This window comes from Mycobacterium marseillense (assembly GCF_010731675.1).
Classification (GTDB): domain Bacteria; phylum Actinomycetota; class Actinomycetes; order Mycobacteriales; family Mycobacteriaceae; genus Mycobacterium; species Mycobacterium marseillense.
Window position 1 is genome coordinate 919,513 of sequence record NZ_AP022584.1, and the last position, 56,343, is coordinate 975,855.

Sequence of the window (56,343 nt, forward strand, 5' to 3'; positions counted from 1 at the left end):
TGCGGCGGAATCAGCATCCCCGGTCGCTGGGACACGACTGCGGAACCCGAGGTGACCCAACGCATCCTGCGGCGCTGCCGACGAATCGAGCCACGGCTCAACGAGGCCGACGTGATCGAGGTGATCACCGGCCTGCGCCCCGACCGTCCGTCGGTCCGCGTGGAAGCCGAGGCCCTGGGGCGGGCGCGCTGCATCCACAATTACGGTCACAGCAGCAACGGCGTCACCCTGTCCTGGGGCTGCGCGCAAGACGTGCTGAGCCTGGTCGGCGGCCGCTGATTTCAGGCGCCGGTGCGGCGAATGATCAAGGACAGCAACCAACTGACGATCGACAAGACGATCGCCGCCCAAATGGCGGTCCACCAAAAGTGGTCGATCTGCAGCCCCCAGTGGGTGGTGTGCTCGGTAATCCACGCGGTGATCCAGAGCATCAGCGCGTTGATGACGACGTGGAACAAGCCGAGCGTCAGGATGTAGAGCGGGATCGACAAGATCTGCACGATCGGCTTGATGAATGCGTTGACCAGACCGAAGATCACGGCGACGACGAAGATGATGCCGAGGCGCTCCAGCCTCGTGCTGCCGCCCACGAAGTTCAGGCCGTGCACGAACAGGGTGACGATCCACAACGCAAAACCGGTCAGTGCGGCGCGCACCAAAAATGGGCCCATGCCCGTAAATCCTGCCACCCGGGCGGCCGGAAAAGTAACTAAATCGGCGCGGCTTAGTTTCTGACGGGGCGCCCGGCTTCGCTCGCCGGTGCTCGCGTTTCACTCGCGCATGATTACGGATATCGGAAACGGATAGCGAAATCTCTTGTGTCACGGTGGTTTCAGTGGTCACAATGCGGGGGCTTTTGTCGGTGGGCCTCGATAGTTTCGCTCCTATGAGTTCGGGCGGCATCATCGATCGCGACGCGATCAGCGCGGCCTTTGCTGCCCTGGATGCCGCGCTCGATGGCGTCGGGGCGTTGTGCTTTGATGCGTTGGCCCCCCGAGAGTGTCTGGCGCTGTTGGAGCGCTGCGAACGCGTGCGCCGGCGCCTGCCCGTCCCCGAGCATCAGTTGATCAATCACCTTGCCCGCCAAGCCAGCATCGAAGAACTCGGCGGAAAGCTGGATCAGGCGATCGCCGACCGGACGCGGATCAGCCCCAACGAGGCCCGCCGGCGCATCCAAGAGGCCGCCGATCTAGGTCAACGCCATGGCCTGACCGGTGAACCCTTACCGCCGGTCCTGGCCGCCACCGCCGCCGCCCAACGCCGCGGCGAACTCGGCGCCGGCCACGTCGTGGTGATCCGCCGCTTTCACCACCGCCTGCCCGGCTGGATCGACCAGGCCACCCGCCAACGCGTCGAAGCCGACCTGGCCGGTCACGCCGCCTATCACCGGCCCGACGAACTCGACGGCCTGGCCCACACCCTGCAAGACTGCCTCAATCCCGATGGCATCTTCACCGATGAGGACCGGTCCCGCCAGCGCGGCCTGATCCTGGGTAACCAACAAGCTGACGGCATGTCGCCGTTGCGGGGCCTGATTTCGCCAGAACTGCGCGCCACCCTGGAAGCCGTGGAGGCCAAACTGGGTGCCCCGGGCATGTGCAACCCCGGCGACCAGACCCCCTGTGTGGATGGCACGCCCAGCCAAGCCGCCATCGATGCCGACACCCGCTCGCGCGCCCAACGCGGCCACGACGCCCTGCTGGCCGCGCTGCGCGCGCTGTTGGCCTCCGGGAAGTTGGGCCAGCACAACGGGTTACCGGCCTCCATCATCGTCACCACCACATTGGCCGAACTGCAGGCCGCCGCCGGGCGCGGCTTGACCGGTGGGGGCACGATTTTGCCGATGAGTGATGTGATCCGCCTGGGCCGCCACGCCAACCACTACCTGGCGATCTTCGACAAAGGCAAGGCCCTGGCCCTGTATCACACCAAACGGCTGGCCTCACCCGGGCAGCGAATCGTGTTGTACGCCATGGCCCGTGGCTGCACGGCACCGGGCTGCGGCACCAAGGGCTACTACTGCGAAGTCCACCACGTCACCGACTACAGCAAGTGCCACACCACCGACATCAACGACCTCACCTTCGCCTGCGGCCCCCATCACCGCATGCTCCAACCCGGCGGCTGGAGCACCCGCAAAAACGCCAAAGGCGAAACCGAATGGATCCCACCACCCCACCTCGACCGCGGCCAACCCCACACCAACACCTACCACCACCCCGAAAAACTCCTGCGCGCCGACGACGACGACGAAGCCGACAATCACGGGGCCGCATGACACTTCGTAGGTCGCCGCTAGTTCAGGTTGTAGAAACGTTGCGCGTTGCGCCCGCCGATCTTCTCCCGGGCCTCCTCGCTGATGTCGGCGCGGGTGCGAAGGTGCTTGGTGCTTTCCGGCCACTCGCCGTCCCAGTGCGGGTAGTCGCTGGCGAACATGATGAAATCGGCGCCGAGCACATCGATCACGCCAGGCAGAATCGGTTCCTCCGGTTCACACGTCACCCAGATGTTGCCCGCGGCCAGATAGTCGTGCGGATCGCGACGCCAGCCATGCTCCACCCAGTCGCCGCGCTTCTCGTAATGCTCGTGCAGCCGGTCGATAAAGAACGGAACCCAGCCCGCGCCCGCCTCGAGGAAGGCCACCCGCAACTCCGGGTGGCGCTCGAACACGCCGCCGGAGACCATCGCGGTCATCGCGGTCATTTGGTCGAACGGAAAGCTGATGCAGTGCACCTGAATGTAATTCGTGAAACGGTCCACGCCGATCTTGGGCAGATGGACGCCGGGGGCGCCATGCACGCCCAGCGGCATCTGCAGCTCGACGGCGGCGGCATAGAACGCATCGAGGTCGGGATGGTCGAGGTTGCGCGACTTGAGCGCGGGCGGCACCAAAGTCGCCACCAGCCCAAGGTCTTTGGCTTCGGTCATGACGTCGATCGCCAGTCGGCCATGCTCGATCGGAGTCACCGCGACGCCTCGGAGTCGTCCGCCCGAGGCCACGCAGTACTCGGCGATCCACTCGTTGTAGAGCCGGGCGAATCCGGCGGCGAATTCGGGATCCTCGAGACTCGGCGCGCACAGGCCCAGGCTGGGATAGAGCACCATCGTGTCGATGTGATCGCGGTCGGCGTCACCCAGCACGCCTTCGGCCGACCGGCAGTTGATATCGGGTGCCTTGCTGATCCCGTGTTCGGGCGGACACCCCGCACCGGGTCCGCGGTCCTCCGGGTAGTTGCGGCCTTCGAGCGTCAACCCGAGCCCGCGTGTGCTGGGCCTGACGTGGTCCGGCCAGCGCTTGATCGCTTCGACTGCCAGTGAAGAATTTTCGGCGACATGGCCGTCGGCGTCGATGATCCGCATGTCTCCGAAACTTACTCCGGCACGGTGCGCGGCGAAACAGGTCGCGCGGGCGCGCTCGGTAGGCCACGATGCTGACGTGACCACACACCGTCCTCGACAGAAGTTGACCGCCGATCAGCGAAACTCCTTCGTCGCCGCCTTGCTGGGCTGGACGATGGACGCCTTCGACTACTTCATCGTGGTTCTCGTCTACGCCGACATCGCAAAGACGTTCCACCACAGCAAGGCCGAGGTCGCGTTCGTCACCACGGCCACCCTGATCATGCGCCCGGTCGGCGCGTTGCTGTTCGGGCTGTGGGCCGACCGCGTCGGCCGGCGGCTGCCGCTGATGGTCGACGTCATGTTCTATTCCGTCGTCGGCTTTTTGTGCGCGTTTGCGCCCAACTTCACCGTGCTGGTGATTTTGCGCCTGCTCTACGGCATCGGCATGGGCGGTGAATGGGGACTCGGCGCCGCGCTTGCCATGGAGAAGGTTCCAGTCGAGCGACGCGGATTCTTCTCCGGGCTGCTGCAAGAGGGCTACGCGTTCGGCTACCTGCTGGCGAGCGTCGCCTCGCTGGTGGTGATGGATTGGCTCGGACTGTCGTGGCGCTGGTTGTTCGGCCTGAGCATCGTCCCCGCCCTGATCAGTTTGATCATTCGCTACCGGGTCGAGGAATCCGAGGTGTGGGAGGCCGCGCAAGACCGGACGAAGCTCACCAGCACCAGAATCCGCGACGTGCTGCGCAACGGCGCGATCATCCGGCGCTTCATCTACCTGGCGCTGCTGATGACAGCGTTCAACTGGATGAGCCACGGCACGCAGGACGTTTACCCCACCTTCCTGGGCGCCCACACCAATCAGGGCGCCGACCTGTCCAGCGCGACGGTCAAGTGGATCGTGGTGGTCTACAACGTCGGCGCCATCATTGGAGGCCTCGTCTTCGGAACGTTGTCGCAACGATTGAGTCGGCGTTACACGGTCGTCTTCTGTGCGATTTTGGCGCTGCCGATCGTGCCGCTGTTCGCATACTCACGCAGCGCTGCCATGCTGTGCCTGGGTTCGTTTTTGATGCAGCTCTTCGTTCAGGGCGCCTGGGGCGTCATTCCCGCCCACCTCACCGAGATGTCACCGGACGCCATCCGCGGCCTCTACCCCGGGGTGACCTACCAACTCGGAAACCTGTTGGCGGCGTTCAATTTGCCGATCCAGGAACGTCTCGCCGAATCCCACGGCTACCCGTTCGCGTTGGCTGCGACCATCGTGCCGGTACTGGCCGCGGTCGTGGTCCTGACGCTGATCGGGAAGGACGCGACGGGAATCCGCTTCGGCACGACGGAAAGTGCTTTCCTCGCAACGGAAGTGGCGCAATAGCTAATTCGCGTCGCCCAGCAGGCGCCGCAGCAGGTGCATGGCCACCGTCGTCGAGCGTTCCCGGATATCGGACCGGTTGCCGGGAAGGCGCAGGGTGCGGGTATCGGTCCGGCCGGCGGCCTGCACGCTGAAGCAGACCGTCCCCACCGGCTTTTCTTCGGTGCCCCCGCCCGGCCCGGCGATCCCGGTGATCGCGACTGCGGTGTCGGCGCCGAAGCGCTGCAGCGCGCCAGCGGCCATGGCCTCGGCCACCGGCTCGGACACCGCACCATGCGCTTCGATCAGCGCCGGATCGACGCCGAGCAACTCCGCTTTGGCCTCGTTGGAGTACGACACCACCCCGCCGGCCACATAATTTGACGATCCGGGCCGGTCGGTCAGCCGCGCCGCCAGCAGTCCCGCGGTGCACGACTCCGCGGTCGCGATCCGGTGCCCGGCGAGAAGCTGCGCAACCAGATCGTCGACACGCGAGCCGTCCTCGGAGTAGAGCTGATGCCCGTGCCGCTCGCGCAGCAGCTTGGTCAGTTGCGCGTACGAGTCGGCGGCGTCCGGCTCGTAGCGGGTGACCATTTCGATCTCCCCGCGCCGCAGGCAGGTGGTGATCTCGAGCCGGTCGAAGCCGGGCACGGCTTTTTCGGCGTCGCGCAGGGTCTCGGCCAGCCCCGATTCGGGCAGTCCGAACATCCGCAGCATCTCCTGCCGATAGATGGTGCGGCCGACGATCGCGTCCTGCGCCGCCGGTGTCTGGATGGCCGTGTGCCACATCGGCTGCAGCTCGCGCGGCGGCCCCGGGAGCACGATCACCGTCGGTTTGCCGGGCACCACGACGCCGGGTGCGGTGCCGACCGGGTCGAGCACCTGCGCGCCGGCCGGGACCATGGCCTGTTTGCGGTTGGCGGCCCGCAGCGACTCGAAAGTGCCGGGATCCAAGGCGGATTGGAACGCGGGGTTGCGCCCCATCAGCTTCTTGAGGATGTTCGCGATCTTTTCTTCGACCTCGGCGTCCAACACCAGCTCGCGTCCGCAGAAGCGCGAGACCACCTCGACGGTCATGTCGTCGGCCGTGGGCCCCAGGCCGCCGCTGGTGACGATCAGGTCGACGCCCTGATCGGCGAGGAACCGAAGCTGCGCTTCGATGTCGGCGGGGCGGTCGCCGCAGATCGTGATGTGCGCCAGTTCGACGCCCAGCTCCAGGAGGCGATCGGCGATCCAGGGGCCGTTGGCGTCTTGGACGCGTCCGGTGAGGACCTCGGTTCCGGTGACAACGATGCCTGCGCGTGCGCTCACCGGCATGAGCCTACGCATGGACTTCAGCGACGGTTTTGGGAGACTTGGAGCCGATGATCGAGTTAGAGGTGCTTCAGGCCGACGTGACCACGCTCGAGGTCGACGCGATCGCCAACGCCGCCAACACGCAGCTGCGGCACGGCGGCGGCGTCGCCGCGGCCATCTCGCGCGCGGGCGGGCCCGAGGTGCAGCGCGAATCGACCGTGAAGGCGCCGATTGCGCTCGGCGAAGCGATAGAGACCACGGCGGGTGACATGCCGGCGCGGTACGTCATCCACGCGGCGACCATGGAACTCGGGGGCCCGACGTCGGCCGAGATCATCGGGGCCGCCACGGCTTCGACCTTGCGCAAGGCCGACGAACTCGGTTGCCGCACGCTGGCGCTGGTGGCCTTCGGAACCGGTGTCGGCGGTTTCCCGCTCGACGAGGCGGCCCGGCTGATGGTCGACAGGGTGCGGCGGCACCAACCGGGCTCGTTGCGCAAGGTGGTGTTCGCCGTGCACGGCGACGCGGCGCAGGAAGCGTTTCGGGCAGCGGTGCGGAGCTAGCTCTCGGAGAGGTAGCGCTCGACCGAGGCGACCTTGCGCGTCATGGCGTCGCTGGCCCCGGTTCGCCAGTCGGCCTTGATCACCGTGCTGACCCGAGGCGCACGGGCGGCCACGGCCTCGACGGCGCGCTGCACCACCGCCATGACTTCGTCCCACGTGTCGCCCTCGATCACCGTGAACATCGCATCGGTCTTGTTGGGCAGGCCGGATTCGCGAACCACCCGGACGGCCTCGGCGACGATCTCGCCGACACCCTCGCCGACCCCCATCGGGGTGACCGAAAACGCGACGAGCACGGACACCCTGTCGAGCGTACCCACCTCGTCGCGGCGGGTCTGGCACCATCGAGGCCCATGCGGGTGTTGGTGCAACGGGTCTCGTCGGCGACGGTGTCGGTCGACGGCGCGGTGGTGGGCGCGATCCGACCGGATGGCCAGGGGCTGTTGGCATTCGTCGGCATCACCCACACCGACGATCGCGACACCGCGCGTCGGCTCGCCGAGAAGCTCTGGAACCTCAGGATTCTCGCCGAGGAACGGTGCGCGGCCGACACCCGCGCGCCCATCCTGGTCATCAGCCAGTTCACCCTGTACGCCGACACCGCCAAGGGCCGCCGGCCTTCGTGGAATGCGGCCGCTCCCGGGGCGGTGGCCGAGCCGCTGGTGGCCGAGTTCGCCGCAGCGCTGCGAGGGTTGGGCGCCGAGGTGCAGACCGGAGAGTTCGGCGCGGACATGCAGGTCGAGTTGGTGAACGACGGCCCGGTCACGGTGCTTCTCGAACTCTGACGCCGCCCGCAGGTACGTTGGGAAAAGCTGACCATTCATGGCCGACGTGACGGGAGGGCGACCGTGGGCACGGCACCTGAATTCGGATCGCTGCGCTCCGACGAGGACACCTGGGACATCGTCAGCAGCGTCGGCTACACCGCGCTGCTCGTGGCGGGATGGCGCGCCCTGCACGCCGTCAGCCCGCAGCCGTTGGTGCGCGACGAGTATGCGCAAGTCTTCATCGCCGCCTCGCGCGACCCGTACCTGGCGGGGGTGCTGGCCAACCCGGGCAGCACCGAGGACGAGATGGCCTTCCCGCGGCTGTATGGCGTGCAGACCCGATTTTTCGACGACTTCTTCGTTGCCTCCGGCCAGGCGGGCATCCGGCAGGCGGTGATCGTCGCCGCCGGGCTGGATTCGCGGGCCTTCCGCATCGAATGGCCGGACAGCACAAGGGTTTTCGAGCTCGATCTGCCGAAGGTTCTCGAATTCAAGTCGCGTGTGCTCAGTCAGCAGGGGGCAACGCCGAAGGCGCAGCGGATCGAGGTCGCCGCCGATCTGCGCACCGACTGGTCGCGGCCGTTGGAGGCTGCCGGGTTCGACGTCGAGAGCCCGACCGCCTGGTCTGTCGAGGGGTTGTTGCCCTACCTGACCGACGAGGCACAACACGCCCTGTTCACCCGGATCAGCGGGCTCAGCGCGCCGGGCAGCCGGATCGCCATCGGTGCGTTGGGCTCGCGGCTGGACCACGACCAACTCCAGGCCCTGGAGGCGAATCACCCCGGGGTTAACGTGTCGGGCAACGTCGACTTTTCGGCCCTGACGTACGAACCGCAGTCCGACCCCGCGGAATGGCTGACCGCCCACGGCTGGGCGGTCGAACCCGTCCGCAACACGCTCGACTTACAAGCCGGCTACGGGATGACCCCGCCGGAGGTCGACGTCAAGATCGACAAGTTCATGCGGTCCCAATACATCACGGCGACCCGGTGATGTCTTAAGGCTTCAGCAGGATCTTCACATCGTCGCCGGACCGCGATTCCGCGGTCGCGTAGCCCCTGGCCGCGTCGTCTAAAGGCATTGTCGTGGTGAAGATGCCGTCGACATCGAGGCGGCCGGACTGCAGCAGCGGGATCAATTCGGGCCAGGTTCGCTGCACCGGCGCCGTGGTCATGCGCAGCGTGATGCTGCGGATCAGGCAGCCCAGGGCGTTGAGCGGAAACGGATTCATATCGTGCACACCGACGACCGAGACGGTGCCGCCCGGCCGGACGGTGTTGAGCGCCTCGGTCAGCGATGCGTCGGTGGCGACGGCGTCGATCACCGCGTCGACGCCGCGGCCGCCGGTGGCGGCCAGTATTTCCTGCAGCGCCGGTGCTTTGACGGGAGTCGCGCCCCACGCGGCGGCGCGCTGCAACCGGCCGTCGACTTGGTCAACCGCGAAAACGTTTGCCGCGCCCTGAAAAAGCGCGCTGCGCAACGAGCACAGGCCGACTGCTCCGAGGCCGATCACCGCCACGGTCCCGCCGAACGGAATGTCGGCGCGCTGCGCCGCGGCCCAGCCGGTGGCGAGATTGTCGGTGAGCAGCAGCGCCTGCTCGGTGCTGATGCCCTCGGGCATCTTCAGCAGCTGAAAATCGGCGGCGGGCACCGCGAGCAGATCGGCCTGAGCGCCGCCGAGCACGCCGCCACCGAAAATCTGAAACCCGGAGTGGCACATGACCGGATCGCGGGTGGCGCACCCCGCACAGGTCCCGCAGCCGGCGACCGACGACACCATGACCTGATCGCCGACCTTGACGTTGCGCACCTGCGGCCCGGCGTCCACGACCGTGCCGACGGCTTCGTGGCCGAGGGCGATGGGGTCGGGCATCGGGAAGTCGGCCTCGTAGAAGTGCAGATCCGAGCCGCAGATTCCGGCGGCGGTCACCTCGACGATCGCTGCGTCGGGACCCGGGAGCACCGGGTCGGGGCGGGTGTCAACCCGGATGCTGCGGGGCCCATCGACGACTACCGTGTGCATATCGGTGTGCTCACTCTCCTTGTCGCGCTTGTTCTTTGCGGCGAACAACGAATTGCGACCAGTCGGGTTCGCGCACCGCCGACCAGTACTCGTTGAGACGCCACGGGCTGACGGTGTGAATCTCGCCGTCGGCGTTCTTGAAATACGAGTGCTTGACCGCCGGGTGTGACCACACCATCTTCTTGATCTGGATCTGTGTCCGTCGGTGCCAGTCCGTGGCGGCGTCGGGCTTCGGCTCGACGGAATGCACGTCGGGCTCGGCCAGGCGAGCCAGGCACTGGTCGATGTAGCGCATCTGCAGTTCGGACTGGAAGATCAGGCTGCCCCCGTGGGCGAGGTGGGTTCCGGGCCCGTAGACGATGAAGAAGTTCGGGAACTCCGGGACGGTGATCCCGAGGTAGGCATATGGCCTGCTCCCCCACAGCTCGTGCAGGTCGACGCCGTTGCGACCGGTGATCTTCAGCGGCCACAACACATCGGTGTGCCGGAACCCGGTGGCATAAACGATGACATCGACGTCGTGCGCGATGCCGTCCACGGTGACGATGCCCTGCGGTGTGATCCGCTCGATGGCTGTGCGCACCAGTTCGACGTTGTCGCGCTGCAGCGTTCGCAACCAGCTGCCGTTGTCCTGCAGGGTGCGCTTGCCGCAGGCCGGATAGTCCGGCATCACCTTGGCCAGCAACGGCGAGTCCTCGCCGACCTGGCTGGTGATCCACTGGGAGAACATCATGTGCGCGCCGGCATTGATGTCGCTGACGGCGTGGTCCTGATCGGCGTAGTTCGGGTCGCCCTCGGCGGCGTCGAGGCCCTTGTCCGAGCCGGGCCACAGCACCAGGAACCGGTACCACCTGCCGTAGAACGGCAGGTGGCGCATCGCCCAGCGCACGCCGTCGCCGACCTCCTCGTGGTACATCGGGTTCGGGAACATCCACTGCGCTGTCCGCTGGAACACCGTCAGGTGCTCGACGTCCTCGGCGATGGCCGGCGCGATCTGGAAGCCGCTGGCCCCGGCGCCGACGAGCGCGACCCGCTTGCCCGTCAGATCGACCGAGTGATCCCAGGCCGCCGAGTGGAACGACGGACCCCGGAACGTCTGCGCCCCGGCGAATTCGGGAATGCTGGGCCGGTTGAGCTGACCCACCGCGGTGATGAGCGCGCGTGCGCGCAGGGTGGTGGTGTGGCCGTTGGCCGATCGCAGCGAAACGTCCCAGGCGCCCTCGGCGTCGTCCCATGCGGCCGCGAGAACCTCGGTCTGCCAACGTATCCGGTCGGCCAAGTCGTGTGCGTCGATGACCTTGGTGAAGTAGTCCCGCAGCTCGTATTGCTCGGCGAAGAAGTGGGTCCAGTCGTTGTTGGGTTCGAAGCTGTAGCAATAGAAATGGTTCGCCACGTCCACCCGGGCGCCGGGATAGCTGTTCTCCCACCAGGTTCCGCCGGGCCCGGCGTTCTTCTCGACGATGGTGAACGGGATGTTGGCCTGCTGGAGGCGCACGCCGGCCAGGATGCCGGATTCGCCGCACCCGACGACGAGCACCGGCAGCTGCGATGCCCGCTCGGCCGGCAAGGCGGCCGGGCGGCGGGGGTCGGCGCCCTCGAGGTCCAGCTCTTCGGCGACCAACGACAGATAGTCATCGGGAACGTGCTCACACGCCGCCCAGTCCATCATTTCCCTGATGAGCTCGCCGCTCAGCGGCGCCGGTTCGGGGCAGCCGCGATCCCGGTACTCGGTGATCACCGTCAGCGCCTCGGCCCGGGCCCGCGCCTTGTCCTCCTCCGACATGAACCCCTGGACCTCGTTGAGGAAGACGCCCATCTGCTTGTAGTCGCGGATGAATCGGGGGTCGCCGGTGATGTGGACGAGCGAGAGCAACAGCGTCGGGATGCTGACATCCTCGAGGGCGGTGGCGATCTCGGTCGTCGGCGTGGTGAAGGGATCGCCGGCGTAGCGGCTGCGCATCAAGCCGATCCTCTCGATGGTGTGGAAGCCAATTACGCTACGCACAGTTTCGTAATTGGCAGCACTACGCTACCCGGTCGCTCGGCGCAGGATCAAGGGATTGGAGGCGGTGGCGGACGAACCGCATCGCAACGCGGTCCCGGCGACGAGTCGTAGTGACGGGGCGCAGTTCAGGACCCGCTGGCCACGTCAGTGAGCTCCGTACTAAACTAGAACACGTTCCAATTCGGCGAGCATCCCAGGAGTTGTAATGCACACCCCTATTTGCGACGAACTCGGCATCGAGTTCCCGATCTTCGCCTTCACCCACTGCCGCGACGTCGTCGTGGCGGTCAGCAAGGCCGGGGGGTTCGGCGTGCTCGGGGCCGTCGGCTTCACGCCCGAGCAGCTCGAGATCGAGCTCAACTGGATCGACGAGAACATCGGCGACCACCCCTATGGCGTCGACATCGTCATCCCGAACAAGTACGAGGGCATGGACTCGCACCTGTCCGCGGAGGAACTGGCGGACACGCTGCGCAAGATGGTGCCCCAGGAGCACCTTGACTTCGGGAAGAAGATCCTCGCCGACCACGGTGTGCCGGTCGAGGACAGCGACGGCGACAGCCTGCAGCTCCTCGGCTGGACCGAGGCGACCGCCACGCCCCAGGTCGAGGTGGCGCTCAAGCACCCGAAGGTGAAGATGATCGCCAACGCGCTGGGCACCCCGCCCGCCGACATGATCAAGCACATCCACGATGCAGGGCTCAAGGTCGCCGCACTGTGCGGCTCCCCCTCGCAGGCCCGCAAGCACGCCGACGCGGGCGTCGACATCATCATCGCCCAGGGTGGCGAGGCCGGCGGCCACTGCGGCGAGGTGGGCTCGATCGTGCTGTGGCCGCAGGTCGTCAAGGAGGTCGCCCCGGTTCCGGTGCTGGCCGCCGGCGGCATCGGCAGCGGCGAGCAGATCGCGGCCGCGCTGGCGCTGGGCGCGCAGGGCGCGTGGACCGGATCGCAGTGGTTGATGGTCGAGGAATCCTCGAACACCCCGGTCCAGCAGGAGGCCTACGTCAAGGCCGGCAGCCGCGACACGGTCCGCAGCCGGTCGTTCACCGGCAAGCCGGCCCGCATGCTGCGCAACGACTGGACCGAGGCGTGGGAGGCCCCGGACAACCCGAAGCCCCTCGGAATGCCGTTGCAGTACATGGTGTCCGGCATGGCGGTTCGCGCCACGAACAGGTACCCGAACGAATCCGTCGACGTCGCGTTCAACCCGGTCGGACAGGTCGTCGGCCAGTTCACCAAGGTGGAGAAGACGTCGACGGTCATCGAGCGCTGGGTGCAGGAGTACCTGGAGGCGACCAACAGGCTGGACGAGCTCAACGAGGCCGCCTCCGTCTGACGGCGGCGGCGTGCCTGGCCGGCGGGTGGCTAGACGTCGTCGACGTCCTGCCGGCCGGTGAAGACTTCCTTCGTCCGGTCCAGCGCGTACGTGCCGATATCGATGGAGTTCTGAACGATTCCGCTGGCACCGCCGGCGAGGTCGCCCCGGATGATGTCGCTGGCGTGCTCGACGATGTCGGAGGCTTTCTCGACGGCGTTGGTCGCGATGTCCCTCGCCGCGTCGACCGCATCCTTGGGATTGAAGGCCATCTCGAGTCTCCTTTGTCGCAGGTTCGTTGCCCTGAACTCTAGACGGGAATCGAGACCATTTCTCGGCGGCCTTGGGCCCGTAATGGGCCGTCAGTAATGGACCAGGGTGCGCCAGTAGTCTTCGGGAATTTCGGCCCCGGACCGCAGTATTCGGGCCAGCCCGACGGCCATCGCGATGCCCAGCAACCCCAGCCACAGCCCGGTCACCGCGATGATGCCCCACAACACGGCGGTGACCGTCGGCCACGGCGAGAACACGGCCAGGACCGGCGCGAAAAAGAAACCGGTGCCGATGTACCACGCCGACCCGGCGCGATCCGAAGCCAGGACGAAACGTAGCCAGCGGGGCACGGGAGACGCGCCGGGCTCACCACGGTTCATCGTCGTTCCGATCAGTCGGAGGGCGGGAAAAATCCTGCCCCGGTAAACCATCCGGGCTGCCACCCCTGGTCTCCCAGGCACAACATGGGAAGCCCGTCCGGAGTCTGCGCCGCCGCCTGCGAGCCGGGGCATTTCGCGCCGGTCTGCTGGACCCCATACAGCGGGTAAGACGCCACCCAATACCCGATGGTGGCCGCCGGGAACTGGTTCGGTGGCGGGAAATGACAGGCCTCGGCCTGGCCACTGGGCCCGCGCCCGAAGATGAAGCGCTCGTAGTTGTCGCACGGGGCGCCCAGCGAAGCTTGGTAATTCATGCCCGGGACGTCGCCGTCGTAATGCGGGTCGGCGGCCGCGCACGGCGCCATGCCGATCGTGATGCCCGCTATCGATGCGGCGCTCACCAATTCCCGAATCATGTTCCACCCCGCCTGTCGTCGCCGGTGACCTGCACCAAAGCATATCGGTCGGTCCGCCGGCCACAAGACGGTTTCGGCGCGCGGCCGCGATCCCTGGTGGCGGCCGCCGCGGCGGAAAATGCGCACGTGCGGAACACGTTCCAATTTGGCCCCGGCGATCTTGTGTCAATGCTTCCCAACCGTGGTCCGGCAATGGTTTCCTTGCACAAGGACGCCTAGACGACTTCGTATCGAGGAGTGCGCCATGTCAACCGTCGAGCCCAGCACCAAGCCGGTCCCCAACCTGCCTCCCGGCTTTGACTTCACCGATCCGGACATCCACGCCGAGCGCTTGCCGGTCGAAGAACTGGCCGAGCTGCGCCGGACGGCGCCGATCTGGTGGAACGAGCAGCCGATCGGGGCGGGCGGCTTCGACGACGGTGGCTTCTGGGTGGTGTCCAAGCACAAGGACGTCAAAGAGGTCTCGCTGCGCAGTGACGTGTTCTCCAGCCTGGAGAAGACCGCGCTGCCCCGCTACAAGGACGGCACGGTCGGCGAGCAGGTGGAGCGCGGCAAGTTCGTCCTGCTCAACATGGACGCGCCGCAGCACACCCGGCTGCGCAAGATCATTTCGCGGGCCTTCACCCCCCGGGCCATCGAGCGCCTGAGTTCAGACCTCGCCGAGCGTGCCCGCCACATCGTTGAGGAAGCGGCCGCCGAGGGGCGCGGCGACTTCGTCGAACAGGTGTCGTGCGAGCTGCCGCTGCAGGCCATCGCCGGGCTGATGGGCGTGCCGCAGGAGGAACGCAAGAAGCTGTTCCACTGGTCCAACGAGATGGTCGGCGACCAGGACCCCGAATTCGCCAACAACGACGCCATCACCGCCTCGGTCGAACTCATCATGTACGGCATGCAGATGGCCGCCGACCGGACGGCGAATCCGGGCGAAGACCTTGTCACCAAGCTGGTCCAGGCCGACATCGACGGGCACAAGCTTTCCGACGACGAATTCGGCTTTTTCGTGATCCTGTTGGCGGTGGCCGGAAACGAGACCACCCGCAACTCCATCACCCAGGGCATGATGGCCTTCACCGACTTTCCCGACCAGTGGGAGCTGTTCAAGAAGGAGCGTCCCGGCACCGCGGCCGACGAGATCGTCCGATGGGCCACCCCGGTCACGTCGTTCCAGCGCACCGCGCTCGAGGACTACGAACTGTCCGGCGTGCAGATCAAAAAGGGTCAGCGCGTCGTAATGGTCTACCGCTCAGCCAATTTCGACGAGGACGTCTTCGACGATCCGTTCACGTTCAACATCCTGCGCGATCCCAACCCGCACGTCGGGTTCGGCGGAACCGGCGCCCACTACTGCATCGGGGCGAACCTGGCGCGCATGACCATCGACCTGATGTTCAACGCGATCGCCGACGGCATCCCCAACCTCGAATCCATCGGCAAGCCCGAACGACTCCGGTCGGGCTGGCTCAACGGGATCAAGCACTGGCAGGTGGACTACCACACCGACAGCGCGACGAAATCCCCTGCCGCGCACTAAGCTAAGCCGATGCCCACACATCAAGCCGTCCGGATCCAGACCGCAGGCGGCCCCTTAGAGCTGGCCGACGTCGAAACCCCATCACCCGGTCGCGGCGAGGTACGGCTGGCGGTCGCCGCGTGCGGCATCTGCGGCACCGACGCGCACTTCGTCAACGGTGGGTTCCCGGGCATCTCATGGCCCCTGACCCCCGGACACGAGATCGCGGGCAAAATCGCCGAAGTCGGCGACGGTGTCGAGGATTTCGCGGTCGGTGATCGCGTCGCGGTCGGCTGGTTCGGCGGGTGCTGCCTGCATTGCGATCAATGCCGCAAGGGCCTCTTCATTCACTGCGAGAACGGGAAGGTGCCCAGCTGGCAGTATCCCGGCGGGTACGCGGAGTCGGTGACCGTGCCGGTGAGCGCCCTGGCCCGGATACCGGCCGAGCTCTCCGACGCCGAAGCCGCCCCTATGGGTTGCGCCGGCGTCACCACCTACAACGCCCTACGTCACACCAAGGCGCTGCCCGGCGATCGGGTGGCGATACTCGGCGTCGGCGGGCTAGGGCACCTCGGCGTGCAATTCGCCCGGGCGATGGGCTTCGAGACCATCGCGATCAACCGCGGCACCGGCAAGGCCGATGACGCACGCAAACTCGGTGCCCACCACTACATCGATTCCACGGCCAACGATCCCGCCGAAGCGCTGAAGGACTTGGGCGGCGCGACGGTCGTCCTGGCCACCGCGGGCAATTCGAAGGCGATGGCCGCAACGGTCGGCGGCATCGTCCCCCAGGGCGAACTCGTCACCATCGGCGTCACGCCCGAGCCGCTGCCGATCAGTCCCGTACAGCTGATAACCCCCGGAATCAGCATCGTCGGCCATCCGTCCGGGACGGCCAAAGATGTCGAGGACACCATGCATTTCGCCGTCCTGTCCGGCGTGCGGGCGTGGATCGAGGAGTTGCCGCTGGCGCAGGCGGCCGAGGGTTATGCGGCGTTGGAGCGGGGGCAAGCGCACTACCGCACCGTGTTGACCATGTGACACCGTCGTTCCGTGACTTCTGAGAAGGACGTGACGTGGACGATCGGCCCGCCCGACGGTGAACTGTTGCTCCACACCGGTGTTGCCGGCCGGGCGGCACGCATGGGCCACCGCCTCACCATCGCGATGGCGCGGTGGCGTGCCACCGTGAGCTGGGCGGGTACGCGGCCCGTCAGCGCGGAACTCGCGGTCGACGTCGATTCGTTCGACGTGCAAAGCGGCCAGGGTGGTGTCAAAGGGCTGTCCACGATCGAGAAAGCACAGGTCCGATCCAACGCCTTGAAGTCGTTGCGCGCCAACAAGTTCCCTGAGATTCGCTTCAATGCGGAAGTCATCGAGCCGACCGGTGACGGGTACCGGCTCGCCGGCGCGCTCGAAATCCTGGGCACCTCGCGCGACCACGTCATCGACCTGCGCACGGAAGATCTCGGAGACGCGTGGCGCATGTCCGGTGAAACCACCGTCCGTCAAACCGATTACGGCATCAAGCCCTACTCGCTGCTGATGGGCTCGGTCCAGGTCGCCGACGAGGTGTCCTTGACCTTTACCGCGGTGCACGCCAAGGACGGGTGAGTTGCCCGCTCGGGAGAATCAGGGCTGCGGCTCGGCCGCGCGCGGCGCCGAATCGGCGGCGTCGCCCGCGTCACCGGGGATGTGCTCGAGCACTCGGGTCAAGTAGGGCTGCCCGTTGCCGGGATCCGGCAGCCGGTCGCCGTCCGCGACCGGTTGCTCTTCGGGAACGGCAGGCCCGGCAGCGGGTTCGCCGGCGGGCGGCTTGGCATGCGGGGCGGGGCGCTTGACCGGCGGGGCCGCCGGAAGCGGCGCGACGGCCCTGGCTGCCTCGGCGGCCTGGGGCGTGGGCGGATGGGTGGCGTGCTTGGCCGCGGGCGCGCTGGCCGGACCCACGTGGATTCCCACCGCAAGCGACACAGAGCCGACGAAGGTGATCGCACCGGCCGCCAACGCGGTGAGGGCTCCGGCGTAGGGCAGGTGCCGCTGCCGTGCGGGGGCTGTGGAAGCGGGTTCGCTGTGGTGGGCCACCAGCTGATCGTCGGTGAACTCGGTGCTGCGGGCCGCGGACAGCGCCGCGCCCCGCGCGATGGTCACCTGGGCCATCGATTGCACGAAAACCGGTACCGGCAAGGCTTTTTCGAGTTGCCAGGAGAAGCCGTCGATGTCGCGGTGTGCGCCCACGACGACGACCCCGCCCGGCTGCCATCCGCTGCGGTCGAACATGCCGGTCAGCCAGCGGGTCAAGCCGTCGAGGCCGCCGCGCACGTGCTTGGTCGCCGTCTGGGTCTCCCCGTCCTGGGTGTCCACCATGACGACGGTGGTGACGTCATTGTCGAGAATGCAGACGGCGGTCTGTTCGTAACCGATGACGGGTGCGATGGCCTGCGCCAGGGTCTCGACGGCCTCGAGGAACCGGATCGGCACGACGTTGTCGAAACCCGCGTCGGTCAACGCCTCCAGCACCAGCGCCGCCTGAGCGGATGCGTCGTCGTTCCAGGTCACCCCAATGACGCGCAGGCGGTGATCGCTCGCGGCCGCCGCCGTGTCGACCCGCAACACCTCGTTGAGGACTTGCTCGGCGGTACTCACGGCATGGACACCCCGGCCGGCGCGCAGCGCCAACTCCTGGTGATCCAGGATGGTGCCGTCCGCGCCGTGTCCTTCAGCGAGGACCCACCCAACGGCGGTCGGCGTCACTGACAGGCCAAGTACCGTGTCCAAATCTATGCCCCAATCGGTCCCGCGCCTCGGCTCCCAGACACACCGACGCGCACCGTGAAACCGCTGGTGCGGAGGTTCGTGAGAGCCGGAACAGACCCGGGATAGCGTGGTCCTCATCGGCTTGCTTCGACAGAGCCTACGCGGTCCGCGCAAGCCCGGCCGCCCCGGTCCACATCGCCTCGCGACACGCCGGTGATCCCCTTTGGGGTTGATCTGAACAGGACGCCGCACCGTCTCATCGGATATGCACACAATTCCGTTGTCGCGATGCGCCGACGGCGGAGTCGAATGGTCGACGGCGCGACGCGCGTCCCCGGCGTCCATCCCAGCGAAATCCGATCACCGTTGATTGGGCGCGCGCTTTGTCTCTTGCTCGGTAGCAAGCGCTTTCAGCGCTCGGCACGCCCGACGCGGCCACTGGCCGGGGATTTTTGCCGAGGACCGATTAGGGGGACGCGCAGCGGGTACTCGCCGATCGTCGCCGCCCGGATCCCCGGGTGGCGAAATTGCGAGGTAAAAGCGATACGAAACCGAGACGCGTCCGCGTCCCAATCGACATTTGACGGACTTACACGGTAAATTCCTGTGAGACCGCGATCACATTCGATCACATCCGACAAGGGGCAGGTATGACAGATCTGAGCGAGAAGGTCCGGGCCTGGGGGCGCCGACTTGTGGTCGGCGCAGCCGCGGCCGTAACCCTGCCGGGCCTGATCGGTATTGCCGGCGGCGCGGCGACCGCGAATGCATTTTCGCGTCCGGGCCTGCCCGTCGAATACCTGCAAGTGCCGTCCGCGGGAATGGGCCGCGACATCAAGATCCAATTCCAGAGCGGCGGCAACGGCTCCCCCGCGGTCTACCTGCTGGACGGGCTGCGGGCTCAAGACGACTACAACGGCTGGGACATCAACACCCCGGCGTTCGAGTGGTACTACCAGTCGGGCCTCTCGGTCATCATGCCGGTTGGCGGTCAGTCCAGCTTCTACGCCGACTGGTACCAGCCCGCGTGTGGGAAGGCCGGTTGCTCGACCTACAAGTGGGAGACCTTCCTGACGAGTGAACTGCCGCAGTACCTGGCCTCGAACAAGAGCGTCAAGTCCACCGGCAGCGCCGCGATCGGCATCTCGATGTCCGGCTCCTCGGCGATGATCCTGGCCGTGAACCACCCCAACCAGTTCATCTACGCCGGCTCGCTGTCGGCGCTGCTGGACCCCTCCCAGGGCATGGGACCGTCGCTGATCGGCTTGGCGATGGGAGATGCCGGCGGTTACAAGGCGGACGCCATGTGGGGCCCGTCAAGCGACCCGGCCTGGCAGCGCAACGACCCCAGCCTGCAAATCCCGGCGCTGGTCGGCAACAACACCCGGCTCTGGGTGTACTGCGGTAACGGGACACCCTCGGAGCTGGGCGGGGCGAACATGCCGGCCGAGTTCCTGGAGAACTTCGTGCGCAGCAGCAACCTGAAGTTCCAGGATGCGTACAACGCGGCCGGCGGCCACAACGCCGTATTCAACTTCAACGCGAACGGCACACACAGCTGGGAGTACTGGGGAGCCCAGCTCAACGCCATGAAGCCCGACCTGCAGAGCGCCCTGGGCGCTTCCGCGGGTGGCGGCGGATAACCATTCACCTGACGCCACTACTGCGCTTGACGACATCGTCAGGCGCAGTAGTGCGTTAAGGGGAGTCAGACTCGTCGTCATGCCCGCCAGCACGCGCTTGCGCCGCGTCACTGTGCTGTGTATCGCCGTGGCCGGCGGCCTGACCGGGTGGGCGGCGCCGGCTCGCGCCGACAGCGTCGGTTCCCTGACGCCATTGGTCGACGCCGCCGCGCAACGGCTACAGATCGCCGACCCGGTGGCGGCTTATAAATGGCACACCCGTGGGGCCATTGAAGACCCGGTACGCGTCCGCCAGGAATTGGCAAAGCTGGGCGATGACGCCGTCGTCGCGCGCATCGATCGCGACTACGTCACCCGCGTCTTCGGTGACCAGATCGACGCGACCGAGGCGATCGAGTACAGCCGGTTCGCGGACTGGAAGCTGAATCCGGGTGACGCGCCGGCCGACCCGGCGGACCTGGCGGCCTCGCGGTCGGCGATCGATGGCCTCAACCAGGAAATGCTGACTCAGATATCGCGAAACTGGGACGTGCTGCACTCGCCGGCGTGCGCGCCGCAACTGGGCGCCGCGAGGAGCGACATCGCCGCGAGCCGCCGCCTCGATGACCTCTACCAACGGGCCCTCTGGTCAGCGACGCAATCGTATTGCCAGCAATAATTTAATTTTTCCTCACCATTCCCTAACCGTCGAATTTGGCCTGGCGATAAGGCGATTTCCGCAGATAGAAGGCATATCTCGCGCCATTTTCGAATAGGTAACGCTTTGGCCACACGCGCCGAAATGCTTGACATGAAGAATCCCTGCAAGCTTCTCGTCAAGTCCGTAGCGGTCGGCGGGTTCGTTGCAGCATCGATGGCTTCGTCCACGGGTGTGGTGAGCGCGGACGCCGCTCCCAACTGGGACGCGATCGCTCAATGCGAATCCGGCGGCAACTGGCACGCCAACACCGGAAACGGCAATTACGGTGGACTGCAATTCAAACCGGCCACCTGGGCGCGCTACGGCGGCGTCGGCAACCCGGCGGCCGCCTCCAGGGAGCAGCAAATCGCCGTGGCCAACCGGGTTTTCGCCGAAGAGGGCGTGGAGCCCTGGCCGAAGTGCGGTGCGAATTCCGGTCTGCCGATCGGTTGGTACTCGCACCCGGCGCAGGGCATCAAGCAGATCATCAACGGGTTGATCCAGGCGGCCATCCCGCACTGATGACACGCCCGTGTGGTCTATGACCCGACACGAAGCTGTGTTTGGATCAGCCCATGGAAGGTTCGGCGACTGTTCACATGGCGGCGCCTGCGGCCAAGATCTGGGATCTCATCGCGGACGTGCGCAACACCGGACGGTTTTCCCCGGAAGTTTTCGAAGCCGAGTGGCTGGGCGATGCGACCGGCCCGGCCCTCGGCGCGAAATTCCGCGGTCACGTCCGGCGCAATGAAATGGGACCGGTGTATTGGACGACCTGCAAGGTCACCGCGTGCGAACCGGGCCGCGAATTCGGCTTCACGGTGCTGCTCGGTGATCGGGAGGTCAACAACTGGCACTACCGCTTGGCGCCCAGCGGCGGCGGAACGGATGTCACCGAGTCGTTTCGGCTGAACCCCGCGCCATGGCTGGGCATGTACTGGTTGTTCGGCGGCTTTCTGCGCAAGCGCCGCAATATCCGCGACATGACCAAGACGCTGAACCGCATCAAAGACGTGGTCGAGGCCGACGCGTCGTGAAATCGGTCTTCATCACCGGCGCAGGCAGCGGCATGGGCCGCGAAGGCGCAAAGCTGTTCCACGCCAAAGGCTGGCGGGTGGGCGCGGTGGACCGCAACGACGACGGCCTGGCCACGCTGCAGCAAGAACTGGGTGGCGACCGGTTGTGGACCCGTGCCGTCGACGTGACCGACAAGGCGGCCCTGGACGGCGCCCTGGCCGACTTCTGCTCCGGCAACACCGGCGGCGGCCTCGACATGATGTGGAACAACGCCGGCGTCGGCGAATCCGGGTGGTTCGAGGACGTGCCGTATGACGCCGCGATGCGCCTCGTCGATGTGAACTACAAAGCGGTGCTGACCGGCGCCTACGGTGCGCTGCCCTACCTCAAGAAAAACCCTGGCAGCCTGATGTTTTCGACGTCGTCCTCCTCGGGGACCTACGGCATGCCCCGCCTTGCCGTCTACTCGTCGACCAAGCACGCGGTCAAGGGGCTGACCGAGGCGCTGAGCGTGGAGTGGCAGCGACACGGGGTGCGCGTCGCCGACGTGCTGCCCGGCCTGATCGACACCGCCATCCTCACCACGACGACCAACCACTCCGACGACGGCGGCGCGCCGAGAACGGCCGAGGAGTTGCGCGCCACCGCTCCCAAGAAAGGCCCGCTGCGGTTGATGCCGGCCAGCAGCGTGGCCGAGGCGGCGTGGCAGGCCTACCACCATCAGAAGCGGCTGCATTGGTATGTGCCCAAGAGCATCCGCTTGATCGACTTCTTCAAGGGCTTGAGTCCGGAACTCGTGCGACGCAGTATCGTCAAGGCCCTACCCGCGCTCGCGCCGAAGCGGCAGTAAGGAGGTCGGCTGGTGCAAAACCGCTTGCCCACAGTCGCTTTGGTCCTGGCGGCGGTCGCCGTCAGCGTCGCGGGCTGCAGCGCCGCGCAGACGACACCGCGCCGGGCCGCCCGGCTGACCATCGACGGCGCCACCCACACGACACGTCCCCCGGCCTGCCGACAAGACCAGATGTACCGGACCATCAAAATCCCGGACCACGACGGCGGCGTCGAAGCGGTGGTGCTGCTCAGCGGTTACCGGGTCATGCCGCAGTGGGTGAAGATTCGCAATGTCGACGGCTTCACCGGCAGCTATTGGCAAGGCGGCGTGGGAGACGCGCATGTCGACCTCAACAACAATGCCTACACCATCGCCGGCAGCGCGTACGGCATCAACAGCAGCAACCCCAACAAAGTGGTGACCACCGACTTCAAAATCGTCGCGGAGTGCTGACTCCCCCGATCGGTGAGGCCTACGCTCGTAGCGAAACCTGAGCGAGGGAGGGCCGGTGAAGGAACGACTGCACTGGTTCGCGATGCATGGCTTCATCCGCGGCGTCGCGGCGTTCGGCGCCCGCCGGGGTGACGTCCAGGCCAGGTTGATTGCCGATCCGGCGGTGGCCGCCGATCCGGTGGGCTTCTACGACGAAGTCCGCGCCCGCGGCAACCTGGTCAAAGGCCGCGTCGCCTACCTGACGGCCGATCACGCACTCGCCCACGAGCTGCTGCGGTCCGACGACTTCCGGGTGTTGATTTTCGGGTCGAATCTGCCCGCACCCTTGCGATGGCTCGAGCGCCGCACTCGCGACGACCTCCTGCACCCCCTGCGCGCGCCCTCCTTGCTGGCCGTCGAGCCCCCCGACCACACCCGCTATCGCAAGACCGTGTCGGCGGTGTTCACGCCCAGGGCGGTCGCGGCCCTGCGGGAGCGCGTCGAGCAGACGGCCGCCGACCTGCTCGAGCAGCTCACCGGCGAGTCCGGCGTGGTCGACATCGTCGGCCGCTATTGCGCGCAACTGCCCGTCTCGATCATCAGCGAGATCCTCGGCGTGCCCGAGTCGGACCGGCCGCGCGTCCTGGAATTCGGCGAGCTGGCCGCGCCGAGCCTCGACATCGGCCTGCCGTGGCGGCAGTACCGCAGCGTGCAGCGCGGAATCGCCGGCTTCAGCACCTGGCTCGCCGAACATCTGCAGCGGCTGCGCCTCGAGCCCAGCGACAACGTGATGAGCCAGCTGATCCAGACCGTCGAAAGCGGCTCTGCGGAAACCTATCTCAACGACAGCGAGCTGCAGGCCATCGCCGGACTGGTATTGGCGGCGGGCTTCGAGACCACGGTCAACCTGCTGGGCAACGGGATTCGCATGCTGTTGGACGCGCCCGAGCACCTCGAGACCCTACGGCGCCGCCCGGAGCTGTGGCCCAATGCCGTCGAGGAGATCCTGCGGCTGGAATCGCCGGTGCAGCTGACCGCGCGGGTGGCGCGGGGCGATGTCGAAATCGCGGGGCACCAGCTCGCCCGCGGCGACCTGGTGCTGGTGTATCTTGCTGCCGCCAACCGGGATCCGGCCGTGTTCAGCGACCCGCACCGCTTCGACATCGAAAGGCCGAACGCCGGACGGCATCTCGCCTTTTCCGGTGGCCGACACTTTTGTCTCGGCGCGGCGCTTGCCCGCGCCGAGGGAGAAGTGGGCCTGCGGACGTTCTTCGACCGCTTCCCCGAGGTGCGCGCGGCGGGCACCGGATGCCGGCGCGAGACCCGGGTCCTGCGGGGATGGTCGTCGCTGCCGGTGGCGCTCGGGCCGGCCCGGTCGATGGCCGCCGCCGAGAGTTAGCCGTTGGCACGCGAGTATGCCCGCAGTGGTTGACACCGGGTCGCCAACCGAGTTTATTTGCCGGTATGACAGAGGTATCTATGATCGCGGTCGAGGATGTCGTCCATGGGCTGTGGCAGGCCCTTTCGCGCCGTGATTGGGAGGCGATCCCGGCATTTTTGTCCGACGACTGCCTCTACGTCGACATGCCGGTTCCGGCCTTGTCGGCCCGCGGTCCCGAGGGCATCGTCAAACGGCTCAAGATGGGTCTCGAGCACCTCGCGGGCTACGAGAACCACACCGGCGTGTTGGTGTCCAACGGTTCCGACGTGCTCTACGAGCACTCCGAGACCTGGACATTCGCGACCGGCGAGCAGGGTGTCCTGCGATTCGTGACGGTCCACCAGGTCGTCGACGGCAAGATCACCGTCTGGAAAGACTATTGGGACATGAACAGCCTGGTGGCCTTCGCTCCCCCCAACCACTTCGAGGCTCTGGCGACCGGCGACACGAGTTGGGTGTTCGACGCGTCAGCGCTCGTCTGACAGTTCCCATTTTCCGAGCCGGGTCGCGGAATCCCCTGCGGCCCACGGCAATACGCCGGCTCGGCGCGTGGTGCCGTGGAATGCCGGCATGGCCACCCCTCATAGGCCATTCCGGCGATCCCTCGGCACAAACGCTGATAGGGCTTGACTACAACCCGCCCTGTTGCGGGTATGACACGCGGTCACCAGAACTGGCGGCGTAGCAACCGCCACTGGGTGAGGCGTAGGTCGAAGGCGCCAAAGAGGCGGCGACGGTAGCGAAGGCTGCGTCGACGACGGCAGCACGGGACAACATGTGCCCAAACCTCCTTGGAGCCTCAGTTTGGTGACGTTGCCCGATTCGTCTCCCGAAGCCTATGCGCCCCGACGTTTGCTTACATCGAAATTTGTGAAAATTTTTGCCCGCGCCGATTTCTCACGGCCGGTCACCCGGTGCGGCGAGGCCATAGATCCTTCGGGCGTTCTCGGCGGCGATGAGATCGACCACCCGGATGGCGTCGGCCTCGCTCCAATCACCGTGATCGACGAATTCGCGCAGCACTCGGTGCAGTCTCCTGCGCCACAGCGCGGCTCCGAGAAAGTGCAGTTCCGCGGGACCGAATCCGTCTGACGAGTAGAGGATCTTGGACAAGGGCGCCAGCTCCAGCAGCCGCGCGAGGAAAGCCGGCGACCGCGCCCCCAAGTGATTCACGCTCAGTCCACCGTCGAGGTAGACGTTGTTGAACGCCTGCGCCAGATAGCCGGCCTCACGCTCGTAGGGATAACAGTGCAACAGCACGATCGGGGCGTCGGCGGCCTGGCGCAGAAAGTCAAGCAGCAGCAGCGGATTGGCCTTGTGCAGATCGCAGTCGCGATCACCGAACCCGACGTGGAATTGCAACGGCTTGCCGAGCCGCAGCGCTTGGTGCAACCCGAACCGCAGCAGTACCCGATCCGTTAATCGCGTCCCGCCGCGCTCGCGCCACCGGGTGGCGGCGTCGGCGACCTCCGTCGTCGATGGCTCGCTGAGGTCGCCCTCGAAACCGCCCCGGTAGGCCAGGATCGATTTGGTGCCAACGGCGCCGGCCCCGCGGCCGTGCAGGATCTCCTCGAACGCCGCCGCATAGTCACCCGGCGCCTGGGCGGCCTGTTCGGCCACCTCCTCGAGACGCACGATTTCGTGCGCCGGGTTGCCCGACAGCCGGGCCATCTGCCCGACGCCGGCGATGCCGTCGCCGCCAATGCCGGTGTCTACCAGCCAGTCCCCGACGCCGGCGGCGGCCAGGAACATCCGCGCCAGTTCGTCCTCACCGAACTGGCGGCGACGCTCCCAATAAGCCTGCGGGTCGACGTGTTTGGGCAACCCGAGCACGGGGGCGCAGTGCGCGCGCACGGCGAACCCGAGTTGCGAGTCGAAACCGGAATCGGTGATGGGCTCGGTGTTGGCCTCATTGAGTGCGTTCTCGAATCGCTGTCGGTCTCCTGCCGTCAACCAACAACCGTGGACGTGCTGATCGATCAGCGACACGGCACCGATGTGCTCGGCCAGGTCGCGGGTGTCGGCGCTCATCACCAGCCCGTCACACACTCCAGGCCATGCGGAACCGATCCGCGAGTTGCTCGGGGTCCAGATCGCCGTAGCGTTCGTGTTCCAGCCGGCGGACCGCGACCACCATGTCGACCGCCGGATCGCCCAGAATGCTGCGCATCCGCGCCGAAGCATCCAGTGCCGCGATCGCCTCGACCTGCGAATCGGTCAGGCGCACGACGCCGTCCCGCGCGCGATCGGCGTCGGAGCCGGCGGCCGGGTCGACCGTGATCTCCGGGGGCAGCGGGGCTCCGGATTCGATGCCGTCCAGCGCGAGCCCCAGGATGGCCGCCGACGCCAGGTACGGATTGGCCGAGGGATCGACGATTTTGACCTCGACGTTGCCCCCGCGCGGGCTGGCGGGTCCGCCGGTGACGAATCGCACTGCGGCCTCGCGGTTCTCGGTGCCCCAGCACGCGTAGGCGCCGGCCCAATTGCCGGGACGCATCCGCAGGCCCGAGACGATCGATCCGCACAGCACACCCTGGGCTTCCGGCAGGCCGCGAACCACGCCCGCCACCGCGCTCTCCCCCGCCGGCGTCATGCCCGCGGCGCCCGCGCCGTAGGAGAACAGCGGGCCGTCCGGCGTCGTCAGCGAGAAGTGTTGGTGGGCACCGGATCCGGCGTCCCCGGCGAAGGGCGTGGGCGACAAGCTAATGCGCAGGCCGTGGCGGCGTGCCACGCGGCCGACGATGAGCCGCATCAGTACCAGCTGATCGACGGCGGCTATCGGCGACTGCGGTGGCAGCGAGATCTCGAACTGGTTGACGCCAAACTCGGAGTGGAACTGTTCGATCGCGATCCCGGCCCCCGTCGCCGACCCGATCACCTCCCGGATGAACGTCTCGCGCTCGAGCACGCCGGCGAGGCCGTACGGGGCCCACAGCGTGGGCGGCAGCCGGCCACAGTCCGGGGCGACCAGGAGGAATTCGATTTCGTGCCCGACGGTCGCCTCGACGCCGGCGTCGGCGAGCGCGGCCTCGACCCGTCGCAGGGTTCCGCGCCCGCACGCGGGTACCGGCGTGCCGTCCTGTTCGAAAAACGCGGCGGGCGCCCACGCCAGGCCGTCGCCCACGATGCGCAACGCGGACAGGTCGATCCGGAGCCGTTGGTCCCCGACCACACCCACGTCGGCGGTGAAGGCGATCCCGGTCTGGTCGATGGCGAACGCGTGCCAGGACGGGCTGGCGCCCAGGCCCGGATCGGCGAACGTGTTCGTCTGGCGGATCGGCACCGCCTTGGCCAGGGTGAGCCCGGCCGGATTGACGACGGTGCCGATGACCGTGTCGACGCCCTCGGCCTCCAGCTGGGCGATCGCCGCGGCGGCAAGGGGTGTGCCGGTCATGGCAGTCATTCTGCAGCCTCGTCGTGCCCCGGTCGGGTAAACCGTGCCGCGTGGCCGGTCAGTTCTGGCGGCCGACGAGTTCGGAGACGAACCGGTCGAGGAATCCGTCCACCGGTGCCCGACCGGCGGGCCGGATGACGAATTTCGTCAGCCCCGCCTCGAGGTACGCGTCCAGTTGGCGGTGCAGCCGATCCCACCCGGCGGCGATCAGCTCACCGGGATCGAGATCCGGTCGGCGCTTGCGGGCCGCCGCGGCCAGGTCGGCGGGCAGCTCGCCCTCGGTGACGGCCAGCGAGATGCCGAAGTGGTCGGGTTCGATGTGCCGGCCGGCCTGCGCCGCGGACCGCTCGATCGCCTCGCGCCCGGCCCGGGCCTCGGCCGGGGTGAGAAAACTGCCCAGCCAGCCGTCGCCCAAGGCCCCGATGCGCCGAAACGCCGCCGGCGCCGACCCGCCCAACCAGATGTCCAGCGGCGGCGCCGGTTTCGGGGCGACCGCGGCGCCGGTGACGGTGAAGTAGTGGCCCGTGAACGTGGTCGAATCCCCTTCCAGCGCCGCGCGCAGCACCCGCAGCGACTCGTCGAAGACCGCCGCCCGCCGGCCGTCGGGGACCACGAACACCTCGCGCTCGGCCGGAATCGCCGACCGCAAACCGAACACGGGAAGGACCCGCTTCGGGGCGACGGCCGCCAGCGACGCCAGCTGCTTGGCCACCAGCACCGGATGACGGCCCGGCAGCACCGCCACCGAGGTGCCCACCTTCAGCCGGCTCGTGCGGGCGAGCGCGTAGGCCATCCCGACCGTCGGATCCACCGCCGGCGAGTACACCAGCTCGGAGAACCACAGCGAATCCACGCCGTTGGCCTCGAGGTGATCCACGATGGCGGCCAGCTCATGTGGGGCGGTGTCCGCCCCCAGTCCGACGCCGAAGCGAACCTTCACCGGCGTGTCCTCCCGCGTGGTCTCACCCGTGGCGCAACGCCGCGGCACCACGTTTTGTGCCCGCGGCGCGCGTCACCGCCCACTGCCCGGATTTCGTGGGGCGCGAGCCGCTATGCGCGGCTGGGAATGGTCAGCTTGCAGGCCTGGCCGATGTCGAGGGTCCGCAGCACCCGGCCCATGCCCACCCACAGGGCGCAGGACAGCGCCAGGTCGGCCAGCAGCTCATCGGAGAAGTGTGGGGCGCAGCGCGCCCAGAAGTCCTCGTCGTCGCGCAGGCCGGTGTGATCGGTGGCGAAGCGGTCGGCGAACTCGGCCGCCAGCCGCTCCTGGTCGCTGTAGCCGGCCCAGGTGCGCCACTCGTGGACGTGGTCGTACAGCTCTTCGTCGACGCCCGCGGCGGGTCCGTCCTCGTCGCGGGTGTTGACGCACACGACGCATTCGTTGCGGTGGGCGATCACGGCGCGCGCCAATTCGCGCGTGCGCAACGGCAACCGGTTCTTGGTGTACACCGCTTGGCTGAAGCCACCGAGCGCGCCGCCGATGTCCGGTGACTTCGCAAACCAGCCGGCCAGGTCGTCGTCAGCAAATGTTCCGATTCGGCTCATGGCGTGATGGTACGCCCGCCGGATGCCGCGAGTGACGGTTGCCGGGAAACGGGTGGCGCCGCCCGCTAGCGGGCGGCCGGGCCGATGGCCGTGGTCGGCGTTTCGTCGTGCCAATCACGTTGGGCGAGAACGCGATGCGCGACGCGTTCGAGCGCGGCCTGCACGGCGCGGCGGTCCGGGCGGCCCTCGAAGCCCGGTGAGCGGGCGAGCTTGTCGACGAGCCAGGCCACCAGCAGCGAGTGCACGTAGGCGACCTGCTGGGCGCCGGCCGGGGTGAGCCACAGTTGTTCGCCGTCGCTGTGCGCGTAGCCGCCGGCCGCCAGCCGCGCGAAGGTGGGCTCGAGAACCTCGAACGGGATCCGGTGATAGTCGGCCATGTCGGTGAGACGGGCGGCCCCGTACATCTGCGTGTAGCGATTGATGCGCAGAACTCCCCACAGCCCGGCTACGTCGAGCCGGCAGTCGGGCCGCATGGCGATGCTGCGCAACCGCATGCCGGTTTCGCCGCGCAGCATCCGCGCGATCGCGTTCTCCAGCATCTGTTCGGGGGTCTCGGAGGTCGGCATGCCGAACGCGTCGCCGAGATCGACTGTGCTGTCGTGGATATCCCGCAGCGGGACCTCGCGCAGGAACAGCGCCAGCACGAAACCGATCAGGGCGACCGGGGCGGCCCATAAGAAGACCTGGGTCAGTGACTCGGCGTAGGCCGCCACGATGGGCGCGGCCACGTCATGCGGCTGCCGGTGCAGCGCACCGGGCGAACTGACGGCGCTCGGGGGCACGCCGCTGGCCGCCAGGGCCGGCCCGATGCGGCGGTCGAGGAAGTTCACGAACAGCGAGCCGAATATCGCCGCGCCGAAAGAACTTCCGATGGTGCGAAAGAACGTCACCCCCGACGTGGCGACGCCGAGGTCTTCGAAGTTCGATGTGTTTTGCACGATGAGAACCAGCACCTGCATGGACAATCCGATGCCGGCGCCCAGGATGACCAGGTACAGCGACTGAATCAGGGCGGACGTCGACGGGTCCATCCGCGACATCAGCAAAAACGCCAGCGCCATCAGCGCGGTGCCGGCCACCGGGAAGATCTTGTAGCGGCCGGTGCGGCCGACCAGGGTGCCGCTGCCGGTCGAGGTGATCAGCATCCCGACCACCATGGGCAGCGTGCGCAGACCCGAGGTGGTCGCCGAAACCCCGTTGACGTACTGCATATAGGTCGGCAGGAACGTCAGCGCACCCAGCATCGCAAAACCCACGACGAAGGACAGCACGCAGCACACGGTGAACACCGGACTGGCGAACAACCGGATGGGCAGGATCGGTTCGGCGGCCCGGCGTTCCACCACCACGAAAACGCCCAGCGCCACCGCGGCCCCGACGAACAAGCCGATGATCGTCGGTGACCCCCACGCGTACAGCGTTCCGCCCCAGCTGGTGGCCAGGGTCAGGGCCGCCGCGCCCAGGCCGACGAACGCTATTCCGGAGTAGTCGATGATCGGCTTGGCGGACGCGGCCAGCGCCGGAATCGTCGCGGCGGCAACGAAAATCACGACCACCGAAATCGGCACGTTGATCCAGAACGCCCACCGCCAGGTCAGGTAGTCGGTGAAATAGCCGCCCAGCAACGGGCCGATGACCGTCGTGACGCCGAAGACCGCGCCGAGGATGCCCTGATACCGGCCCCGCTCGCGCAGCGGAACGACCTCGCCGATCAGCGCGCTGGCGGTGACGGTGATGGCGCCGCCGCCGATCCCTTGCAGGGCACGGGATCCCACCAGCATGGCCATCGACTGGGACAGCCCGCACAACGCCGACCCGACGACGAAGAAGACGATGGCCCCCTGGAACACCCGCTTGCGCCCGTAGAGGTCCCCGAGCTTGCCGGCCAACGCGGTGACGACGGTCGACGCGAGCAGATAACTGGTGACCACCCAGGACTGATGGCCGGCGTCGCCCAGGTTGGCGACGATCGTCGGCAGCGCCGTGGCGACGATGGTCTGGTCCAACGCCGCGAGCAGCATCCCCAGCACGATTGCGACGAAGATCAGATTGCGCCGTTGCGGACTGATCAGCTCGCCGCTGGTCGCGGAATTCGCCGCCGGGGTCGCCTGGGTCACCGCTCTCGGGCTCGTCATGCCGGGCCGACGTTACCTACGTCGCCGCCGCACGACTCAGCTGGGTGGCCGCGACACGCACTGCGCCGAGTACAGCTCCACGCCCAGCTTGTCCATCAACTCCAGCTGCGTCTCGAGGTAATCGATGTGCTTTTCCTCGTCCGCCACGATCTCCTCGAACAGCGTGGCGGTGGTGGAATCCTGCTTGTCGCGGCACAAGACGATGGCCGGCTTGAGGCGCTCCATCACCTCATACTCGATGGCCAGGTCGGCCTCGAATTGCTCACGCAAGGTCTGACCGATGCGCAGCGAGAAGAGGCGCTGGTAGTTCGGCAACCCGTCGAGCAACAGGATGCGGTCGGTGATCGCCTCGGCGTGTCGCATCTCGTCGAAGGACTCGGCGCGGGTGTGCTCAGCTAACTCGGTGAAACCCCAGTTGTCCTGCATCTTGGAGTGCAGGAAGTATTGGTTGATCGCGGTGAGCTCGCTGGTCAACTGCTCGTTGAGTAGACGCAAAACTTCCGGATCCCCTTGCATTTTCACTCCTACGGTGTCTGCGGCTGTCATGTTCGGCCGCGGTCGGCGCGCTGGGCTGAAGCGCACAAACCTGGGCTGTAGCAGCACTTTGCCACGGCCGCCGCAAATGTTCTAGCAAGGTTTGGCTGCACTCAGTGGGGTATCGAGCTAGTCTAATCACCTCGTTGTTAGGTTAGACTTCACTAATCAAGTTAGGTTAGACTCCACTAATATGCGGCTTGTTTGTTCGGCACCCCCGTCGGGGCCCTTGGGCACCCGGGAGGCCGGGCGCGGGGCCGACATCGGGTCGCTCGGACGAGCCGTCGACGGAAGGGAAGCCCACATGCGGGAGGTGCGCTGATGTACGTGTGCCTGTGCGTCGGGGCTACCAGCCAGACCGTGTGCGACGTCGTCGCCCAGGGGGCGTCGACCTCCAAAGAAATCGCCGCGGCGTGTGGAGCGGGCGGTGACTGCGGTCGCTGCCGGCGCACCCTGCGCGCGATCCTCGCCGACTCGGCGAAGTTAGAGACGGCGCCGTCGGCCTGACGGCGGAACGCCGCGTCAGCCCTTGTTGAAATCGGCCAGCGCCGCGGCGTTGGCCTGCGCGCCCATGAGCTCGGCGAAGTGCGCGTTCTCCCGCGCGGTGGCCGCCGCGATCTCGGGGCGGACCGGCTCCATCATCGTGTGTTTGACGGCCATCAGGCTCGAGATCGGCCGGGAGGCAAGGATTTCGGCGTGGTGGCGAGCCTGCGGCAGCAGGTCGTCCGGTTGGCACACCCGCCAAACCAGGCCCATCCGCAACGCCTCGTCTGCGTCGACCCATTCCGACGACATCAACAGCCACGCGGCGTTCTGCCGGCCCACCAGCTGCGGCAGCAGATACGACGACGCCGCTTCCGGGGCCACGCCCAGGCTGGTGAACGGGCACTTCAGGCGGGCCGTCGATGACATGAACGTCAGGTCGGCATAGCCCAGGATCGTGGCGCCGATCCCGACCCCGACGCCGTTCACCGCGCAGATCAGCGGCTTGGGAAAGGCGCTGAGCGCGTTGATGAGTCCGATGAAGCCATGCTTGCCCGGGGTGAAGCCGGGGTCGGTGATGCGGGCCTGCATCTCGCCGAGGTCGGTACCGGCGCTGAACCCGCGACCCGCGCCGGTCAACAGGACCACGGCCACCTCGGGATCGTCGGCAGCGGCCAGCAGCGCCTCGGCGGCGGCGTCATAGAGGGCTTCGTTGAAGGCGTTGAGCGCCTCCGGGCGGTTCAGCGTGAGGGTGCGTACCCGCTTGTCGTCATCGATCTGCAGCGTCACGCCAGCAGCCTAGCGAGGCTAGCCGTTGCTGTAGACGCGGGTTGGCGCGATCAGCACGACGGCGCGACCCTCGGAGGCCATCACCCGGTCGTACTCGTCCCAGTTGTCGTGCGTGCCGCCCGCCGCAGTGAACACGTCGCGCAGCAGCATCCGCAACCGATCGGGATCCGTCAGCCACGGCTGGGTGTCCTCGGGGCCGACCACCTCGGCGCGGCCCTCGACGGTCGCCCACTGCCACCCGTTGCGGAAGGTGACAGCCAGCTGCGGCCGGGCCCGCAGGTTGGCGAGCTTGACTCTCCCGTTGGTGGTAAACCCCAGCACCGGTTCACCGTTCGCCGGGTGCGCCAACAGGCCCACGTTGACCAGCGACGCCTGCACCGTTCCGTCACCGCGGACGGTCGAGACCACCGCCAATCCGCTTTCCGCCGCCGCCAACGCCACGGCGTCTCGCAGTGTCGTCATCGGAAAGCCTCATTCCCTGAACGGCGTGCTGATGACGTAGCGGCTCGTTGGCACGGTGTCGATGTTCTCGTTGGCGCCAAAGGCCGTCGTACTGGCCACCATTCGTCCCAATCGATGTTGTAGGTCGCGGTCGTCGGCGGCCCCGAAAAACGCCTGAAGATCGGTGATCGCCTCCGCCGGAAACAACTCCTCGACGATCCCGGCGATTCCCGGCGCGTCTTCGGTGAGCGCGCGCACCACCCAATTCTGGGTGTAGCCGAACGTCGACTGTGTCTCGATGGCGACCGGCGTATGGTCGCGTTGCCAACGGGTCAGCCACGTCGCCTGGTCCATGTCCGCGGGCCGGCGCAGCAACGCGATGTTGGCTAAACCCGGTGTGCGCGAACCGGACTCGACGGTAGGCGCGCTCAGCGGGACCGATTCCGTCACCAGATAGGCGGCGAGCTGCTCGCACTCCTTGGCGAGCAGGGCGAGCGCGGAGGTCATCTGCTCGCCGTAGCACTGCTGGGTCCACATACTCACCACCGCGGCGACCGGGGGGTCCAGCGTCGTGAGAGTCATCAACGACTGGCGCACGGCGTCGTCGCGGACATTGACCGACAATCCGGGCACACCCAGCTCCAGCAGCGCGTCGGCGACCGGCCCCCGCTGCCGGGCGCACCAATCGTCATCGGAGTCGGCGCGCATGAGCACGGCGATTACCTTTTCCATAGGCCGAACCTACCGTTGCGGGCCAGCCGCGCACGTCTACTTCACCAGCCGCACCGGGTGCTGGCTGCTGATCAATCCCCCGACGAGCGCGGCCAGCTGACGGTATGACTCGTCGCGACCGCTCGATGAGCGGTAGACCAGGCCGATCCGCCGCCCCGGGCGGGGCGCCGCGAACTGCGCCAGGCCCAGGCGGCTTCGCGAGGCCTCGACCGGCACCGCGCTCTGGGGAATCAGCGTCACTCCCAAACCGCCCGTCACGCACTGCACCGCGGTAGCCAATGAGGCCGCCCGCGTGTTGGCGAGCTCCGCGCGGACCCCCGCCTTGTGGCAGACGTCCAGCGCCTGATCACGCAGGCAGTGCCCCTCGTCCAGCAGCAGCAGCGGCAGGTCGGCCAGCGCCGTCGCCGGAACGCGGCGCTTGCCCGCCAGCGGATGGCCGGGCGGCAGGGCGAGAACGAAATCCTCGTCGTAGATGGGGATCGAACTGATCCCGGCGGTCTCGGCGGGCAGGGCGATCAATGCCGCGTCCAATGCCCCTTCGCGCAGGACCGCCAACAGACGTTCGGTCTGGTCTTCGGTCACCCGCAAGGTGAGTTCCGGAAGTTGCTCGGCCACGCCGGCCAGCACGGTCGGCAGCACGTAGGGCGCCACGGTGGGGATCAGTCCCAGCCGCATGCCGGTCCGCAACGGATCCGAGGCGCCCGCCGCGGCGGCGGTGAAGGCGTCGGCGGACTCGACGACGGCCTGGGCGCGCGGCAACAGCTCCGTGCCCTGGGGTGTCAAGAAGACACGCCGTGTCGAGCGCTCTACGAGACGGGTACCCAGCCCCGCCTCCAGCGCCGAGAGGGCCTGCGACAACGTCGACTGGCTGACACCGAGAGCGGCTGCGGCGCTGCTGAATTGGTGCTTCTCGGCCACCGCCACGAAGGCGCGGAGGCCGGCGATCGTCGGCTGATAAGTCTTATCGGTCATACCTATAAGTGTAGTGGGAAGTATCACCTTTACTTCAACGAGCGCGCGCGGCAACATGGTGGAAGAAAGCTAATCTTGAGTAAATCCAAATAAGGAGCGACATGCCACTGCTGACCATCGGCGACCAGTTCCCCGAATACGAGCTCACTGCGCTGATCGCGGGCGATCTGTCCAAGGTCGACGCCCAGCAGCCCGAGGACTACTTCACCACCGTCTCCAGCGACGACCACGCCGGCAAATGGCGCGTGGTCTTCTTCTGGCCGAAGGACTTCACCTTCGTGTGCCCGACCGAGATTGCCACCTTCGGCAAGCTCAACGACGAGTTCGCCGACCGCGACGCTCAGGTTCTGGGCGTGTCGATCGACAGCGAATTCGTCCACTTCAACTGGCGTGCGCAGCACGAGGACCTCAAGAAGCTGCCCTTCCCGATGCTCTCGGACATCAAGCGGGAGCTGAGCCTGGCCACCGGCGTGCTCAATGCCGACGGTGTTGCCGACCGGGCGACCTTCCTCGTCGACCCCAACAACGAGATCCAGTTCGTTTCGGTCACCGCGGGTTCGGTGGGCCGCAACGTCGAGGAAGTGCTGCGCGTGCTCGACGCACTGCAGTCCGACGAGCTGTGCGCGTGCAACTGGCGCAAGGGCGACCCGACGCTCGACGCCACCGAGCTGCTCAAGCAGTCGGCCTGATCCGGGCCTGATCCCGTAGGGTCTGAATAGGAGGCGAGATGAGCGTAGAGAATCTCAAGGAAGCGCTGCCGGAGTACGCCAAGGACCTCAAGCTCAACCTGGGCTCGATCGCGCGCACGACCGAGCTCAACGAGGAACAGCTGTGGGGCACGCTGTTGGCGAGCGCCGCGGCGACCCGGAACACGCAGGTGCTCACCGAGATTGGCGCTGAGGCGGCCGACACCCTGTCCGCCGAGGCGTACAACGCGGCGCTGGGAGCCGCATCGGTCATGGCCATGAACAACGTGTTCTACCGTGGCCGGGGCTTCCTCGATGGCAAGTACGACGACCTGCGCGCGGGATTGCGGATGAACATCATCGCCAATCCCGGTGTCGAGAAGGCGAACTTCGAGCTGTGGTGTTTCGCGGTGTCGTCGATCAACGGATGTCCGGATTGCGTGGCCGCTCATGAGCACACGCTGCGCGAGGCCGGCGTCAGCCGGGAAACCATCCAGGAGGCGCTGAAGGCCGCGGCGATCGTTTCCGGCGTGGCCCAGGCGATTGTCGCTTCCCAGACGCTGGCGACCGTCAGCTGATCGCGCCGTCGTGACCAGCGCCGTGTCGAGACCCGACTGGGTCCAGCACGCGATCTGGTGGCAGGTCTACCCACTGGGGTTCGTGGGCGCGTACCCCGTACCGCAGTCAAACGAGCCGCCGCAACCGGAGCAACACCGGTTGCGGCGGCTCGTCGACTGGTTGGACCACGCCATAAAACTCGGGGCATCCGGTATCGCGCTGGGCCCCATCTTCGCCTCGCGCACACACGGTTACGACACCACCGACCATTACCGCATCGATCCCCGGCTCGGTGACGACGCCGATTTCGACCACCTCGTCGCCGAAGCGCGTCGGCGCGGCCTGCGCGTCCTGCTCGATGGCGTGTTCAACCACGTCGGGGTGGATTTTCCGCGTCACCGCGAGGCGGCCGATGACGATGCCGCCGCGCGCTGGTTTCGCGGGCGTCCCGGGCGTTTTCACACGTTCGAGGGCCACGACGGGCTGATCACCCTCAACCACGACAACCCCGAGGTCGTCGACTACACCGCCGAGGTGATGGCGCATTGGTTGGGGCGCGGCGCTGACGGCTGGCGCCTCGATGCGGCTTACGCCGTGCCCCAACACTTCTGGGCGGCGACACTGCCCCGGGTGCGCGAGCGTTATCCGGACGCCTGGTTCGTCGGCGAACTCATTCACGGCGACTACGCCGCCGTCGTCGAGGCCGCCACCTTCGACTCGGCCACCCAATACGAGTTATGGAAGGCGATCTGGAGCAGTCTCAATGACGGCAACTTCTTCGAGCTGGACTGGGCGCTGCAGCGCCACAACGACTTTCTGAGCCGCTTCGCGCCGCTGACATTCATCGGCAATCACGACGTCACCCGCATCGCCAGCCGGCTGGAAGACCCCGCGCACGCGGCCCACGCGCTGGTGTTGCTGCTCACCATCGGCGGGGTGCCCAGCGTCTACGCGGGCGACGAGCTCGGATTCCGCGGCGTCAAGGAAGAACGGTTCGGCGGTGACGACGCGGTCCGCCCCGAATTCGGCTCTCCCCCACTGCCACTGGATGCCGTCGGCGTCGAAACCTGGGCGCTGCACCAGTACCTGGTCGGGCTGCGACGCCGCCACCCCTGGCTGCACGGGGCATCCACCACCGCGCTGCGGCTGGACAACCGGCACTACGTCTACGAGACGCGCAACGCCGACGACGCCCTGTTGGTGGCGCTCAACATCGACGATGAACCGCTGCAGGTCTTGTTGTCAGAGCTGGGCACGGGACGCGCACAGGTGATCGGCGGGTCGGCGGCCCCGCCGCCGGAGGTCGTCGACACCGTTGCCGTCGAGCCGCACGGGTGGCGGATCCTAAGTCCGGCCTAGCCGTTTCAGGGTCAGCTCGTCCTGGCGGCCGTCGTAATACTTCTCGAGCACCGCGACGAAGTCCGCGTCGTCCTCGGTGGCGTGGGCGAACAATGTCATCGACGAGCACAGCTTGAGGTCATCGGGCGAACCGAAAATCTGCGCGGCCGATCGCCCCTGCACGCCGGTGACCAGGCGGGCGCACTCGCGCAGCCGCGGCCCTAGCAGTGCATGGCCCAGGTACGCGCGGGCCTCGTCCAGCGAGGAAATGCCGTAGTGGACCGCGGTCGGGCTGCCGCCCAGGCCGCGCAGCTGCGGGAAGACAAACCACATCCAGTGACTGCGCTTGCGTCCGTCGCGGAGTTCGCCGACGACGTTGCCGTAGACCGCAGCCTGCGCGTCCACAAAACGTTTGAGATCGAAGGGGTCGCCTGCCGATTCCATGTGACTACGGTGGCACATTATGGAACTCGAAAGGCGAAAAGCCGTCCGACGACGAGTGCCCAAAATACGCGACCTCGCCCCGCTCATGCAGTTCAAGCGGCCCGAGCTCAACGCGACAAAGCGGCGCCTCGACGCCGCCCACACCATCGAAGACCTGCGGCGCCTCGCCAAGCGGCGCACCCCCAAGGCGGCGTTCGACTACACCGACGGCGCGGCCGAAGACGAACTGTCCATCCGACGCGCCCGACAAGCCTTCCGCGACATCGAATTTCACCCGACGATCCTGCGCGACGTCTCCCAAGTGACCGCCGGGTGGAACGTGCTCGGCCAGCCGGTCGTGCTGCCGTTCGGGATCGCACCCACCGGATTCACCAGGCTGATGCACACCGAGGGCGAGATCGCCGGCGCGCGGGCGGCGGCCAGGGCCGGGATCCCGTTTTCCCTGTCCACATTGGGCACCTGCGCGATCGAGGACCTGGTCACCGCCGTCCCGCAGGGCCGCAAGTGGTTTCAGCTCTACATGTGGCGCGACCGTGAACGCTCGATGGAGCTGGTGAAACGCGCCGCCGACGCCGGCTTCGACACCCTGCTGGCCACCGTCGACGTCCCGGTCTCCGGCGCGCGGCTGCGCGACAACCGCAACGGGATGACGATCCCGCCCACGCTGACGCTGCGCACCGTGCTGGACGCGGTGCCCCACCCGAAGTGGTGGTTCGATCTGTTGACCACCGAGCCGTTGGCGTTCGCGTCGCTGGACCGCTGGCCCGGCACGGTCGCCGAATATCTGAGCACGATGTTCGACCCCAGCCTGACCTTCGACGACCTGGAGTGGATCAAGGAGCAATGGCCCGGCAAGCTCGTCGTGAAAGGGATCCAGACGCTTGACGATGCCCGCGCGGTCGTCGACCGCGGCGTCGACGGCCTCGTGTTGTCCAATCACGGCGGGCGTCAGCTGGACCGGGCCCCGGTGCCCTTCCACCTGTTGCCCACGGTGGCCCGCGAACTGGGTCAGCACACCGAGGTCCTGGTGGACACCGGCATCATGTCGGGCGCCGACATCGTCGCCGCGATCGCCCTGGGGGCCCGGTGCACGCTGGTCGGGCGCGCCTACCTGTACGGCCTGATGGCCGGCGGTGAGGCGGGCGTGGTCCGCGCGATCGACATCCTCGCCGAGGGCGTGATCCGCACGATGCGCCTGCTCGGCGTCACGTGCCTCGAGGAGCTCTCGCCCCGGCACGTCACGCAACTCCGGCGGCTGGGGCCCCTGCCCCCGGCGTGAAGCCGGCCGCACACTCGCGCGCCCGTGTGAGGCTGGCCGCACACTCGCCCGGGCCGGCGCCCGGGGGAACAAACCGGCGCCCGGCTGGGTTAAGCGCATCAGACTCAACTTTTGGAGGATTTGATGGCTGAAGCCAAGTCGGTGCCGGTGCTGTTTGTCACTGACACCATCGTGCTGCCCGGAATGGTGGTGCCGATCGCGCTGGACGACGCGGCCCGCGCGGCGATCGACGCCGCCCAGGCCAGCGAGTCCGGGCAGCTGCTGATCGCCCCCCGGCTCGAGGACCGCTACCCCTCGCACGGCGTGATCGCCAAGATCCTGCAGGTCGGCCGCATCGCCGGTGGCGGCACCGCCGCGGTGGTGCGCGGTGAGCGCAGGGCGCAGATCGGGGCGGGTGCCTCCGGCCCCGGGGCGGCGCTGTGGGTCGAGGTGACCGACGTCGCCGAGGCCGAGGCGACCGATGAGATCAAGGCGCTGACCGCGGAGTACAAGAAGCTGCTGCTGGCCATGCTGCAACGCCGCGAGGCCTGGGAGATCATCGATTACGTCAACCGGCTGTCGGATCCGTCGGCGCTGGCGGACACCTCCGGGTACGCGTCCTACTTGAGCAACGCGCAGAAGCGGCAGCTGCTCGAGACCGTGGATGTCGCCGAGCGGTTGCGTGTGCTGATCGATTGGACCAGCGACCATCTCGCCGAGGTCGAGGTGAGCGACAAGATCGCCGAGGACGTGCGCGAGGGCATGGAGAAGACGCAGAAGGAATTCCTGCTCCGCCAACAGCTGGCCGCCATCCGCAAGGAACTGGGCGAGGGCGAGCCGGATGGTTCCGACGATTACCGGGCCCGCGTCGAGGCGGCCGAGCTGCCCGAGAATGTGCGCGAGGCCGCGCTGCGCGAGGTCGGCAAGCTGGAACGCTCGAGCGATCAGAGCCCGGAGAGCGGCTGGATTCGCACCTGGCTCGACACCGTGCTCGACCTGCCGTGGAACGTCAAGACCGAGGACTCCACCGACCTGAAGGCGGCGCGCGACGTCCTGGACGCTGACCACCACGGGCTCGACGACGTCAAGGATCGCATCGTCGAGTACCTGGCCGTGCGGGCGCGCCGCGCCCAGCGCGGGCTGCAGGTCGTCGGCGGCCGCGGTTCGGGCGCGGTGATGGTGCTGGCCGGTCCCCCGGGCGTGGGCAAGACGTCGCTGGGCGAGAGCGTGGCCCGGGCGCTGGGCCGCAAGTTCGTGCGCGTCGCCCTGGGCGGCGTGCGCGACGAGGCCGAGATCCGGGGGCACCGGCGCACCTACGTGGGCGCGCTGCCGGGCCGGATCGTGCGCGCGATCGGTGAGGCGGGATCGATGAATCCCGTTGTACTGCTGGACGAAATCGACAAGGTCGGTTCCGACTATCGTGGCGACCCGAGCGCGGCGCTGCTCGAGGTGCTCGACCCGGCGCAGAACCACACGTTCCGCGACCACTACCTGGATCTGGACCTGGACCTGTCCGATGTGGTGTTCCTGGCGACGGCCAACGTGATCGAGAACATCCCGTCGGCCCTGCTGGACCGCATGGAGTTGGTTCAGATTGACGGCTACACCGAGGACGACAAGGTCGCCATCGCGCGGGACTACCTGCTGCCCCGGCAGCGGGAACGCGCGGCGCTGACCGAGGACGAGGTCGCGGTGACCGACGCGGCGTTGCGCAAGATCGCCGCGGACTACACCCGCGAACCCGGTGTGCGGCAGTTCGAACGCCTGCTGGCCAAGGCGCTGCGCAAGGCGACCACCAAGCTGGCCGACAATTCCGCAGCGCTGACGATCGACGAGCCGGATCTGGTTGACTACCTAGGCCGTCCGCGGTTCATGCCGGAGTCGGCCGAACGCACGGCGGTGCCCGGTGTGGCCACCGGCCTGGCCGTCACCGGTCTGGGCGGCGACGTCCTCTACATCGAGGCAGGATCCACCGACGGCGAGCCCGGTTTGCAACTGACGGGTCAACTGGGCGACGTGATGAAGGAATCGGCGCAGATCGCGCTGTCCTACGTGCGCTCCCACGCCGCCGAGCTGGGCATTGATATCAACAAAGACCCGAAAGCGCTCGACCGGCGCATCCACGTGCACGTGCCCGCCGGGGCGGTGCCCAAGGACGGCCCGTCGGCCGGTGTCACCATGGTGACCGCCCTGGTCTCCATGGCCACCGGACGCCAGGTCCGCTCCGACGTGGGCATGACCGGCGAGGTCACGCTGAACGGCCGGGTGCTGCCCATCGGCGGTGTGAAGCAAAAGCTGCTGGCCGCCCAACGTGCCGGGCTCTCAACGGTTTTCATTCCGCAGCGCAACGAGCCCGATCTCGATGACGTGCCCGCCGAGGTCCTCGAGGCGCTGGACGTGCGTCCCATGACCGACGTCGCCGAGATCGTGGCCCAGGCGCTCGAACCGGCGGCCGCGGCCGCCACGGTGGCCGCCTGACGCCGCGGCCAGGTGACTAGCGGGCCCTGTTGAACCAACGTTGACCAGACCCGATGCGGTGTCCCAGGGCATGGTGGGGGAGTTTCAGGCTCCCCCCGGGACGGGTACGCAGCAACGCAGAGGGAAGACCGGCCGAGGGGGGATGACCTCTGCTCGACGTCGAAAAGACGCGGGTGACGAACAACAAATTACCGCTGTGAGGCGGCCCGATGGCGGCCTCGCAGCTCGATAAGGAGTTCATCATGAGGTTGAACAGAATCGCTGCCAGCGCCGCAATCGCGGGTGCGCTGACGTCCGGTGCGCTCGGAGTAGGTGCGGGGTTGGCTCAAGCCGATCCGAATGGCCCGAATGTGCCGGGCCCAGTGCCCGGGCCTAACGTGCCGGGACCGGGTCCGGTGCCGGGCCAGAATGTGCCGGGACCCATGCCGGGACAGGGGGTACCGATCTGTAACGCCGGACCGGGCGTCAACTGCACGGCCCCGGGCACGCCGCTTCCGCCCGGACAAAACGGATTCCCGCCACCGGGCCACTACAACGACCCGATCGGCTACGGGCTTCCGGCCCGCTGGATGCCGCCGGGTCAACCAGGCGACTATCCGGTCGTATTCAACCCGGGCGTGAACCAGTGGGGCGTCTTCCTGCCCGACGGTCAATTCGTCGCATACGCGACGTAATCAGGCCCAGCGAGACAGCCGCCGCGAATGCGGCGGCTGTTTCTCGTCTGCGGCAGAATGTAGAGGCTATGACGGATATTCGGATTCTGAAACGACAAGTGGTTCATCGCGTTCAACGCCTGCTGGTCAACCCGGTCGGGCGGCAGCTGCCCATGACGATGCTCGAAACCACCGGACGCAAGAGCGGGCAGCCGAGGCGCACCGCGGTGGGCGGGCGCGTCGTGGACAACCAGTTCTGGATGGTCTCCGAGCACGGCGAACACTCGGACTACATCCGCAATATCAAGGCCAATCCGGCTGTGCGAGTGCGCGTCGGCGGCAGGTGGCGCGAGGGCACCGCCCAGCTACTGCCCGACGACGACGCGGTGCAGCGCCTGGGCAACCTGCCGCGGCTGAACAGTGCGATGGTGCGCCTGATGGGCAGTGACCTGCTGACCGTCCGAGTCGATCTGGACTGACCCCGCGATGGCCTACGACGAAGACCTGGCCGACCGGATCCGCGAACTCCTCGGCGGCCAGCGAGGCATCGACGAAAAGCGCATGTTCGGCGGTCTGGCGTTCCTGGTCAACGGCCACATGTCGGTGGCCGTGAGCGGCCAGGGCGGACTGTTGGTGCGCGTGCCGCGCGAGGACACCGACAAACTCACCGGGCGCGCGCACGTCAGCCCCATGGTGATGGCGGGGCGGGAGGCCCGCGGCTGGTTGCGCGTCGAGGCGGCCGGTGTGCACACCAAACGTCAGCTTCGCAGCTGGGTCACCCTCGGGGTCGAGCACGCGCGCAGCCTGCCGCCCAAGTAGCGGGCGCGGTTTGTGGTAGCGGCGCGGGGGTACGCGGTGCGGTATGGACAAGCGGGTGCGACGACTCCTCGACGTGGCCGGCACGACGTATGCGGCACAGGCGCGCATCACGATGAGCGACAAGCCGATGCCGCTGTTCCAGCTTCTGGTGCTGTGCATGCTGGCCAGCAAGCCGATCGATGCGGCCATCGCCATGGGCGCCGCGCGTGAACTCTTCAAGGCGGGCTTGCGGACGCCCAAAGCCGTGCTGGCCTCGGACCGGCGAACCATGATCGACGCCTTCGGGCGCGCGCACTACGTGCGCTACGACGAGAGCTCGGCCACCCGGCTCACCGACATGGCCGAGCGGGTTGACGAGGACTACTCCGGCGACCTGCGTGAATTGGCCGATCGCAGCGGGCATGACGTGGCCGCGGCAAAGCGGATGCTCAAGAAGTTCAAGGGAATTGGTGACACCGGCGCCGACATCTACCTCCGCGAGGTTCAGGACGTGTGGACCTGGGTGCGGCCCTACTTCGATGACCGCGCCACCGGGACCGCCAAGCGATTGGGCCTGCCCACCGAACCGAAGAAGCTGGGAACCCTTGCGCCGCGGGCCAATGCGCGGCTGGCCGCCGCGCTGGTCAGGGCGTCGCTGGACGACGAGGTGCGGCAGCAGGTGACCGGCTGAGCGCGCAGTGGCCATTCGAATAGGTACCTCGGGGTGGTCGTACAACCACTGGATCAACGTGCTGTATCCGCCGGGAACGCCGTCGGCGCGCCGGCTCGCCCGCTACGTCGAGGTGTTCGAAACGGTCGAACTGAACGCCAGTTTCTACCGGTGGCCCAAGGATTCGACGTTCCAGGGATGGCGCGATCAACTGCCGGACGGCTTCGCCATGTCGGTCAAGGCGCACCGCGGCCTGACGCACTACCGCCGGCTGGCCTCCCCGGAACCGTGGATCGAACGCTTCGAACGCTGCTGGCAGCTGCTGGGCGATCGCCACGGCGTGCTGCTGGTGCAACTACACCCCGAACAACAGCGCGACGACGCGCGCCTGGACTCGTTCCTCCAGCGCATGCCCGCGACCATCCGCGTGGCCGTCGAACTGCGGCATCCATCGTGGAATGACCCCGCGGTGTTTGAGTTGTTGGAACGCCGGCGCGCCGCATACGTGGTGATGAGTGGGCTCGGCCTGCAGTGCATTCCCCGCGCGACGAGCGATGTGGTGTACATCCGGATGCACGGGCCGGATCCGGAGGCGAATTACGCCGGCTCCTACACCGACGACGATTTGCGGCGCTGGGCCGAGCGGCTCACCGGTTGGGACGGTGAGGGAAAAGACGTGTGGATGTATTTCAACAACGACCTGGGCGGCCACGCGGTCCGCAACGCGCTCGACCTGCGGGAGCTGTTGCGTTGAGCGCCTGCGAGTAGGCTGAAAATTTCCACAGAACGGAGCACGATCCATGGGCAACTCGACCAGCTTCGTCATCATCGGCGGCGGACTCGCGGCAGCAAAAGCCGTAGAGGCATTGCGCGACAATGAGTTTGATGGACATATCATCGTGTTCGCCGACGAGGAGCACCTGCCCTACGAGCGGCCGCCGCTGTCGAAGGAGTATTTGGCCGGCAAGAAATCGCTGACCGATTTCACCGTGCAGAACTCCGATTGGTACCGGGACCACAACGTCGACCTCCGGCTCAACACACGGGTGGCCTCCCTGGACGCCGCCGACCACACCGTGGGCTTGCCCGACGGCACCACGATCGGCTACGACAAGCTGCTGCTGGCGACGGGATCGGCCTCGCGGCGCCCACCGATACCGGGATCGGACTCCGCCGGTGTGCATTACCTGCGCACCTACGAAGACGCCGCGGCGTTGAATGCCGTTCTGACCGAAGGGACTTCGCTCGCGGTGGTGGGCGCCGGGTGGATCGGGCTGGAGGTGGCTGCCGGTGCGCGCCAGCGAGGCGTGGACGTCACCGTGGTGGAAACCGCCAAACAACCGCTGCTGGCCGCGCTGGGCGAGACCGTCGGCGAGGTGTTCGCCACCCTGCATCGCGAACACGGCGTGGACCTTCGGCTCGAGACGCAGGTCGAGGAGATCACCCAGGCCGACGGCTCGGCCACCGGCCTGCGGACGCGGGACGGAGCGACGATCGCCGCCGACGCCGTGCTGGTAGCCGTCGGCGCCAAGCCAAACATCGAACTCGCCGAGCAGGCCGGGCTGTCCCTGGGTGACGGCGGGGTGCTGGTCGACGCATCGCTGCGCACCAGCGACCCCGACATCTATGCCGTCGGCGACATCGCCGCCGCCGAACACCCGCTGCTGCGCACCCGCATCCGCACCGAACACTGGGCCAACGCGCTCAAGCAGCCCGCCGTGGCGGTGGCCGGGATGCTGGGCACGCCAGGCGAATACGCGGAGCTACCCTATTTCTTCACCGATCAGTACGACCTCGGCATGGAGTACGCGGGCCACGCCCCCAGCTTCGAGCGCGTGGTGTTCCGCGGCGACGTCGCCGGCTGGGAGTTCGTCGCGTTCTGGCTCGACGGCGACAACCGGGTGCTGGCCGGAATGAACGTCAACATCTGGGATGTGCTCGACGACGTCAAGGCGCTGATCCGGTCCCAGGCTTGCGTCGACCCCGACAAGCTGGCCGACCCGCGCTCACCCCTGGGCGAGCTGCTCGGCTGAGCCTTCCTCGCCGGCGGGCTCGCCGCCCGAACCAAGAGCGTTGCGCGGGACGGGTGCCCAGGCGCCGTCGATGACGTCCGGTGGGTACTGCGCCTGCAGGCGTTCGCGTTCGGTGCGGCGCCGCTTGATCCGCAGCCGCGCATCGCCCGGCATGGTGACAAGTTCATTGCACGTCAGGTAATACATGTCGTCGACGGCGTCGATCAAATCCGCCTCGACCCGCAGAGATCCCAACGCGCGCAACGTCATCCGCAGCTCGTGCGTGAACCGCATCGTGGTGTCGTGGGCCAGCTCCCGTGAACCGCGCGCATTGGCGCTAACGCGCTCGGCCAGGGTGGCCGGCGCGGGCTCGGGGGGTGCGGCAGCCGCGGCGGCGGTCAGCAACATCGTCGGGTCGTCGTCGAAGGTTGTGCTGGCCAGCTCGGCCTCGCCCGGGCCGCGGTGCCCGATCCGTGCGACGACCGCATCCAGGGCGGCGGCGGTCTTCGGCGACAGCGCACGAATGCTCGCGAGGTTGCCCTCGGCGGCCAGCGCGGCCAACGGCGGGTCCGCGCGCAGCATCGACGCCAACTCCGCGGTCTCCGCCGCGACGAGTCCGCTGTCGGTGATCATGCCCATCCCCGGCACGCTGCGCCCGGCCTGGCTGCGGACCAGCGCCGCGGCGGTGACACCGCTGTCGATCAGCCAGAGCGCGTTGAGGATCCAGCCCTGGTGGATGCGGTCGCGCAACAGCCGCAGACGCACCTCCAGCGCGGCTTCCGGCAGCAACGCCAGTTGGGTGGCATCGAGGTGCTCGGCTGCTGCGGCGGCGCAATACGCCCGGGTGTCCGCCCGCAGGTGACGCAAGAGCGCGACCGAGCGTCCCGCGGCGACCGCCTTGGCGACCGAGCCGAGCGCGCCGGCCGTCCAGGCGGGCTCGCCGAACGGCAGGGGATCACCGACCTGGGGCTGACCGACGAGGGCGTGCGCGACGGCGTCCTGGTCCCAGCCGGGCAGCTGGCTGGCCGCGACCATGTTGACCGACACCCCGACGTAGGGGCGGTGGCCGAACACCGCGATGGCCCTGGTGCCCCATTCGGCATCGGCCACGCCGCCGAGCGCGAGCACCTGCCCCAGCACCCGGCTCGCGGCGCGCAGTCCGCTCAGTTGGACGTCCAGCGTGATCGGGGTGAGGGGTCCGGGCAGCGCCTCGGCCAGGGCGGCGGCGCTGAAAACCGGGAACCGCGCATCGATCTGATCGTCGAATTCGCCCTCCAGGCCCTCCGGCGCGGCGGTGTGCACGTCGTCGCCCGGCCGCCGGGTGTGCGGCAGCACCTCAACGGGCAGCGCGAGCTGTCCCCCCTGGTTGATCGCGCCGGCGGCGTCGAGCCGGCGGCCGACGAGTCCCCGCGCGGTATCGGCGACCGCGTCAAGCGCGTGCCAGCCGTACGAGAACATCCAATCCTCTTGTGCCGCAGCGACATCGAGCTCCGGAGTTAGTAGCGCCCAACTGCGGACCCGATGCAGCCGGGAGCGCGGGTCGGCGGCTCGCAGCACCCGCCAGGCGGTGACCATGTTGACGGTGTCCGGGCTGGCCAGGTCCACCACGCCGGTGCGGTCGGTGTTCAGCGCCAGGACCAAAAACCGCATCAGGTCGTCGAGGTGCAACACCCGCATGGGGTGTGCGGAGACCTTGCTGCGCAACAGCGTGGCCACCGTGCGGCACACCATCCAGTCCAGTTGGCGTCCGACCGGCGGTGCGATCCGGATGACCGCGGTGGGCCCCCAACTCGAGGACACCAGGTCCTCGGCCGGTCGATACAGCTCGGGCCGCCCCGCGGCCTGCGACACGAACAACAGACGCGAGCCGGCGCGGGCGGCCGCGTCGGTGACCCGCGCAAGCCCGTCCATGCCGGCGCTGCCGGGCGCGCTGGGGTCGATGGGGGCCAGGTGGATGACGGCGTCGGCCTCGTCGGTGAGCTCCCGCAAGGCCCGGTCACGCAGCGACGCGCAAACAAACTCGACGTTGCGGTCGAGGCAGGGATGCGGTAGCTCAGCAATGCCGCTGACCGTGTGCCCGGCAGCGATCAGTTGCCCAGCGACCAGGCGCCCGAGTGCGCCGGTGGCGTCGGTAACCAGGATGTGCACCTGGGCTCACCTCCCCCAACCCTCAGCACTCAACAATAGGCAAGTCGGCATAGGCTACGCGACCGTTACCCACGATCGGCGCCCCTGACCGGCCACCGTGCGACTGACGGGGCTACTGCAGCGTCGCGCTGCCGTCCGCGGCGACGGCAACCTTGGCGCCACCGAGATCGTCACGCACCGAGGCCTGCGCCGCCGCGCCGTCGGTCACCACGGCCAGCGCCCGCGACCCGTCGGGGGTGCGCACCGCCAGAAAGGCCTTTTCCGGCCGCCCCTCGCGGTCATACGGCGTCGTCCAGGCCTCGACGGTGCCGACGCCCTCCCATTCGACCACCGCGTCGGTCGTCGGCTCCCGGTCGACCTCCGGTTGTGAGTCCTCCCAACGAAATTCGGCCGGGGGTTCCGTGCTGTAGACGCCGAAGCTGTGTTTGGTCAGATAGCCACCGTTGGCGGTGATCAGACCGCGCCGGCCCGGATTGGCAACCAGCAACTCCGCCATCGTCGCGATCGAATGCATCACGTAGTTGCTCCACGGGCCGCCGGCGAACGTCAGCCCGCCGGTCACGGTCAGCGGGCGGGCGGGGTCGTCGGTGCTCAGCCCGAGCTCGGCGGCCGCCACCTGCACCGCGGAGGGAAAGCACGAGTACAGATCGACGTAATCGATGTCGTCGACGCCCAGGCCGGCCAGCTCGAGCGCCCGCGCACCGGCGATCCGGATGGCCGTGGACCGGTGCAGTTCGTGACGCTCGGCGATGGACGGTGTGTCGTGCGCGTCGGTGCCCGCGTGCGGGTACACCCAGCGCTCGGCCGGGATGTTCAGCCGCGTCGCCTGCTCGACCGAGGTCAAGACGAGCGCAGCACCCTGGTCGACCATGTTGTTGGAGTTCATCAACTTGGTGTAGGGCCAGCTGATCATCCGGTTCTGCGGGCCCGCCTCGCGGATGTCGTCGGCGGACGACGGCTTACGGATCCACGCGTGCGGGTTGTCCACCGCCACCGCGTTGAACCGCGCCCACAGCTCCCCGATGCGCTTGAGGTGATCGTCGATCGACTCGCCGCGCGCCACCCGCAGCGCCTGCTCGAACAGCGGGTAGACATACGCCGGGCGGTCCAGGGAGATCCTGATCTCCGCCTCGCCGGCCATCGGAACGTCGTCGCCGCTCACCTCGGCCATCGGGACCGAGCGGTCCTGCTCGGTCCACACCAGCTTGGAGCCCTGGGCCCGCAACCCCCGCCGGGTCCGCCAGGTTTCGGCGCCGGCCAGCAGCACGACGCCCGCGCGGCCGCCCTGGATGTCCAGGCACGCCTGGTTGAGCAGCGACTGCGGCACATTGCCGCCGACCGGGCTGTACAGCGTGCTGAAGTCGGAGGCGCCGATGCGCTGCCCGAGCAACAGGCCGGGATCCCGATACTGGGCCGACAGGATGTTGACCACCCGGATGGAGTCGATCGCCTCGATCACCGCGGCGTCGGCGGCCTTCTCGACGGCGGCCACCATCAGGTCGACGGGCTCGACGGACCGCGTGGCCGGATCGATGTCGTCGCGATGGTTGACCTGGCCATAGCCGATCAAAACCGGGGTCCTGGGGTCAACGGTCATACGAAGAACGTATCGGACACCGGGTGTTCGGCCCGCCGCACATTCGGGCGCGAGCGTACGGCTGGCCGCGCACTGGGGCGATCGGGGATGACTCAGGCGTTGTCGGGCGGGCCGAACAGCACGCGGTCGTCGATCAGCCGCTGGATGTCGGCGGCGTTCATTCCCAGCACGTTTCGGCAGATCTCGACGGTGTCCTGCCCGGGCTGAGGCGCCGGGGCCTGGCGGGCCGACGGAATGTGGCGGTAGGGCGCGGGTCCCGTCTCGGCGGGCAGCGGGTTCTCGATGAGCGGATGTGTCATCGCGCTGTAGACGTTGCGCGCGATCAGCTGGGGGTCTTCGAGGATATCGGGCGGGCGGTTCATCGGCCCGGCCGGAACTCCGGCCGACTGCAGCAGCTCGGCGGCGCGCGCCGGGGTCCGGGTGCGGGTCCAAGCCGAGACCCGTTGCACCAACTCGCCCCGATTGTCCAGCCGCGCTTCGCCGGTGGCGAAGCGCGGGTCGTCCGCCCAGTCGGGGTGGTCGAAAACCGAAGCGGCGCGCCGCCATTCGTCGTCCGAGCGGATCGAGATGACGCACCATTCGTCATCGCCGGCGCACGGATAGACGGCGTGCAGGCCGGTGTCCTGGCGGATCTGGGCGACGCCCGCCGCCATCGCGGCTTGCGTGACGTAGAGGGTGTCGAGCTGATTGACCACGACCTCGGCCTGCGAGATGTGGACGTGGGCGCCCCCACCGGCCCGGTTGCGGTGGATCAGCGCGGCCAGCGCGGCGATGGCGGTGACGCGGCCCACCACGTGGTCGGGGAACACCGTCGTCGCGTCGTAAAACGCGTGGCGCGCCGAGTCGGCCTCCTCCCCCGGGCCGTCGGATGTCCAGAGCCGGGTGACACCGGTCGTTGCGCGCACCAGCGGGCCGTACCCCAACCGCGCGCTCCACGGCCCCGAGTCGCCGAACGCGCTGCTTTCGGCCAGGACGATCCGCGGGTTGATGGCACGCAGCTCATCGTAGGAAAACCCCAGTGCGCCAAGGGTTCCCGGCTTGAAGTTGGCGAAGACCGCGTCGGCCTCGGCGACGAGGCGGCCGAAGATCTTCTTTCCCTCCGCGCTGCGCAGGTCCAGCCCCAATCCCCGGTTGTTGCGGTGCGTCCAGGCGAAGGACTCGCTCATGGCCTCGCCGACGCGGGCCTGGCGCAAACCGTCGGGGTAATCGGCGCTTTCGACCTTGATCACGTCGGCGCCCAGATCACCGAACAGTCGGCTCAGCTCGCCGCCGGCGACGATGATGCCCAGATCCAGAATCCGCAGTCCCGCAAAGGGATAGTCGCCGAGCCGGCCCGAGGCCGACGGCACCACCGACGGATTGCCGCGCCAGTACGGTTCGTCATGACCCGCGGCGGGCACCGGTGTGCGAAAACCAGCGCGTCGCCCGTCCACCACGAAATATCCGGTCGGCACGGCGGTGCGCACGCCGGGGACGAGCTCGGCGTCGGTGATCGCGCCGACCGCCTGGAAGTGTTCGGACCCCAGGATCCGCGCCGGGGTCAGTACCCCGCAATGGGCACCCCGTGCGCCTGGCCGGCGGCCACCAGATCCTTCATGGTCTGGTCGGCGAACAGCTGCTGCAGCAGCTCGCTGATCTGCGGCCAGACCGCGAAGCGCGCGCCGATGACGTCGTATTTGGGATCTTGGAAGTCTTCGGGCTCCCCCAGCCAGCGCCGCAGGCCGCGCCACTGCCGGGGCGCCATCACGCACAGCCGGACGTAGCCGTCCCGGCACGGATAGATCGGGTAGGCGTCCTGGTTCTTCGGGCGGCCCCGCCACCGCCCGGTACGCCGGATGCCCGCTGCCGCCTGCCCGTGCGCGCCGAACGCCGGGTCGAGGGCCATGACGACCGCGTCGAACCACGAGAAGTCGATGTAATCGCCCGTCCCGCAACGCAGTCGGTTGTAGTAGGCCGCGAGCGCGGCCCACGCCGCCTGGACGACCGCGGTGGCCGACGCGATGCCGTCCGGTGGCAGCACCGGGGTTCCGGTGGTGGGGCCGGACCGCGACAGCGCGCCGCACATCGCGTACAGCACCGGGTCCGTGGCGCGCCACGAGGACCGCGGGCCCGTCGCGCCGAAGTCGGTGATCGACAGCACCACCAGGTGCGGGTAGCGGGCGGCCAGCTCCTCGCCGGAGGTCCCGAACATGGCGCCGCGCTCGTCGGCGCCGGTGTCCACGACGATGTCGGCGTCGGCGGCCAAATCGAGGAAGCGGGCGCAGTCCTCGTCGTCGAACGGGTCGAGCACCGCGCCGCGTTTGTTGGCGTTGTGCACGGCGAACGGGATGCTGGCGCCGCGCAGCGTCGGCAGCGCGTCACGCGCCAGGCAGCCGCCCGGCGGTTCCACCTTCAACACGTCGGCGCCCAGGTCGGCGAACAGGCGTGTCACCGCGTCGGCGACCCCACTCGACAAGTCGAGGACGCGCACGGCATCGAGCAACCCGTCGACCATCTGCACACCGTACCTGCCTGGTCAGGGCGTTGCACGGCGGCCGCTCACCGGCCCGTCCGGGCGACGAGGCGTCCAAAAGGCCGGGTGGACAAGCGGATTCGACGAACGCCCGGTCACGCCGCGCCGAACGCTTAGTCGGCACGCCGCGCGGGCGCGGCGTGGGCTATCGTCACAGGCCGACCGCGACCCGTCGTCTGATGGAGGCATCCGCTATGACCGCGCACTTGAGCTACGTCGAGGCCGTGGTGGTCGGCGCGTTCCAGGGCGTCACCGAGCTGTTCCCGGTCTCGAGCCTGGGGCACGCGGTGCTGGTGCCGGCGCTCGTCGGCGGGCGGTGGGCCGAAGACCTCAGCGTCTCGGCGCCCCATTCGCCCTACCTGGCGTTCATCGTTGGCCTCCATGTGGCGACGGCCGCCGCCCTGCTGCTGTTCTTCTGGCGCGACTGGGTGCGCATCCTGTCGGGGTTCTTCTCCTCGTTGCGGTATCGCCGCATTCAGACGCCCGACGAACGGCTGGCCTGGCTGATCGTGGCGGGCACCATCCCGGTGGGCCTGGCCGGCCTGGCGCTCGAGCACCTGTTCCGGACCACGCTCGGCAAACCCGTTCCGGCGGCGACGTTTCTGTTGCTCAACGGCATCGCCCTGTACGTCGGCGAGGTGCTGCGCCGCCGCATCGCGCCCGCGCCCGCGGCGGGCGGGCCCGCACCGGCCGACGCGGAGCTCGAACATGGCGACGAGGCCTCGGATCTGCGGCTCGCCCAACTCCCGCTGCCGCGCGGCCTGGTGATCGGCGCCGCGCAGATCCTGGCCCTGTTCCCCGGTATCAGCCGGTCGGGGATCACCATCGTCGCCGGCCTGTGGCGCGGCCTGTCGCACGAGGATGCCGCCCGCTTCTCCTTCCTGCTCGCGACGCCGATCATCCTGGCCGCCGGGGTGTACAAGATCCCCGAGCTGTTCGGGCCGCTGGGCGCCGGCATCGGCGGGCAGGTGCTGGTCGGCAGCGTCGCCTCGTTCGTCTTTGCCTACCTCGCCGTGCGCTTCCTGACGCGGTACTTCCAGACCCGGACGCTGACCCCGTTCGCGATCTACTGCGCCCTGGCCGGCGGTGCCAGCCTGGTGTGGCTCGCCGTGCGCTGACCCCGCGCGGTCCGACCGGTTGTTGCGCGGCCGGACTTCGAGTGCTGTGCTTACCGGATTGTCTAGTTGACACCCGTCAAGAATCTGGAAGGCACCGAACATGGCAGACACGGGTTCCCTCGGCCTCAAGGTCCGCGGAAAAGTTCGCGACAAGGTGGTAGTCATCACCGGTGGAGCCCGGGGAATCGGCCTGGCCACCGCGACCGCGCTGCACAACCTGGGCGCCAAGGTCGCCATCGGCGACGTCGACGAGGTGCGGGTGAAGGAGTCGGGCGCCGACCTGGGCCTCGACGTCTACGGGAAACTCGACGTCACCGACCCGCACTCGTTCGCCGACTTCCTCGACGACGTCGAACGCCAGCTCGGCCCGATCGACGTGCTGATCAACAACGCCGGCATCATGCCCGTCGGCCGCATCGTCGACGAGCCGGACGCGGTCACCCGGCGGATCCTGGACATCAACGTCTACGGCGTGATGCTGGGCAGCAAGCTGGCGGCCCAACGCATGGTGCCGCGCGGTAAAGGCCACGTCATCAACGTCGCCTCGCTGGCCGGGGAGCTCTACATCGTCGGCCTGGCGACCTACTGCGCCAGCAAGCACGCGGTGGTCGCGTTCACCGACTCGGCCCGGCTGGAGTACCGCTCGGCCGGGGTGAAGTTCTCCACGGTGCTGCCGACGTTCGTCAACACCGAACTGGTGGCCGGGACGCCCGGGATGAAGGGGTTCCGCAACGCGGAGCCCGCCGAGATCGCCGACGCCATCGTCAACCTGGTCGCGCACCCCAAGCCGCGGGTGCGGATCACCAAGGCCGCGGGCGCGATGGTGGTGTCCCAGAAATTCTGGCCGCGCCGCATCGCCGAAGGCCTCAACCGGATACTCGGCGGCGATCACGTCTTCACCGACGACGTCGACGTCGAAAAGCGGCAGGCGTACGAAGCCCGCGCCCGCGGGGAGGAGTAACAGGAGGGATCGGCGGGAACAATCGGTGAGATGACCGCCGCACCCGCGCTCTCCGACGACGAACTCGCCCTGCTCGACAAGTACTGGCGCGCCGCCAATTATTTGTCGGTCGGGCAGATCTACTTGCTGGACAATCCGCTGCTCACCGAGCCGCTGACCGTCGATCACGTCAAGCCGCGGTTGCTGGGGCATTGGGGCACCACCCCCGGGCTCAACCTCGTCTATGCGCACCTGAACCGGGTCATCCGCCGCCGCGACGCCGACGTCATCTACGTGACCGGGCCGGGTCACGGCGGGCCCGGGCTGGTCGCCAACGCCTACCTCGAGGGCACCTACAGCGAGGTCTACACCGGCATCGAGGAGGACACCGAGGGCCTGCGCAAGCTGTTCCGCCAGTTCTCCTTCCCCGGCGGCATCCCCAGCCACGTCGCGGCCCAGACGCCGGGATCCATCCATGAGGGCGGTGAGCTCGGCTACGCGCTGGTGCACGCGTACGGCGCCGCGCTGGACAACCCGTATCTGGTGGTGGCCTGCGTCGTCGGTGACGGTGAGGCCGAAACCGGGCCGCTGGCCGCCAGCTGGCACTCCAACAAGTTCCTCAACCCCGTGACCGACGGCGCCGTGCTGCCCATCCTGGCGCTCAACGGCTACAAGATCGCCAACCCGACGGTGCTGGCCCGCATCCCGCACGCGGAACTGGAATCACTGCTGCGCGGTTACGGGTATCGGCCGATCACCGTCGCCGGTGATGACCCGGCCGATGTGCACCAACAGCTGGCCGCCGCCCTCGACGACGCCTTCGACGACATCGCGGCCATCCAGAGCGCCGCGCGCGGCGGCAACGGGGTCGAGCGGCCGGTGTGGCCGATGATCGTGCTGCGCACGCCCAAGGGCTGGACCGGGCCAAAGGTGGTGGACGGCAAGAAGGTTGAGGGCACCTGGCGCTCGCACCAGGTGCCGCTGGCCGCGACGCGCGACAATCCCGAACACCGTGCCCAGCTCGAAGAGTGGCTGCGCAGCTATGGGCCCGGGGAACTGTTCGACGAGGCCGGCCGGCTGCGGCCGGAGCTGCGGGCGCTGGCGCCCACCGGCGATCGGCGGATGAGCGCCAACCCCCACGCCAACGGCGGGCTGTTGCTGCACGACCTCGATTTGCCCGACTTCCGCGACTACGCCGTCGCCGTCGAGCGGCCGGCGGCCGTCACCCACGAGGCCACCCGGGTGCTGGGCGGGTTCTTGCGCGACGTGATCGCGCGCAACAAGGATCGGTTCCGGCTCTTGGGGCCCGACGAGACGGCGTCTAATCGGCTCGACGCCGTCTACGGATCGACCGACAAGGTGTGGCTGTCCGAGACCGAGCCCGACGACGAGCACCTGGCGCCCGACGGCCGCGTGATGGAGGTGCTGTCCGAGCACCTGTGCCAGGGCTGGCTGGAAGGCTACTTGTTGACCGGGCGCCATGGCCTGTTCAACTGCTACGAAGCGTTTGTGCACATCGTCGACTCGATGATGAACCAGCACGCGAAATGGCTTGCGACCAGCCGGGAATTGCCGTGGCGGCGGCCGATCGCGTCGCTGAACTACCTGCTGAGCTCGCACGTGTGGCGCCAGGACCACAACGGCGCGTCCCACCAGGACCCGGGCTTCATCGACCTTGTCGCCAACAAGCGCCCCGAGCTGACCCGGGTGTACCTGCCGCCGGACGGCAACACGCTGCTGTCGGTGGCCGACCACTGCCTGCGCAGCCGCGACTACATCAACGTCATCGTCGCCGGCAAGCAGCCCGCGCTGGCCTACCTCGACATGAACGAGGCCATCGCGCACTGCACCCGCGGCCTGGGCATCTGGGAGTGGGCGAGCACGGCCACCGACGAACCCGACGTGGTGCTGGCGTGCGCCGGGGACATCCCGACGCTGGAGACGCTGGCCGCCGCCGACATCCTGCGCTCCGAGCTGCCGGAGCTGGCGGTTCGGGTGGTCAACGTCGTCGACCTGATGCGGTTGCAGCCCGATACCGAGCACCCGCACGGCCTGCCGGACCGCGAGTT

General features: G+C 67.9%; 55 protein-coding genes and 2 pseudogenes (2 of these 57 cut by a window edge). 33 read left to right on the top strand and 24 right to left on the bottom strand.

Translation table 11 applies throughout. The annotated features are described in order from the left end of the window. Window positions 1-279, top strand: the 3' portion of a protein-coding gene (locus tag G6N26_RS04125; RefSeq protein WP_083017245.1) for an FAD-dependent oxidoreductase. The gene continues 684 nt to the left of window position 1, outside the view; the window shows 279 of its 963 coding nt (coding positions 685-963); the start codon falls outside the window, past its left edge; the stop codon is at window positions 277-279. Window positions 280-281: 2 nt separating this feature from the next. Here G6N26_RS04125 and G6N26_RS04130 read toward each other — a convergent pair whose 3' ends face one another. Further along, entirely contained in the window at window positions 282-671 is a 390-nt protein-coding gene (locus tag G6N26_RS04130) for a phage holin family protein (RefSeq protein WP_067169558.1), read from the bottom strand. Between the two features lie 215 nt (window positions 672-886). Between G6N26_RS04130 and G6N26_RS04135 the strand changes: the two genes are divergently transcribed. After that, on the top strand, window positions 887-2,278 hold the full coding sequence (locus G6N26_RS04135; RefSeq protein ID WP_163648717.1) for an HNH endonuclease signature motif containing protein: 1,392 nt from the start codon (window positions 887-889) through the stop codon (window positions 2,276-2,278). Window positions 2,279-2,295: 17 nt separating this feature from the next. Here the strand turns inward: G6N26_RS04135 and G6N26_RS04140 are convergent, their stop codons facing one another. Beyond that, a complete protein-coding gene (locus G6N26_RS04140) occupies window positions 2,296-3,360 on the bottom strand; it encodes an amidohydrolase family protein (RefSeq protein ID WP_083020016.1) in 1,065 nt (354 codons plus the stop codon). A 154-nt stretch (window positions 3,361-3,514) separates the two neighbouring features. On the opposite strand from G6N26_RS04140, the gene G6N26_RS04145 reads away from it, so the two are divergent. Then, window positions 3,515-4,714 (top strand): MFS transporter, encoded by a 1,200-nt coding sequence (locus G6N26_RS04145; protein WP_232067567.1) that lies wholly within the window; start codon window positions 3,515-3,517, stop codon window positions 4,712-4,714. On the opposite strand, the gene G6N26_RS04150 is transcribed toward G6N26_RS04145, so the two are convergent. Then, a complete protein-coding gene (locus G6N26_RS04150; RefSeq protein WP_462931607.1) occupies window positions 4,715-6,001 on the bottom strand; it encodes a competence/damage-inducible protein A in 1,287 nt (428 codons plus the stop codon). A gap of 53 nt (window positions 6,002-6,054) precedes the next feature. Here G6N26_RS04150 and G6N26_RS04155 point away from each other — a divergent pair, with 53 nt between their 5' ends. Then, window positions 6,055-6,549, top strand: a complete 495-nt coding sequence (locus tag G6N26_RS04155) for a macro domain-containing protein (RefSeq protein WP_067175462.1) — start codon at window positions 6,055-6,057, stop codon at window positions 6,547-6,549. Here G6N26_RS04155 and G6N26_RS04160 read toward each other — a convergent pair. Beyond that, window positions 6,546-6,851 carry an MTH1187 family thiamine-binding protein gene (locus tag G6N26_RS04160; RefSeq protein ID WP_083020022.1) on the bottom strand — a complete coding sequence of 102 codons (306 nt, stop codon included), beginning with the start codon at window positions 6,849-6,851 and terminating at the stop codon, window positions 6,546-6,548. The genes G6N26_RS04155 and G6N26_RS04160 overlap by 4 nt on opposite strands. Before the next feature lie 51 nt (window positions 6,852-6,902). On the opposite strand from G6N26_RS04160, the gene dtd reads away from it, so the two are divergent. Then, window positions 6,903-7,334: a D-aminoacyl-tRNA deacylase gene (dtd, locus tag G6N26_RS04165; protein WP_083020024.1), complete on the top strand. Its 432-nt coding sequence runs from the start codon at window positions 6,903-6,905 to the stop codon at window positions 7,332-7,334. A gap of 63 nt (window positions 7,335-7,397) precedes the next feature. Continuing rightward, the gene (locus tag G6N26_RS04170) at window positions 7,398-8,309 is read left to right on the top strand and encodes a class I SAM-dependent methyltransferase (protein WP_083020026.1); all 912 of its coding nucleotides are present in this window, start codon (window positions 7,398-7,400) and stop codon (window positions 8,307-8,309) included. On the opposite strand, the pseudogene G6N26_RS04175 reads toward G6N26_RS04170, so the two are convergent. Together G6N26_RS04175 and G6N26_RS04180 are read right to left on the bottom strand one after the other, a co-directional pair. After that, window positions 8,220-9,339 (bottom strand): annotated as a pseudogene (locus G6N26_RS04175) (alcohol dehydrogenase catalytic domain-containing protein). The gene G6N26_RS04170 and the pseudogene G6N26_RS04175 sit on opposite strands and share 90 nt — an antisense overlap. Window positions 9,340-9,349: 10 nt before the next feature. Continuing rightward, window positions 9,350-11,299, bottom strand: a complete 1,950-nt coding sequence (locus tag G6N26_RS04180; protein ID WP_083020028.1) for a flavin-containing monooxygenase — start codon at window positions 11,297-11,299, stop codon at window positions 9,350-9,352. Between the two features lie 250 nt (window positions 11,300-11,549). On the opposite strand from G6N26_RS04180, the gene G6N26_RS04185 reads away from it, so the two are divergent. Continuing rightward, window positions 11,550-12,680: a nitronate monooxygenase gene (locus tag G6N26_RS04185; RefSeq protein WP_067175477.1), complete on the top strand. Its 1,131-nt coding sequence runs from the start codon at window positions 11,550-11,552 to the stop codon at window positions 12,678-12,680. A gap of 29 nt (window positions 12,681-12,709) precedes the next feature. Here G6N26_RS04185 and G6N26_RS04190 read toward each other — a convergent pair whose 3' ends face one another. The 3 genes from G6N26_RS04190 to G6N26_RS04200 form a co-directional block, all read right to left on the bottom strand. Next, the gene (locus tag G6N26_RS04190; protein ID WP_008256834.1) at window positions 12,710-12,931 is read right to left on the bottom strand and encodes an Rv1893 family protein; all 222 of its coding nucleotides are present in this window, start codon (window positions 12,929-12,931) and stop codon (window positions 12,710-12,712) included. Window positions 12,932-13,021: 90 nt separating this feature from the next. Continuing rightward, window positions 13,022-13,312 (bottom strand): hypothetical protein, encoded by a 291-nt coding sequence (locus tag G6N26_RS04195; RefSeq protein WP_067175480.1) that lies wholly within the window; start codon window positions 13,310-13,312, stop codon window positions 13,022-13,024. Between the two features lie 11 nt (window positions 13,313-13,323). Beyond that, on the bottom strand, window positions 13,324-13,728 hold the full coding sequence (locus G6N26_RS04200) for a hypothetical protein (RefSeq protein WP_067175483.1): 405 nt from the start codon (window positions 13,726-13,728) through the stop codon (window positions 13,324-13,326). A gap of 244 nt (window positions 13,729-13,972) precedes the next feature. Here G6N26_RS04200 and G6N26_RS04205 point away from each other — a divergent pair, with 244 nt between their 5' ends. The 3 genes from G6N26_RS04205 to G6N26_RS04215 are packed head-to-tail and all read left to right on the top strand — an operon-like array spanning window position 13,973 to window position 16,855. Beyond that, window positions 13,973-15,259 carry a cytochrome P450 gene (locus G6N26_RS04205; RefSeq protein WP_083020030.1) on the top strand — a complete coding sequence of 429 codons (1,287 nt, stop codon included), beginning with the start codon at window positions 13,973-13,975 and terminating at the stop codon, window positions 15,257-15,259. A 9-nt stretch (window positions 15,260-15,268) separates the two neighbouring features. Further along, the gene (locus G6N26_RS04210; RefSeq protein ID WP_067175489.1) at window positions 15,269-16,282 is read left to right on the top strand and encodes an alcohol dehydrogenase; all 1,014 of its coding nucleotides are present in this window, start codon (window positions 15,269-15,271) and stop codon (window positions 16,280-16,282) included. 12 nt (window positions 16,283-16,294) lie between these two features. After that, a complete protein-coding gene (locus G6N26_RS04215; protein WP_067175492.1) occupies window positions 16,295-16,855 on the top strand; it encodes a YceI family protein in 561 nt (186 codons plus the stop codon). Window positions 16,856-16,873: 18 nt separating this feature from the next. Here G6N26_RS04215 and G6N26_RS04220 read toward each other — a convergent pair whose 3' ends face one another. Then, window positions 16,874-18,016, bottom strand: coding sequence for a DUF7159 family protein (locus tag G6N26_RS04220; RefSeq protein ID WP_179960288.1), 1,143 nt, complete (start codon window positions 18,014-18,016; stop codon window positions 16,874-16,876). Window positions 18,017-18,645: 629 nt separating this feature from the next. On the opposite strand from G6N26_RS04220, the gene ag85B reads away from it, so the two are divergent. The 8 genes from ag85B to G6N26_RS04260 all read left to right on the top strand — a co-directional run bounded on the left by ag85B (window position 18,646) and on the right by G6N26_RS04260 (window position 24,521). Beyond that, the gene (gene ag85B / locus G6N26_RS04225; protein WP_067175498.1) at window positions 18,646-19,638 is read left to right on the top strand and encodes a diacylglycerol acyltransferase/mycolyltransferase Ag85B; all 993 of its coding nucleotides are present in this window, start codon (window positions 18,646-18,648) and stop codon (window positions 19,636-19,638) included. 79 nt (window positions 19,639-19,717) lie between these two features. Then, window positions 19,718-20,296: a chorismate mutase gene (locus G6N26_RS04230; protein ID WP_083020035.1), complete on the top strand. Its 579-nt coding sequence runs from the start codon at window positions 19,718-19,720 to the stop codon at window positions 20,294-20,296. Between the two features lie 105 nt (window positions 20,297-20,401). Next, complete coding sequence (rpfC, locus tag G6N26_RS04235) at window positions 20,402-20,839, top strand: resuscitation-promoting factor RpfC (protein ID WP_067175501.1); 438 nt, start codon at window positions 20,402-20,404, stop codon at window positions 20,837-20,839. A 35-nt stretch (window positions 20,840-20,874) separates the two neighbouring features. Further along, window positions 20,875-21,354 (top strand): SRPBCC family protein, encoded by a 480-nt coding sequence (locus G6N26_RS04240; RefSeq protein WP_179960340.1) that lies wholly within the window; start codon window positions 20,875-20,877, stop codon window positions 21,352-21,354. Further along, complete coding sequence (locus tag G6N26_RS04245) at window positions 21,351-22,184, top strand: SDR family oxidoreductase (protein ID WP_067175508.1); 834 nt, start codon at window positions 21,351-21,353, stop codon at window positions 22,182-22,184. The genes G6N26_RS04240 and G6N26_RS04245 overlap by 4 nt, the downstream gene beginning before the upstream one ends. Window positions 22,185-22,196: 12 nt before the next feature. Next, window positions 22,197-22,619: a lipoprotein LpqH gene (locus tag G6N26_RS04250; RefSeq protein ID WP_067175511.1), complete on the top strand. Its 423-nt coding sequence runs from the start codon at window positions 22,197-22,199 to the stop codon at window positions 22,617-22,619. A gap of 55 nt (window positions 22,620-22,674) precedes the next feature. Continuing rightward, a complete protein-coding gene (locus G6N26_RS04255; RefSeq protein ID WP_083020037.1) occupies window positions 22,675-23,997 on the top strand; it encodes a cytochrome P450 in 1,323 nt (440 codons plus the stop codon). Window positions 23,998-24,077: 80 nt separating this feature from the next. Beyond that, window positions 24,078-24,521, top strand: coding sequence for a nuclear transport factor 2 family protein (locus G6N26_RS04260; protein ID WP_067175517.1), 444 nt, complete (start codon window positions 24,078-24,080; stop codon window positions 24,519-24,521). 415 nt (window positions 24,522-24,936) lie between these two features. On the opposite strand, the gene G6N26_RS04265 is transcribed toward G6N26_RS04260, so the two are convergent. The 6 genes from G6N26_RS04265 to bfr all read right to left on the bottom strand — a co-directional run bounded on the left by G6N26_RS04265 (window position 24,937) and on the right by bfr (window position 31,629). Continuing rightward, a complete protein-coding gene (locus G6N26_RS04265; protein ID WP_083020066.1) occupies window positions 24,937-26,070 on the bottom strand; it encodes an amidohydrolase family protein in 1,134 nt (377 codons plus the stop codon). A 10-nt stretch (window positions 26,071-26,080) separates the two neighbouring features. Next, a complete protein-coding gene (locus G6N26_RS04270) occupies window positions 26,081-27,433 on the bottom strand; it encodes a type I glutamate--ammonia ligase (RefSeq protein ID WP_067175521.1) in 1,353 nt (450 codons plus the stop codon). 58 nt (window positions 27,434-27,491) lie between these two features. Continuing rightward, window positions 27,492-28,373, bottom strand: coding sequence for a TIGR03854 family LLM class F420-dependent oxidoreductase (locus G6N26_RS04275; protein WP_067175658.1), 882 nt, complete (start codon window positions 28,371-28,373; stop codon window positions 27,492-27,494). Between the two features lie 110 nt (window positions 28,374-28,483). Then, entirely contained in the window at window positions 28,484-28,978 is a 495-nt protein-coding gene (locus G6N26_RS04280; RefSeq protein ID WP_067175524.1) for a carboxymuconolactone decarboxylase family protein, read from the bottom strand. A 65-nt stretch (window positions 28,979-29,043) separates the two neighbouring features. Beyond that, entirely contained in the window at window positions 29,044-31,113 is a 2,070-nt protein-coding gene (locus G6N26_RS04285; RefSeq protein WP_179960289.1) for an MDR family MFS transporter, read from the bottom strand. A 36-nt stretch (window positions 31,114-31,149) separates the two neighbouring features. Continuing rightward, the gene (gene bfr, locus G6N26_RS04290; protein ID WP_067175527.1) at window positions 31,150-31,629 is read right to left on the bottom strand and encodes a bacterioferritin; all 480 of its coding nucleotides are present in this window, start codon (window positions 31,627-31,629) and stop codon (window positions 31,150-31,152) included. A gap of 339 nt (window positions 31,630-31,968) precedes the next feature. Between bfr and G6N26_RS04295 the strand changes: the two genes are divergently transcribed. Next, window positions 31,969-32,154 (top strand): (2Fe-2S)-binding protein, encoded by a 186-nt coding sequence (locus tag G6N26_RS04295; protein WP_064934839.1) that lies wholly within the window; start codon window positions 31,969-31,971, stop codon window positions 32,152-32,154. A gap of 15 nt (window positions 32,155-32,169) precedes the next feature. On the opposite strand, the gene G6N26_RS04300 is transcribed toward G6N26_RS04295, so the two are convergent. Genes G6N26_RS04300 through G6N26_RS04315 form a run of 4 tightly spaced genes read right to left on the bottom strand, consistent with a single transcriptional unit; the run spans window position 32,170 to window position 35,064 of the window. Beyond that, window positions 32,170-32,919, bottom strand: coding sequence for an enoyl-CoA hydratase/isomerase family protein (locus G6N26_RS04300; protein ID WP_067175530.1), 750 nt, complete (start codon window positions 32,917-32,919; stop codon window positions 32,170-32,172). Between the two features lie 18 nt (window positions 32,920-32,937). Beyond that, entirely contained in the window at window positions 32,938-33,381 is a 444-nt protein-coding gene (locus G6N26_RS04305; protein WP_067175533.1) for a TIGR03618 family F420-dependent PPOX class oxidoreductase, read from the bottom strand. A 9-nt stretch (window positions 33,382-33,390) separates the two neighbouring features. Next, a complete protein-coding gene (locus tag G6N26_RS04310) occupies window positions 33,391-34,092 on the bottom strand; it encodes an EthD domain-containing protein (protein ID WP_067175536.1) in 702 nt (233 codons plus the stop codon). Window positions 34,093-34,128: 36 nt separating this feature from the next. Further along, window positions 34,129-35,064, bottom strand: coding sequence for a hydrogen peroxide-inducible genes activator (locus tag G6N26_RS04315; protein WP_067175539.1), 936 nt, complete (start codon window positions 35,062-35,064; stop codon window positions 34,129-34,131). A gap of 101 nt (window positions 35,065-35,165) precedes the next feature. On the opposite strand from G6N26_RS04315, the gene G6N26_RS04320 reads away from it, so the two are divergent. From G6N26_RS04320 to G6N26_RS04330, 3 genes are read left to right on the top strand one after another with little or no spacing between them, the layout of a single operon-like run. After that, window positions 35,166-35,753, top strand: a complete 588-nt coding sequence (locus G6N26_RS04320) for a peroxiredoxin (protein WP_067175542.1) — start codon at window positions 35,166-35,168, stop codon at window positions 35,751-35,753. A 38-nt stretch (window positions 35,754-35,791) separates the two neighbouring features. Continuing rightward, the gene (locus tag G6N26_RS04325) at window positions 35,792-36,328 is read left to right on the top strand and encodes an alkyl hydroperoxide reductase (protein ID WP_067175545.1); all 537 of its coding nucleotides are present in this window, start codon (window positions 35,792-35,794) and stop codon (window positions 36,326-36,328) included. A 22-nt stretch (window positions 36,329-36,350) separates the two neighbouring features. Continuing rightward, window positions 36,351-37,667: an alpha-amylase family glycosyl hydrolase gene (locus G6N26_RS04330; RefSeq protein WP_372460858.1), complete on the top strand. Its 1,317-nt coding sequence runs from the start codon at window positions 36,351-36,353 to the stop codon at window positions 37,665-37,667. Here the strand turns inward: G6N26_RS04330 and G6N26_RS04335 are convergent. Then, window positions 37,653-38,090, bottom strand: coding sequence for a DUF1810 domain-containing protein (locus tag G6N26_RS04335; protein WP_067175551.1), 438 nt, complete (start codon window positions 38,088-38,090; stop codon window positions 37,653-37,655). The genes G6N26_RS04330 and G6N26_RS04335 overlap by 15 nt on opposite strands. Before the next feature lie 19 nt (window positions 38,091-38,109). Here G6N26_RS04335 and G6N26_RS04340 point away from each other — a divergent pair, with 19 nt between their 5' ends. The 8 genes from G6N26_RS04340 to G6N26_RS04375 all read left to right on the top strand — a co-directional run bounded on the left by G6N26_RS04340 (window position 38,110) and on the right by G6N26_RS04375 (window position 45,980). Next, window positions 38,110-39,369, top strand: a complete 1,260-nt coding sequence (locus G6N26_RS04340) for an alpha-hydroxy acid oxidase (protein WP_067175554.1) — start codon at window positions 38,110-38,112, stop codon at window positions 39,367-39,369. Between the two features lie 123 nt (window positions 39,370-39,492). Beyond that, a complete protein-coding gene (gene lon, locus G6N26_RS04345; RefSeq protein WP_179960290.1) occupies window positions 39,493-41,826 on the top strand; it encodes an endopeptidase La in 2,334 nt (777 codons plus the stop codon). 242 nt (window positions 41,827-42,068) lie between these two features. After that, complete coding sequence (locus G6N26_RS26075) at window positions 42,069-42,500, top strand: hypothetical protein (RefSeq protein ID WP_225323492.1); 432 nt, start codon at window positions 42,069-42,071, stop codon at window positions 42,498-42,500. 68 nt (window positions 42,501-42,568) lie between these two features. After that, window positions 42,569-42,958, top strand: a complete 390-nt coding sequence (locus G6N26_RS04355) for a nitroreductase family deazaflavin-dependent oxidoreductase (RefSeq protein WP_083020042.1) — start codon at window positions 42,569-42,571, stop codon at window positions 42,956-42,958. 7 nt (window positions 42,959-42,965) lie between these two features. Next, on the top strand, window positions 42,966-43,298 hold the full coding sequence (locus G6N26_RS04360; RefSeq protein WP_083020044.1) for a TfoX/Sxy family protein: 333 nt from the start codon (window positions 42,966-42,968) through the stop codon (window positions 43,296-43,298). A 43-nt stretch (window positions 43,299-43,341) separates the two neighbouring features. Beyond that, a complete protein-coding gene (locus G6N26_RS04365) occupies window positions 43,342-43,968 on the top strand; it encodes an HhH-GDP family DNA glycosylase (protein ID WP_083020046.1) in 627 nt (208 codons plus the stop codon). 7 nt (window positions 43,969-43,975) lie between these two features. Continuing rightward, window positions 43,976-44,701 carry a DUF72 domain-containing protein gene (locus G6N26_RS04370; protein WP_083020048.1) on the top strand — a complete coding sequence of 242 codons (726 nt, stop codon included), beginning with the start codon at window positions 43,976-43,978 and terminating at the stop codon, window positions 44,699-44,701. Between the two features lie 46 nt (window positions 44,702-44,747). Then, window positions 44,748-45,980: an NAD(P)/FAD-dependent oxidoreductase gene (locus G6N26_RS04375; RefSeq protein WP_083020050.1), complete on the top strand. Its 1,233-nt coding sequence runs from the start codon at window positions 44,748-44,750 to the stop codon at window positions 45,978-45,980. Here G6N26_RS04375 and G6N26_RS04380 read toward each other — a convergent pair. The 3 genes and pseudogenes from G6N26_RS04380 to G6N26_RS04390 form a co-directional block, all read right to left on the bottom strand. After that, the gene (locus G6N26_RS04380; RefSeq protein ID WP_083020052.1) at window positions 45,954-48,107 is read right to left on the bottom strand and encodes an NAD-dependent epimerase/dehydratase family protein; all 2,154 of its coding nucleotides are present in this window, start codon (window positions 48,105-48,107) and stop codon (window positions 45,954-45,956) included. The genes G6N26_RS04375 and G6N26_RS04380 overlap by 27 nt on opposite strands. 112 nt (window positions 48,108-48,219) lie before the next feature. After that, window positions 48,220-49,704 (bottom strand): acetyl-CoA acetyltransferase, encoded by a 1,485-nt coding sequence (locus G6N26_RS04385; protein ID WP_083020054.1) that lies wholly within the window; start codon window positions 49,702-49,704, stop codon window positions 48,220-48,222. A 92-nt stretch (window positions 49,705-49,796) separates the two neighbouring features. Then, a pseudogene (locus G6N26_RS04390) lies at window positions 49,797-52,204 on the bottom strand (CaiB/BaiF CoA-transferase family protein). A 206-nt stretch (window positions 52,205-52,410) separates the two neighbouring features. On the opposite strand from G6N26_RS04390, the gene G6N26_RS04395 reads away from it, so the two are divergent. The 3 genes from G6N26_RS04395 to G6N26_RS04405 all read left to right on the top strand — a co-directional run. After that, the gene (locus tag G6N26_RS04395; protein WP_083020056.1) at window positions 52,411-53,334 is read left to right on the top strand and encodes an undecaprenyl-diphosphate phosphatase; all 924 of its coding nucleotides are present in this window, start codon (window positions 52,411-52,413) and stop codon (window positions 53,332-53,334) included. Window positions 53,335-53,434: 100 nt separating this feature from the next. After that, window positions 53,435-54,295, top strand: coding sequence for an SDR family oxidoreductase (locus tag G6N26_RS04400; RefSeq protein WP_067175590.1), 861 nt, complete (start codon window positions 53,435-53,437; stop codon window positions 54,293-54,295). A gap of 30 nt (window positions 54,296-54,325) precedes the next feature. Next, window positions 54,326-56,343: the 5' portion of a phosphoketolase family protein gene (locus tag G6N26_RS04405; RefSeq protein WP_083020058.1), read on the top strand. The gene runs 358 nt beyond the window's last position; the window shows 2,018 of its 2,376 coding nt (coding positions 1-2,018); the start codon lies at window positions 54,326-54,328; its stop codon lies beyond the right edge, outside the window.

Bases quoted from the DNA above. Each gene is read 5' to 3' on its own strand.
- G6N26_RS04130 (WP_067169558.1), bottom strand. From the start codon at position 671: ATGGGCCCATTTTTGGTGCGCGCCGCACTGACCGGTTTTGCGTTGTGG.
- G6N26_RS04210 (WP_067175489.1), top strand. From the start codon at position 15,269: ATGCCCACACATCAAGCCGTCCGGATCCAGACCGCAGGCGGCCCCTTA.
- G6N26_RS04335 (WP_067175551.1), bottom strand. From the start codon at position 38,090: ATGGAATCGGCAGGCGACCCCTTCGATCTCAAACGTTTTGTGGACGCG.
- G6N26_RS04155 (WP_067175462.1), top strand. From the start codon at position 6,055: ATGATCGAGTTAGAGGTGCTTCAGGCCGACGTGACCACGCTCGAGGTC.
- G6N26_RS04320 (WP_067175542.1), top strand. From the start codon at position 35,166: ATGCCACTGCTGACCATCGGCGACCAGTTCCCCGAATACGAGCTCACT.
- G6N26_RS04270 (WP_067175521.1), bottom strand. From the start codon at position 27,433: ATGACCGGCACACCCCTTGCCGCCGCGGCGATCGCCCAGCTGGAGGCC.
- G6N26_RS04395 (WP_083020056.1), top strand. From the start codon at position 52,411: ATGACCGCGCACTTGAGCTACGTCGAGGCCGTGGTGGTCGGCGCGTTC.
- G6N26_RS04190 (WP_008256834.1), bottom strand. From the start codon at position 12,931: ATGGCCTTCAATCCCAAGGATGCGGTCGACGCGGCGAGGGACATCGCG.
- G6N26_RS04315 (WP_067175539.1), bottom strand. From the start codon at position 35,064: ATGACCGATAAGACTTATCAGCCGACGATCGCCGGCCTCCGCGCCTTC.
- G6N26_RS04140 (WP_083020016.1), bottom strand. From the start codon at position 3,360: ATGCGGATCATCGACGCCGACGGCCATGTCGCCGAAAATTCTTCACTG.
- G6N26_RS04180 (WP_083020028.1), bottom strand. From the start codon at position 11,299: ATGCGCAGCCGCTACGCCGGCGATCCCTTCACCACGCCGACGACCGAG.
- ag85B (WP_067175498.1), top strand. From the start codon at position 18,646: ATGACAGATCTGAGCGAGAAGGTCCGGGCCTGGGGGCGCCGACTTGTG.
- G6N26_RS04365 (WP_083020046.1), top strand. From the start codon at position 43,342: ATGGACAAGCGGGTGCGACGACTCCTCGACGTGGCCGGCACGACGTAT.
- G6N26_RS04195 (WP_067175480.1), bottom strand. From the start codon at position 13,312: ATGAACCGTGGTGAGCCCGGCGCGTCTCCCGTGCCCCGCTGGCTACGT.
- G6N26_RS04280 (WP_067175524.1), bottom strand. From the start codon at position 28,978: ATGAGCCGAATCGGAACATTTGCTGACGACGACCTGGCCGGCTGGTTT.
- G6N26_RS04205 (WP_083020030.1), top strand. From the start codon at position 13,973: ATGTCAACCGTCGAGCCCAGCACCAAGCCGGTCCCCAACCTGCCTCCC.
- G6N26_RS04285 (WP_179960289.1), bottom strand. From the start codon at position 31,113: ATGACGAGCCCGAGAGCGGTGACCCAGGCGACCCCGGCGGCGAATTCC.
- G6N26_RS04355 (WP_083020042.1), top strand. From the start codon at position 42,569: ATGACGGATATTCGGATTCTGAAACGACAAGTGGTTCATCGCGTTCAA.
- G6N26_RS04340 (WP_067175554.1), top strand. From the start codon at position 38,110: ATGGAACTCGAAAGGCGAAAAGCCGTCCGACGACGAGTGCCCAAAATA.
- G6N26_RS04310 (WP_067175536.1), bottom strand. From the start codon at position 34,092: ATGGAAAAGGTAATCGCCGTGCTCATGCGCGCCGACTCCGATGACGAT.
- G6N26_RS04230 (WP_083020035.1), top strand. From the start codon at position 19,718: ATGCCCGCCAGCACGCGCTTGCGCCGCGTCACTGTGCTGTGTATCGCC.
- G6N26_RS04200 (WP_067175483.1), bottom strand. From the start codon at position 13,728: ATGATTCGGGAATTGGTGAGCGCCGCATCGATAGCGGGCATCACGATC.
- G6N26_RS04325 (WP_067175545.1), top strand. From the start codon at position 35,792: ATGAGCGTAGAGAATCTCAAGGAAGCGCTGCCGGAGTACGCCAAGGAC.
- G6N26_RS04135 (WP_163648717.1), top strand. From the start codon at position 887: ATGAGTTCGGGCGGCATCATCGATCGCGACGCGATCAGCGCGGCCTTT.
- G6N26_RS04260 (WP_067175517.1), top strand. From the start codon at position 24,078: ATGATCGCGGTCGAGGATGTCGTCCATGGGCTGTGGCAGGCCCTTTCG.
- G6N26_RS04375 (WP_083020050.1), top strand. From the start codon at position 44,748: ATGGGCAACTCGACCAGCTTCGTCATCATCGGCGGCGGACTCGCGGCA.
- dtd (WP_083020024.1), top strand. From the start codon at position 6,903: ATGCGGGTGTTGGTGCAACGGGTCTCGTCGGCGACGGTGTCGGTCGAC.
- G6N26_RS04385 (WP_083020054.1), bottom strand. From the start codon at position 49,704: ATGACCGTTGACCCCAGGACCCCGGTTTTGATCGGCTATGGCCAGGTC.
- G6N26_RS04295 (WP_064934839.1), top strand. From the start codon at position 31,969: ATGTACGTGTGCCTGTGCGTCGGGGCTACCAGCCAGACCGTGTGCGAC.
- G6N26_RS26075 (WP_225323492.1), top strand. From the start codon at position 42,069: ATGAGGTTGAACAGAATCGCTGCCAGCGCCGCAATCGCGGGTGCGCTG.
- G6N26_RS04400 (WP_067175590.1), top strand. From the start codon at position 53,435: ATGGCAGACACGGGTTCCCTCGGCCTCAAGGTCCGCGGAAAAGTTCGC.
- G6N26_RS04360 (WP_083020044.1), top strand. From the start codon at position 42,966: ATGGCCTACGACGAAGACCTGGCCGACCGGATCCGCGAACTCCTCGGC.
- G6N26_RS04305 (WP_067175533.1), bottom strand. From the start codon at position 33,381: ATGACGACACTGCGAGACGCCGTGGCGTTGGCGGCGGCGGAAAGCGGA.
- G6N26_RS04185 (WP_067175477.1), top strand. From the start codon at position 11,550: ATGCACACCCCTATTTGCGACGAACTCGGCATCGAGTTCCCGATCTTC.
- G6N26_RS04145 (WP_232067567.1), top strand. From the start codon at position 3,515: ATGGACGCCTTCGACTACTTCATCGTGGTTCTCGTCTACGCCGACATC.
- lon (WP_179960290.1), top strand. From the start codon at position 39,493: ATGGCTGAAGCCAAGTCGGTGCCGGTGCTGTTTGTCACTGACACCATC.
- G6N26_RS04265 (WP_083020066.1), bottom strand. From the start codon at position 26,070: ATGAGCGCCGACACCCGCGACCTGGCCGAGCACATCGGTGCCGTGTCG.
- bfr (WP_067175527.1), bottom strand. From the start codon at position 31,629: ATGCAAGGGGATCCGGAAGTTTTGCGTCTACTCAACGAGCAGTTGACC.